Annotated in this window: 45 protein-coding genes and 2 pseudogenes (1 of these 47 running past the window's edge); 22 read left to right on the forward strand and 25 right to left on the reverse strand. The window is 65.7% G+C overall.

Annotation, left to right across the window (positions count from 1 at the left end; all coding sequences use genetic code 11):
* The 6 genes from BBA01S_RS28690 to BBA01S_RS28715 all read left to right on the forward strand — a co-directional run.
* Positions 1-1072 (forward strand): acyl-CoA dehydrogenase family protein (locus BBA01S_RS28690; protein WP_027819458.1); only part of this gene is annotated, 1072 nt, incomplete at its 5' end.
* 37 nt (positions 1073-1109) lie between these two features.
* On the forward strand, positions 1110-2300 hold the full coding sequence (locus BBA01S_RS28695; protein WP_027819459.1) for a lipid-transfer protein: 1191 nt from the start codon (positions 1110-1112) through the stop codon (positions 2298-2300).
* Between the two features lie 28 nt (positions 2301-2328).
* Positions 2329-2769 (forward strand): MaoC family dehydratase N-terminal domain-containing protein, encoded by a 441-nt coding sequence (locus tag BBA01S_RS28700; protein ID WP_027819460.1) that lies wholly within the window; start codon positions 2329-2331, stop codon positions 2767-2769.
* Positions 2770-2783: 14 nt separating this feature from the next.
* A complete protein-coding gene (locus BBA01S_RS28705) occupies positions 2784-3206 on the forward strand; it encodes a MaoC family dehydratase (RefSeq protein ID WP_027819461.1) in 423 nt (140 codons plus the stop codon).
* A gap of 32 nt (positions 3207-3238) precedes the next feature.
* Positions 3239-4063 carry an SDR family NAD(P)-dependent oxidoreductase gene (locus tag BBA01S_RS28710; protein ID WP_027819462.1) on the forward strand — a complete coding sequence of 275 codons (825 nt, stop codon included), beginning with the start codon at positions 3239-3241 and terminating at the stop codon, positions 4061-4063.
* A 357-nt stretch (positions 4064-4420) separates the two neighbouring features.
* On the forward strand, positions 4421-6268 hold the full coding sequence (locus tag BBA01S_RS28715) for a feruloyl-CoA synthase (protein ID WP_042298062.1): 1848 nt from the start codon (positions 4421-4423) through the stop codon (positions 6266-6268).
* Between the two features lie 48 nt (positions 6269-6316).
* Here the strand turns inward: BBA01S_RS28715 and BBA01S_RS28720 are convergent, their stop codons facing one another.
* From BBA01S_RS28720 to ribA, 3 genes are all read right to left on the reverse strand, one after another.
* A complete protein-coding gene (locus BBA01S_RS28720) occupies positions 6317-9055 on the reverse strand; it encodes a LuxR C-terminal-related transcriptional regulator (RefSeq protein WP_245641620.1) in 2739 nt (912 codons plus the stop codon).
* Between the two features lie 172 nt (positions 9056-9227).
* The gene (locus tag BBA01S_RS28725) at positions 9228-11105 is read right to left on the reverse strand and encodes an AMP-binding protein (protein WP_027819465.1); all 1878 of its coding nucleotides are present in this window, start codon (positions 11103-11105) and stop codon (positions 9228-9230) included.
* Between the two features lie 201 nt (positions 11106-11306).
* Complete coding sequence (ribA, locus tag BBA01S_RS28730; protein WP_027819466.1) at positions 11307-11954, reverse strand: GTP cyclohydrolase II; 648 nt, start codon at positions 11952-11954, stop codon at positions 11307-11309.
* 310 nt (positions 11955-12264) lie between these two features.
* On the opposite strand from ribA, the gene BBA01S_RS28735 reads away from it, so the two are divergent.
* Complete coding sequence (locus BBA01S_RS28735) at positions 12265-12708, forward strand: CBS domain-containing protein (protein WP_027819467.1); 444 nt, start codon at positions 12265-12267, stop codon at positions 12706-12708.
* A 287-nt stretch (positions 12709-12995) separates the two neighbouring features.
* Here BBA01S_RS28735 and BBA01S_RS28740 read toward each other — a convergent pair whose 3' ends face one another.
* The 5 genes from BBA01S_RS28740 to BBA01S_RS28760 form a co-directional block, all read right to left on the reverse strand.
* Complete coding sequence (locus tag BBA01S_RS28740) at positions 12996-13346, reverse strand: DUF4148 domain-containing protein (RefSeq protein WP_027819468.1); 351 nt, start codon at positions 13344-13346, stop codon at positions 12996-12998.
* Between the two features lie 203 nt (positions 13347-13549).
* Entirely contained in the window at positions 13550-14224 is a 675-nt protein-coding gene (locus tag BBA01S_RS28745; protein ID WP_084162600.1) for a DNA-3-methyladenine glycosylase, read from the reverse strand.
* Positions 14221-15573, reverse strand: a complete 1353-nt coding sequence (locus tag BBA01S_RS28750) for a c-type cytochrome (protein WP_084162601.1) — start codon at positions 15571-15573, stop codon at positions 14221-14223. The genes BBA01S_RS28745 and BBA01S_RS28750 overlap by 4 nt, the downstream gene beginning before the upstream one ends.
* Before the next feature lie 11 nt (positions 15574-15584).
* Positions 15585-17828, reverse strand: a complete 2244-nt coding sequence (locus tag BBA01S_RS28755; protein ID WP_027819471.1) for a xanthine dehydrogenase family protein molybdopterin-binding subunit — start codon at positions 17826-17828, stop codon at positions 15585-15587.
* A gap of 3 nt (positions 17829-17831) precedes the next feature.
* Entirely contained in the window at positions 17832-18287 is a 456-nt protein-coding gene (locus BBA01S_RS28760; protein WP_027819472.1) for a (2Fe-2S)-binding protein, read from the reverse strand.
* A gap of 374 nt (positions 18288-18661) precedes the next feature.
* Between BBA01S_RS28760 and BBA01S_RS28770 the strand changes: the two genes are divergently transcribed.
* Complete coding sequence (locus BBA01S_RS28770; protein ID WP_027819473.1) at positions 18662-19054, forward strand: hypothetical protein; 393 nt, start codon at positions 18662-18664, stop codon at positions 19052-19054.
* 37 nt (positions 19055-19091) lie between these two features.
* Here the strand turns inward: BBA01S_RS28770 and prpR are convergent, their stop codons facing one another.
* Positions 19092-21170 (reverse strand): propionate catabolism operon regulatory protein PrpR, encoded by a 2079-nt coding sequence (gene prpR, locus BBA01S_RS28775; protein WP_084162602.1) that lies wholly within the window; start codon positions 21168-21170, stop codon positions 19092-19094.
* Positions 21171-21325: 155 nt separating this feature from the next.
* Here prpR and prpB point away from each other — a divergent pair, with 155 nt between their 5' ends.
* From prpB to prpF, 5 genes are all read left to right on the forward strand, one after another.
* The gene (prpB, locus tag BBA01S_RS28780; RefSeq protein ID WP_027819475.1) at positions 21326-22216 is read left to right on the forward strand and encodes a methylisocitrate lyase; all 891 of its coding nucleotides are present in this window, start codon (positions 21326-21328) and stop codon (positions 22214-22216) included.
* A gap of 46 nt (positions 22217-22262) precedes the next feature.
* The gene (prpC, locus tag BBA01S_RS28785; RefSeq protein WP_027819476.1) at positions 22263-23429 is read left to right on the forward strand and encodes a bifunctional 2-methylcitrate synthase/citrate synthase; all 1167 of its coding nucleotides are present in this window, start codon (positions 22263-22265) and stop codon (positions 23427-23429) included.
* 97 nt (positions 23430-23526) lie between these two features.
* On the forward strand, positions 23527-26121 hold the full coding sequence (gene acnD, locus BBA01S_RS28790; RefSeq protein ID WP_027819477.1) for a Fe/S-dependent 2-methylisocitrate dehydratase AcnD: 2595 nt from the start codon (positions 23527-23529) through the stop codon (positions 26119-26121).
* A 50-nt stretch (positions 26122-26171) separates the two neighbouring features.
* Positions 26172-26582: an endonuclease domain-containing protein gene (locus BBA01S_RS46150; RefSeq protein WP_084162603.1), complete on the forward strand. Its 411-nt coding sequence runs from the start codon at positions 26172-26174 to the stop codon at positions 26580-26582.
* Positions 26579-27769: a 2-methylaconitate cis-trans isomerase PrpF gene (prpF, locus tag BBA01S_RS28800; RefSeq protein WP_027819479.1), complete on the forward strand. Its 1191-nt coding sequence runs from the start codon at positions 26579-26581 to the stop codon at positions 27767-27769. Before BBA01S_RS46150 ends, prpF begins: the two co-directional genes overlap by 4 nt.
* Before the next feature lie 90 nt (positions 27770-27859).
* On the opposite strand, the gene BBA01S_RS28805 is transcribed toward prpF, so the two are convergent.
* Complete coding sequence (locus BBA01S_RS28805) at positions 27860-28723, reverse strand: peptidoglycan DD-metalloendopeptidase family protein (protein WP_042298063.1); 864 nt, start codon at positions 28721-28723, stop codon at positions 27860-27862.
* A gap of 254 nt (positions 28724-28977) precedes the next feature.
* Entirely contained in the window at positions 28978-29400 is a 423-nt protein-coding gene (locus BBA01S_RS47090; protein WP_156966117.1) for a hypothetical protein, read from the reverse strand.
* A gap of 30 nt (positions 29401-29430) precedes the next feature.
* Between BBA01S_RS47090 and BBA01S_RS28810 the strand changes: the two genes are divergently transcribed.
* Together BBA01S_RS28810 and BBA01S_RS28815 are read left to right on the forward strand one after the other, a co-directional pair.
* The gene (locus tag BBA01S_RS28810; protein ID WP_027819481.1) at positions 29431-30531 is read left to right on the forward strand and encodes an OpgC domain-containing protein; all 1101 of its coding nucleotides are present in this window, start codon (positions 29431-29433) and stop codon (positions 30529-30531) included.
* Positions 30532-30692: 161 nt separating this feature from the next.
* Complete coding sequence (locus BBA01S_RS28815; protein ID WP_027819482.1) at positions 30693-31589, forward strand: alpha/beta hydrolase; 897 nt, start codon at positions 30693-30695, stop codon at positions 31587-31589.
* 55 nt (positions 31590-31644) lie between these two features.
* Here BBA01S_RS28815 and BBA01S_RS28820 read toward each other — a convergent pair whose 3' ends face one another.
* Positions 31645-32712, reverse strand: a complete 1068-nt coding sequence (locus tag BBA01S_RS28820) for an AI-2E family transporter (protein ID WP_027819483.1) — start codon at positions 32710-32712, stop codon at positions 31645-31647.
* Positions 32713-33093: 381 nt separating this feature from the next.
* Between BBA01S_RS28820 and BBA01S_RS28825 the strand changes: the two genes are divergently transcribed.
* Positions 33094-33402, forward strand: coding sequence for a DUF3331 domain-containing protein (locus BBA01S_RS28825; protein ID WP_027819484.1), 309 nt, complete (start codon positions 33094-33096; stop codon positions 33400-33402).
* A gap of 202 nt (positions 33403-33604) precedes the next feature.
* Here BBA01S_RS28825 and BBA01S_RS28830 read toward each other — a convergent pair whose 3' ends face one another.
* Complete coding sequence (locus tag BBA01S_RS28830; RefSeq protein ID WP_027819485.1) at positions 33605-34129, reverse strand: thioesterase family protein; 525 nt, start codon at positions 34127-34129, stop codon at positions 33605-33607.
* A 277-nt stretch (positions 34130-34406) separates the two neighbouring features.
* On the opposite strand from BBA01S_RS28830, the gene BBA01S_RS28835 reads away from it, so the two are divergent.
* A complete protein-coding gene (locus BBA01S_RS28835) occupies positions 34407-36884 on the forward strand; it encodes an adenosylcobalamin-dependent ribonucleoside-diphosphate reductase (protein ID WP_245641624.1) in 2478 nt (825 codons plus the stop codon).
* A 113-nt stretch (positions 36885-36997) separates the two neighbouring features.
* On the opposite strand, the gene BBA01S_RS28840 is transcribed toward BBA01S_RS28835, so the two are convergent.
* From BBA01S_RS28840 to BBA01S_RS28870, 7 genes are all read right to left on the reverse strand, one after another.
* Positions 36998-38971, reverse strand: coding sequence for an alkyl/aryl-sulfatase (locus tag BBA01S_RS28840; protein WP_027819487.1), 1974 nt, complete (start codon positions 38969-38971; stop codon positions 36998-37000).
* Positions 38972-39049: 78 nt separating this feature from the next.
* Positions 39050-41152 carry a heavy metal translocating P-type ATPase gene (locus tag BBA01S_RS43185; protein WP_063750573.1) on the reverse strand — a complete coding sequence of 701 codons (2103 nt, stop codon included), beginning with the start codon at positions 41150-41152 and terminating at the stop codon, positions 39050-39052.
* Positions 41149-42282 (reverse strand): SPFH domain-containing protein, encoded by a 1134-nt coding sequence (locus BBA01S_RS28850; protein ID WP_027819488.1) that lies wholly within the window; start codon positions 42280-42282, stop codon positions 41149-41151. The genes BBA01S_RS43185 and BBA01S_RS28850 overlap by 4 nt, the downstream gene beginning before the upstream one ends.
* Entirely contained in the window at positions 42279-43349 is a 1071-nt protein-coding gene (gene hflC / locus BBA01S_RS43190) for a protease modulator HflC (RefSeq protein ID WP_084162604.1), read from the reverse strand. The genes BBA01S_RS28850 and hflC overlap by 4 nt, the downstream gene beginning before the upstream one ends.
* Positions 43350-43378: 29 nt before the next feature.
* Positions 43379-45301 (reverse strand): protease modulator HflK, encoded by a 1923-nt coding sequence (hflK, locus tag BBA01S_RS43195; protein ID WP_084162605.1) that lies wholly within the window; start codon positions 45299-45301, stop codon positions 43379-43381.
* A 121-nt stretch (positions 45302-45422) separates the two neighbouring features.
* A complete protein-coding gene (locus BBA01S_RS43200) occupies positions 45423-46568 on the reverse strand; it encodes a transporter substrate-binding domain-containing protein (protein WP_084162606.1) in 1146 nt (381 codons plus the stop codon).
* A 78-nt stretch (positions 46569-46646) separates the two neighbouring features.
* Positions 46647-47645 (reverse strand): hypothetical protein, encoded by a 999-nt coding sequence (locus tag BBA01S_RS28870; RefSeq protein WP_245641621.1) that lies wholly within the window; start codon positions 47643-47645, stop codon positions 46647-46649.
* A gap of 182 nt (positions 47646-47827) precedes the next feature.
* Between BBA01S_RS28870 and BBA01S_RS28875 the strand changes: the two genes are divergently transcribed.
* Positions 47828-49240: a DUF2252 domain-containing protein gene (locus BBA01S_RS28875; RefSeq protein WP_027819490.1), complete on the forward strand. Its 1413-nt coding sequence runs from the start codon at positions 47828-47830 to the stop codon at positions 49238-49240.
* Between the two features lie 117 nt (positions 49241-49357).
* Here the strand turns inward: BBA01S_RS28875 and BBA01S_RS43205 are convergent, their stop codons facing one another.
* Positions 49358-49720 (reverse strand): response regulator, encoded by a 363-nt coding sequence (locus BBA01S_RS43205; RefSeq protein WP_052391934.1) that lies wholly within the window; start codon positions 49718-49720, stop codon positions 49358-49360.
* Positions 49721-50078: 358 nt separating this feature from the next.
* On the opposite strand from BBA01S_RS43205, the gene BBA01S_RS28885 reads away from it, so the two are divergent.
* The 3 genes and pseudogenes from BBA01S_RS28885 to BBA01S_RS48200 all read left to right on the forward strand — a co-directional run.
* Complete coding sequence (locus BBA01S_RS28885) at positions 50079-50873, forward strand: DUF2092 domain-containing protein (RefSeq protein WP_027819491.1); 795 nt, start codon at positions 50079-50081, stop codon at positions 50871-50873.
* Positions 50874-50877: 4 nt separating this feature from the next.
* Complete coding sequence (locus BBA01S_RS28890) at positions 50878-51372, forward strand: hypothetical protein (RefSeq protein ID WP_027819492.1); 495 nt, start codon at positions 50878-50880, stop codon at positions 51370-51372.
* A 19-nt stretch (positions 51373-51391) separates the two neighbouring features.
* Positions 51392-51748: pseudogene (locus BBA01S_RS48200) on the forward strand (hypothetical protein); the annotation flags it as partial.
* 109 nt (positions 51749-51857) lie between these two features.
* On the opposite strand, the gene BBA01S_RS43210 reads toward BBA01S_RS48200, so the two are convergent.
* Together BBA01S_RS43210 and BBA01S_RS28905 are read right to left on the reverse strand one after the other, a co-directional pair.
* Positions 51858-52958, reverse strand: a complete 1101-nt coding sequence (locus tag BBA01S_RS43210; RefSeq protein ID WP_052391935.1) for a sensor histidine kinase — start codon at positions 52956-52958, stop codon at positions 51858-51860.
* Between the two features lie 148 nt (positions 52959-53106).
* Complete coding sequence (locus BBA01S_RS28905) at positions 53107-53736, reverse strand: response regulator transcription factor (protein WP_156966119.1); 630 nt, start codon at positions 53734-53736, stop codon at positions 53107-53109.
* A gap of 360 nt (positions 53737-54096) precedes the next feature.
* Between BBA01S_RS28905 and BBA01S_RS28910 the strand changes: the two genes are divergently transcribed.
* Positions 54097-54864, forward strand: a complete 768-nt coding sequence (locus tag BBA01S_RS28910) for a bestrophin-like domain (RefSeq protein ID WP_027819495.1) — start codon at positions 54097-54099, stop codon at positions 54862-54864.
* 245 nt (positions 54865-55109) lie between these two features.
* Here BBA01S_RS28910 and BBA01S_RS43215 read toward each other — a convergent pair whose 3' ends face one another.
* Complete coding sequence (locus BBA01S_RS43215; RefSeq protein ID WP_167336052.1) at positions 55110-57146, reverse strand: EAL domain-containing protein; 2037 nt, start codon at positions 57144-57146, stop codon at positions 55110-55112.
* Positions 57147-57385: 239 nt separating this feature from the next.
* Positions 57386-57671 (reverse strand): annotated as a pseudogene (locus BBA01S_RS43220) (2-hydroxyacid dehydrogenase) (its annotated part continues 665 nt past the right edge of the window); the annotation flags it as partial.

Genomic DNA, 57671 nt, shown 5'->3' on the forward strand with positions numbered 1-57671 from the left:
AGAGAAGGAGTGCCTGCCGAAGCAGGCGGAATGGGATCAGGCCGGCAAGGTCGATCGCGCAACCTGGCTGAAAGCCGGCCGCGAAGGCCTGCTCTGCCTCACGCTGCCAACCGAATACGGCGGCGGCGGCGGCGATTTCGGCCACGCGGCCGTCCTGAACGAAGAAGTCCATCGCCTGAACCTGAGCGGCCTGGGGTTCGCGGTGCATTCGGACGTCATCGCCCCGTATATCGCGCGCATCGGCAATGAAGAGCAAAAGCAGAAGTGGCTGCCCAAGTGCTGCACCGGCGAACACATTCTCGCGATTGCGATGACCGAGCCCGGCACCGGCAGCGACCTGAAAGCCGTGCGTACGACTGCGGTGCGCCAGGGCGACGAATACGTCATTAACGGCAGCAAGACCTTCATCAGCAACGGCCTGAACGCCGACCTGGTCATCGTGATCTGCAAGACGGATCCGGCTGCGGGCTCGAAAGGCGTGAGCCTGATCGTCGTAGAAGCGGATCGCGCGGGTTTCCGGCGCGGACGCAAGCTGGAAAAGGTCGGCCAGCACGGCCAGGACACGGCGGAACTGTTCTTCGACGATGTGCGCGTGCCGGTCTCGAACCGCCTTGGCGAAGAAGGCATGGGCTTCGCCTACCTGATGGGCGAACTGCCGCAGGAACGTCTGTCTATCGCCGTCGGCGCGGCCGCGCGGCTCGAAGCGAGCCTTGAGCACACGATCAATTACGTGAAAGACCGTCGCGCCTTCAACCAGACTGTGTGGGATTTCCAGAACACCAAGTTCAAGCTCGCCGATATCAAGGCCCAGGCTATCGCCGTGCGTCTCATGGTCGATCATTACCTGTCCGAACACATGAGCCGCCGCCTCACGCTTGAAGAAGCCGCGGTGGTCAAGCTGTTCGCCACCGAATCGCTCGGCAAGGCGCTCGATGAAATGGTGCAGCTGCACGGCGGCTACGGCTATATGCTCGAATATCCGGTGGCCCGCGCGTTCGCCGATGCCCGCGTCATGCGCATCTACGGCGGCACGAGCGAAGTGATGCGCGACCTCATCTCGCGCAAGCTCTGATCAACCACCTCAGCATCCCTAACGAAGGAGACAGGACATGAGCAACAAAGTATTCGTCGCCGGCGTCGGCATGATTCCGTTCAAGAAGCCGGGTGCCAGCGAAACCTATGACGTCATGGGCGCCACTGCCGTGCGTCAGGCGCTGGCCGACGCGGGCCTCGATTACCGCGACGTGCAGCAAGCCTATGCGGGCTACGTGTACGGCGATTCCACCTGCGGACAGAAAGCGCTCTATCAGGTTGGCATGACCGGCATTCCCATCATCAACGTCAACAACAACTGCGCGACCGGCTCGTCCGCGCTGTTTCTCGCGCGCCAGGCCGTCGCCAGCGGCGCCGTCGATTGCGCGCTTGCCGTGGGCTTCGAATTCATGCAGCCAGGCGCGCTCAAGCCGTTCTTCACCGACCGCGCGAGCGCGCTCGAACGCGCCAATGTAGTCGTCGACGAACTTGTCGGCCGCCAGGAAGGACTCAGCAATGCGATCCGCCAGTTCGCGGGCGCGGGCATGATGCATATGAAGAAGTACGGCACGAAGCTCGAAACGTTCGCGGCGATCCGCGCCAAAGCCAGCCGCCATGCGGCGCGCAATCCGCTCGCGGTGTTCCGCAACGTCGTCACGACCGAGGACGTGATGGCCGCGCCGATGCTCTGGGACGGCGTGCTCACGCGCCTGATGGCGTGCCCGCCGACCTGCGGCGGCGCGGCGGCAATCGTCGTCTCGGAGTCCTTTGCAAAGAAGAAAGGCCTGCGCACTGACGTGATGATCGCGGGCCAGGCGCTCACCACCGATACGCCCAGCACCTACGACGCGCGCGACATGATCCGCGTGGTCGGCTTCGACATGGCGCAAGCGGCGGCCAATAGCGCCTATGAGCAGGCTGGCGTCGGCCCGAAGGACATCGACGTAATCGAGCTGCACGACTGCTTCGCGCAGAACGAGCTCATCAGCTACGAGGCGCTCGGGTTGTGCCATGAAGGCGAAGCCGAGAAGCTCGTCCACGACGGGCACAACACCTATGGCGGCGCGTGGGTCGTCAATCCCTCGGGCGGCCTGCTGTCGAAAGGTCACCCGCTGGGCGCAACGGGTCTCGCGCAGTGCTACGAACTCACCCAGCAATTGCGCGGCAACGCCGACGAACGCCAGGTCGATCGCGCGAAGCTCGCGCTCGCTCACAACGTGGGGCTGGGCGGCGCGTGCGTCGTGACGATCTACCAGAAGACGGCGTGATGCGGGGGCCGCACAGGAGCGATACGCCATGATCGACAAAAAATTCATCGGCCGCGTGACCGCCGATTTCATCGCCACGGCTCCCGCGAGCCAGTTGCGCTTCTTCGCGAAAGCGACGGGCGAGACCCGCCCCGAGTATCTCGACGAAGCCGCTGCGCGCGATGCAGGCCATCCCGGCCTGCCGTTGCCGCCCACGTTCCTCTTTTCGCTGGAAATGCTCGCGCCGCCCAATAGCTGGCGCGACGAAGCGGGCATCAAGCCGGAGCGCATCCTGCACGGCGAGCAGTCGTTCACGTATCACCGCATGGCTTACGCGGGCGACACGCTGCACTTTCGCACGCAGATCGCCGATATCTTCGACAAGAAAGGCGGCGCGCTCGACTTCATCGTGCGCGAGACGCGCGTGACCAACCAGCATGGCGAACACGTGGCAGACCTGCGCAGCGTGACCGTCCATCGCGCCGGTTGAACGGGAGGCACCTCATGAACCAGGCACTGACTTTCGCGCGCGTCCAGGTCGGCGACGCCCTGCCCGCGCTCACGCTCGCGCCGGTCGATCGCACCACGCTGGCGCTGTTCGCCGGGGCGTCGAACGACCATAACGCCATTCACATCGACATCGACTTCGCGCGCAAGGCCGGCATGCCGGACGTGTTCGCGCACGGCATGTTGTCGATGGCGTGGCTGGGCCGCCTGCTCACGCTGTGGGTCGACCAGCGCCAGCTTCGCCAGTTTGGCGTGCGCTTCGTGGGCATCACGCAGCTTGGCCATGCCATCACCTGCACCGGGAAAGTGGTCGAAAAGTTCGAAGCCGATGGCGAAACGCGCATCAAGGTCGAGCTTCAGACGGCGAACCAATATGGCGAGCCGCGCATCGTCGGCGACGCGGTGATCGCCCTTCAATAGACACGCTGCATCGATATCATCAGGAGAACACAATGGGTAAACTCGACGGCAAGGTGGCGCTCGTCACCGGCTCGGGGCGCGGCATCGGCCACGCCATCGCCACCAAGCTCGCCAGCGAAGGCGCGCGCCTCGTCATCAACGACCTGGATGCGGAACCGGCGCACGCCACCGTGGAGGAACTGCGCAAGATGGGCGCGCAGGCCGTCGCGTGCGTGGGCAACGTCAGCGCGCCCGATTTCGCCGAGCGCTTTATCGGCACGGCGATGAGCCACTTCAAGGGCATCGACATCATCGTCAACAACGCGGGCTATACGTGGGACGACGTCGTGCAGAAGATGAGCGACGAGCAGTGGTACGCCATCATGGACTGCCATATGACCGCGCCGTTTCGCATCCTGCGCGCCGCCTACCCGCACATCAAGGCGCTGCACGCGGCGGACAAGGAAGCCGGGCGCGACGTCTATCGCAAGGTCGTGAACATCTCGTCGGTTTCGGCGCTCAATGGCAACGCAGGTCAGATCAATTACTCGGGCGCCAAGGCTGGCATGATCGGCATGACGCGCGCGCTGGCGCGCGAGTGGGGCCGCCTGAACGTGAACGTGAACGCCGTGGCATTCGGCCTGATCCTCACACGCATGACGAGCACGGATGCGCATGCTGGCTCGACGGTCACCATCGACGGGCGCGAGATCCGCGTGGGCGTGAATCCGGAGATGCTCAAGACGCACGCGCAACGCAATCCGCTGGGACGCGGCGGCACGACGGAAGAAGCGGCAGGCGGCGTCTATCTGTTCTGCACGCCCGAGTCCAACTACATCACCGGCCAGACCATCGCCGTTGCCGGCAACATCCAGTAAGGCGACAGCCTGCCGTGCACCAAGCCCGTTCGAAGTGACGCTCGAACGGGCTTTTTTATCGCGATTTAATGCGATGTGCCACGCTACCGCCACCTGCCTTATGCCCACCCACACTGGGGGGCGCGATGGAGCACAAGACGGTTCAAGATGTCGAACCTAGGGAGCGGCCGCGTAGACCGGATTGCTATGCTCCGTGCACGCTTACAGCACATCATCGCCGTGGCGCGGCGGATCAAAAGCACTTGCCACAGAATGGCAAAACGAGAGAGCAAGGCGCGGCACGCATCGCGCCAGAATCAGGAGACAGAACAAGTGCAGACAGCAACGATTGAACCAGGCAGGGCATGGCGCACGTCGATGTTTCCGCAGCGTCCGACGTCGGTGGAACATCGCCCGGACGGCACGCTGATCCTGCGCTGCGAGACGCCGCTGCGCGCGAGCGGCAAGCACGGGCTGCCCGAGTACATCCAGCATTGGGCGCAGCAGCGCGGCGACGCCGTCGTGTTCGCCGAGCGCGACGGCGATGGCGCGTGGCGCACGCTATCGTGGAACGACTTGTGGCAGCAGGTGCAATCGGTCGGCGCGGCGCTGCTGGAGATGGGCCTGGGCGCGGACAGGCCGTTGATGCTGCTCTCGGGCAATTCGCTCGAACAGGCCGTCGTGCAGCTGGCCGCCGAGTACGCCGGTGTGCCAACAGCGCCCGTCTCGCCCGCTTACTCGCTGATCAGCAAGGACTTCGTGCGGCTCAAGGGCGTGGTGGAACTCGTGCCGCCCGCCGCGCTGTTCGTGCAGGATGCGGCGCAGTTTGCGCGCGCCGTTGATGCGATCGGTGCGATCGACACGACGCTCGCGCAGCCGGTGCCTGTGATCGCGGTCAACGGCGCGAGGGCCGGCCAGACGGCGTGGCAGACCCTGGCCAGCACGCCCTTGACGCCCGCGCGGCGTGACACGCTGGCGAGCGCACGCGCGCAGCTCACGCTCGCGCAGACCGGGCGCGTGCTGTTCACCTCCGGATCGACCGGCGTGCCCAAGGGCGTGGCCATTTCCTACGGCAACATGCATACCGTGGCCGACTATTTCGCCGATATGTTCCGCGCGATGAGCGAGCCGCAGCCGGTCTTCCTCGACTGGCTGCCCTGGCATCACGGGCTGGGCGGCCTGCTGAATTTCGCCCGCACGATCGCGCTGGGCGGCGCGCACTACATCGACGATGGCCGCCCGCTGCCGGGCCAGTTCGAGCGCACCGTGCGCAACCTGCGTGAAATCTCGCCGGTCGCGCTGACCAGCGTGCCATCGGCGTGGAGCATGCTCGCCAGCGAGCTGGAGCGCGACCCCGAGCTTGCGCGCAGCGTCTTTGCGCGCGCAGCGATCTTCAGCTACGGCGGCGCGAGCCTGCCGCGCGACGTGATCGAGCGCATCGAAGCCGTGGCCGAGCGCACCGTCGGCGAACGCGTCATGTTCTGTTCGGGACTCGCCTGCACCGAAACCAGCGGCCTGGGTATCTTCTGCGGCTGGCCAAGCGACGTGCCTGGCAACCTGGGCGTGCCGATGCCGGGCGCCGAGGTGAAGCTCGTGCCGCTCGAAGGCGGCGACGGGCGTTACGAAATCCGCATGCGCGGCCCGTTCCTGTTCTCGGGCTACGTCAAGCATCCCGAAATGACGGCCGCCGCATTCGACGGCGAAGGCTTTTACCGGCTTGGCGATCCAGTGCGGCTCGCGACGCCTGGTGACGCCCGCGGCGGGCTGCAGTTCGCGGGGCGCATCGCCGAAGACTTCAAGCTGGAGAACGGCACGTGGGTGCGCACGGGCGCGGTGCGGCTGGGCTTCGTGGAACGCTGCGCGCCGCTCGTGACCGACGCCGTCATCTGTGGCCACGACCGCGACTATGTCGGCGTGCTCGCGTGGCCTAACGTGAACGCCTGCCGCGCGCTCGCGCCGGAACTGGCCGGGATGGACGCCGAAACGCTCGTGGCGCACCCCGTCGTGATCGACGCGATTCGCACGCGCCTGAGCGCGACGCACGGCACCGGCGCGAGCGTCACGGTCAAGCGCGTGCTGCTGATGGCCGAGCCGCCGTCAATCGACGCAGGCGAGATCGCCGATAAAGGCTACGTGAACCAGGCCATCACGCGCGCGCGCCGCGCGCATCTTGTCGAAGCGCTGTATCGATGCGAGCCCGCCGCGCACGTCGCGTGCGTGCCGTGAAAGTGCGTGCAAGCACCGGGTGAAAGCCAGGTGAGAATCAGGTGAAAATCAGGGGAGATCGTCGGCGAACCAGGCGGTGTCGACGCTCCCCGGCTGCAGGTTGCGGATCAGCGCAACCGCTTCATCGCGGCTCGACACGCCGAGCTTGCCGTAGATGTTCTTCAGGTGCCATTTGACGGTCTCGGGCGAAATCGACAGCGCCCGCGCGATGCGCTTGTTCGGGATCGTGTGCACGAGCAGGCGCACGATTTCGGTTTCCCGTTCGCTGAGCAGGTCGAGTGCGCTCGCCTGTTGACGCGGCCCCCCCTCGCCGCTTGAGGCAAAGGCCCCGCGCGACGCAAGATGCGCCGATTGCAGGCGGCTCGCGTAGAACGGCAGCACGGCGTCGGCGGGATCGGACTGCGCGGCGCTGACGATCAGTTCGAGCACGTCCGGTGCGACGTCGAGCATGCTGCGCGTCAAGCCAAGCCGATGGCCGCGCCGCAGGGCGCTCACGGCCGCCCGCCGCGCCTTGTCCGCCTGGCCGCGACGTTGATCGAGCCACGCGCCGAGCAACTGGAAATGGGCGGCGTCGCGCTGCCAGCCGTGAGCGTCGCAGACGTCGATCAAGCGCAGGATCTGCTGCGCCGCGCGTTCGTCCTGGCCGTTCGCGATTGCATTCAGTATCTGGCCACGCGCCGCCTGGGCCGCAACATGCGCACGCGTGCCCGCCAGCGTCGGATCGACGCCCGCGCCCAACGCCTCCAGGCGCGCCAGGATGGCCTGCGCCTGCCCGTGCTGGCCGCATTCCAGGCGCCGCTGCACCTGATCGGCCAGACTATGCGCGACCAGGCGTTCGAGTCCATTCTGCAAGCCATATTCTTCGAGCCGCTCAAGCCACGCGAAAGCGTCGAGCTGATGCCCGGCCATCCACTGCACCGCCGACAGCACCCGCAGCACGCGCAAAACCGAATCCGGAATCGAGGTGCGCTCAAGCACGTCGATGCGCTCTTCAAGCAACTGCCGCGCCGCGTCGAGTTCGTTGAATTCGTAGAGCACCTCGCCCATCAGCGCGGCGGCGATGCAGGCGGCCTCGACGGCCTCGTTGCCGCGGCGGTCGGCTTCCGCGAGCACGTCGCGGCAGATGCGCTCGACCTGCAGGAAACGGCCTTCGAGTGCATGGCTCAGGCCCATCACGCAACGGCTGAACAGCGCGCCCGAGGGCGTGCCGACGAGCGCGATGCCATCGACGAACAGCGCGGGCGCCGAGGCCTGGATGTCGCGCACGCGTTCGAAATCGCCTTGATGCATCGCGTGCCACGACAGCAGATGATTGTGCCCGCCGATGCCGACGCTGTCCGCGTTGGCGGGCACGGCCAGCAGGTCGGGCACGATGGCCGACATCGACTCGCTGTCGTCGCGCTGCACGGCCAGCGTGCCACGCACGATCGCGAGGCGAAAGCGCGCGAGGCGGTCGTCCTCGGGCACGTCCGCGAGCAGGTGCGGCAGGCTCGCGGCACAGGCGTCGAACTCGCGCGTGAACAGTTGCAGTTGCGCCTCCCAGAGCCGCAAGCCCACGCGCGCGCGGATCTCGTCGGCGGGCAGCAGCCGCATGAGGCCCAGCAGTTTGCGCAACTCGCCGCGCAGACGCAGCTGCGGCGCAACTTCAAGCACGAGATCCGCCGCCGCGGCCGCCTCGCCCGCCAGCACGGCGTGACGCACCGCGTCGTCGGGGCGGCCGTGCTCGCGGAACCACGTCCACGCGCGGCGATGAACCTCGCGTTGCCGCGCCGCGTCCCACTGGCGAAAGCGCAGCAGCAGCGTTTCCCTGAACAGCGGATTGAATCGATACCAGGTCGCGCCCGCCGCCTCGCCCACCGGTTCGACGAACAGATGATCGCCTTCGAGGCGCGCCAGCATTTCGGGCGCGCGATCGTGCCCTGTGCCGCCCGCCGTCAACGCAACCGCCAGCGACGCGCAGAACGTCATGCAGCTCGCGAGCGCGGCGAGCACGTCGACTTCGACATCGGCGAGATGCACCAGGACTTCGCGCTCGAAATAGTCGGCGTAACCGCGCGCGTCGAGCAAATGGCTGCGCGTGATCGGCGCGGGAGATTCGGTGCGCGGCGCGCCTTTCGCATGACGGCTGCGCTCCAGGTGCAGCGAAAGCAGTTGCAGCCCGGCCACCCAGCCATCGGTCAACTCGTGCATGCGGCGCGCGTCGCGCCGGCTGACCTCGCCGAGCCGGGCCTTCAGGAATGCTTCGGATTCGGCGGCGCTCAGGCGCAGTTCGCGAATGCCAAGTTCGAGCACCCGACCGCGATCGCGCAAGCGGCCGAGCGACACCGGAATCGCGGCGCGCGACGCCATCGCAAGATGGAAATTGGCAGGCGCATAGTCGAGCAGCCATTGCAGCGTGTCGTGAATGGCCGGGTGGGTGACGCAATGCACGTCGTCGAGGATCAGCACGAGTTGCTGCGTGCGGCGGCCGATGCCGCTCACGAGCGCGATCAGCGTGCGCTCGGTGGCTTGCTCGTCCTCGCCGCGTCCGGCAAGCAGCGCGGCCTCGCGCACCATGTCTGCATCGACCTGGCCGAGGCTCGTGATCAGGTCGTCGAGCCAGCGCGCGAGATCGTTGTGTTCCGCCGAAAGCGTGAGCCAGGCGACGTCGAAGCTGAACGGCAACAGCGCCTGGTACCACGCCCCCAGCAGCGTGGTCTTGCCAAAACCCGCCGCGCCTTCGAGCACCACGCAGTGATGGCGGCGCGCCTCGGTCATCTGCGCGAGCAGGCGTTCCCGGCCGATCACGCGCGTGCTGCGCCGCGGCGGCCGCAGCCTTTGATTGACGTCGGATGTCTCGAAACCAGCAGGGGTCTGGAAGGTATCCATAGGGACGCGAGCGGCAAGTGTGGGGGGCGCGAGGCCATCGGATTGTAACCGGCGGCTTGCGCAGGGCCAGTCAGAGAAATCCCACACTGCATCAGGAGATCACGGCGATATGGGCCTCGGGAAAGTCCAGGAACAACCGATCGACAAGAACGGCGCGGTGAGCACGACACGCCGCCTGGTTGAGGTAGCCCTTGTCCGTGATTTCGCCGGCGTCGATCGAGGGTGGATCGGCGAGCAGCATGACGCGCCTGACGACGAGGCTCGCACCCGATTGTTCACACGAGCGCAGAAGTTCGGATAACTGTGCAATGACGATGGGATGCCGTACGAGCATCACGGCATCCAGCGCGTCGAGTTCGGGCGCAAGCGCGCGCAAGGCCGGGAGATTCGGCCACGCCAGCGCCGCGACATAGTCGCGGTCGTGGCCGCAGATCACGGCGTCGTTCAGCAGCGGACTGCATCGCTCCAGCAGCGCGAGCCGCAACTGGCCCACGCGCACCCAGGTGCCGCTGGCAAGCTTGAAGTCTTCGGCGATGCGCCCCGCGTAGAGCAGGCCGCGCAGCGGGTCGCGCGGGTCGGCGAGCCGCACGGCGTCGCCCAGGCGGAAGAAGCGTTCGGCGTCGAACGCGGCGGCGTCCAGTTCGGGCGCCTCGTGATAGCCGCTGAAGATCGAGCCGCCGCGCAGGCGCAGCTCGTAGCGCCCGTCTTCGCCCGCGAGCGGCACGAGCCGCGCTTCGATGCCGGGGCCCGGCAGGCCGACGTTGCCGGGCTCGCCGCCAGGCGACGCCAGGTGCGTGCCCATGCCATTCGTCTCCGTGGCGCCAAGCGAAGTGCGAAACGCGATGCGCTCGCCCACCGTGCGTTCGGCGACGCGCTGGATGCGCGCCCACACATCGTGCGAGAGGCCCGCTCCGCCGTAACCGAAGCTCACGAGCCGCGCAAACAGTTTCTGCGCGAGCGCATCGTCGCGCTCCAGCGCATCGGCGAGCATCGCGAACGCGGCGGGCGCACTGGCGAACATCGTCGGCGAGATCTCGCGCAGGTTGCGCAGCGTTCGCTCGAAACGCCCTGGTTGCGGCGCACCATCGTCGAGGTAGTGGCTCGCGCCCGTCACCATCGCGCGCCCAAACCCGAGCAGGCCGCCCATCGTGTGATGCCACGGCATCCAGTCGAGAAACACCGGCTGCGGATCGGCAAGCGGGCCGAACAGGAACGCCAGATAGGCAGTCACTTCGCGCAGGTTGGCGTGGCTCATGACGACGGCTTTCGGCACGCCGGTCGAGCCGGAAGTAAAGAGGATGCGCAGCGTGTCGGCGGGCTGGATGGCCGCGCGCGCGCCAGCGAGCGCGGCGATGCGCGCGGGCGTGAGCGCGGTCGCTGCGAGCGTCGACCAGGCGTAGCGGCTAGCGGTCGCGCCGTTGACGGCAATGACGGGCGCCGCGTCCGCGCCCAGCGCCGCAATCGCAGACGCATGCGCGGCACGATCCTGCACGAAGAGCGCGGCAGGACGCACGCAGGCATAAAGCTGCTTGAGCCGGGCGAAATCGCGGCCCGCCTGCGAACAGGCTGGCGAAACCGGCGCGGTGGGCACGCCCGCGTATTCGGCGGCGAGCAGCAGCAGCGCCTGCTCGATCGAGTTGCCCGACAGCAGCATGACCGGGCGTTGCGGGCCCAGGCCGAGATCGAGCAAGGCCGCCGCGATCGCCCTCACCTGCCGCCAGAGTTCGGCCCAGGTGATCGAGCGCCATGCGCCGCTGGCGTCGCGCTCGCTGAACGCGGTCGCTGTCCCGCGTTGCTGCGCCCAGCAAGCCGCGGAATCGACGAAGCCGCTTTGCGGCACGGCGGGCGCGGCCGGCGACGACAGGAGCAGGCTGCCATCGGGCAGCGTGCGCAGCGTCGTGGGCCATGCCGGGACACGCGCGCTGCGGTAACGCGGCGCACGCGGATACTCGAAGATGGACTGCTGCATGCCTCGCTCCCCTGGATAGGCGCGCCGCCGACCGCCGATTCAGGACAATCGGGACAGTCGGGCGAAACGCATCGACCCAAGGGAGTGTGGAGACTGGCGCGCCGTTGCACACCTACTCGCAACGGGGGGCTGTTTGGGCGCCTTTTAGGCGCCCACTGATTGACATGCACGCAAGACGGGCGCAAGCGCCCGCATGACCGCTTACTCGTTTTCTTCGAAGTAGTGGCCGAACTTGACCTGCTTCGTGCGGATATAGCGCTCGTTTTCCTCGCGCATCGGGATCGCCAGCGCGACGCGTTCGATCACCGGAATGCCGTGCTTCGAAAGCGTGTCGAACTTCTTCGGATTGTTGCTCATCAGGCGCACCGAGCTGACCTTGAGCATGCGCAGGATCGCCGCCGCCGAATCGTATTCGCGCGCGTCGTCGGGCAGGCCGAGGTCGAGGTTCGCCTCGACGGTGTCGCGGCCCTGCTGCTGGAGCTGATACGCGCGGATCTTGTTCGACAGGCCGATGCCGCGGCCTTCATGGCCACGCAGGTAGAGCAGCACGCCGCGCCCTTCGGCGGCGATGTAGCGCAGCGCGAGATCGAGCTGTTCGCCGCAGTCGCAGCGGTAGGAGCCGAACACGTCGCCGGTCAGGCATTCGGAGTGCAGGCGCGCCAGCACGGGCTCGCCGCTTCCCACATCGCCCATCACGAGCGCGCAGTGTTCGGCGCCGCCGTCTTTCACGCGATAGACGTAGGACTCGAAGGTGCCGTAACGGGTCGGCAGCGTGGCGCTCGCGTCAAGCACGACGCATTCGTTGGCGTTGTCGCCGTCAGCACAGGACGGCTCTTGAAGCGTAGGCATGATCTGGAACAAATGACTGGCAAAAACCGGCGCGATGCCGGGTTGAAGTTAGGAATCGGAGTGTACCGCCATTTGGCCTGGGCCGCCCCGCGCACCTCTGGCAGCCTGCGCAAGCCAGGCAGCCCGGATCGGCATGAAGCATGCCCGCACAGCGCCGCGCGCGGGCCAACCCCGCGCTTACCCCGACGCCGCGCGCGCGGCCGTCCGCCTATACTGCAATGGCTTTCTTCCCCCGGCGGAAACGGCGCGCCCCGCGCCGGGCAATAACCGAACCGATCAAACGACAAGAAGGACGAACCGGAGTCGCCCTATGACGAGCGTTGCACAGGTACTCAAATCCAAGCCGGAACAGGTTGTTCATACGATCGGCGCCAACGATTCCGTCTATGACGCCATCCGCCTGATGGCCGAAAAGCACATCGGCGCGCTGGTGGTGCTGGACGGCGAAGCCATCGTCGGCATCGTCACCGAGCGCGATTACGCGCGCAAGATCGTGCTGATGGATCGCTCCTCGAAGACGACCGCCGTGCGCGACATCATGACCCCGCATGTGCGTTTCGTGCAGCTCGACCAGACCACCTACGACTGTATGGCGCTGATGACCGAACGGCGCATGCGCCACCTGCCGGTCATGGAAGACGGCAAGCTCATCGGCATGGTGTCGATCGGCGACCTGGTGAAGGAAATCATCGCCGAACAGCAGTTCACGATCTCGCAGCTGGAGCATTACATCACCGGCGGCCCTGGCACCTGAGGACGCAACTGCACCCGCTCGCATGTTCAAGCACACAGGCTTCGCTTAGGCCAGCCACGAAAAAAGCCCAATCCGGGGGCGGGTTGGGCGAAGCCACCATACGGCGGCGGAGGTTCCACGCATGAAAAATCACGCGAAGGTGCGAGTCGGGGCGTGACAGTCGAATACTGGCGATATCGGACGCGGCCTGCTTCAAGCAGGCCGCGTGCTTTGGCACGCCGCGACGATGGGATCAGCTAAAGCGCAATGGCTGGCCTGGTCGGCTCGATTGGCTCAGTTGCCGAAACTCAGTTGCCAAAATAAACCCGTTGCGACGGCGCAATCTGTGCAGGCTGGGCGCCCGACTGCGACGAGCCCATCGAAGCGCCGCCGTAGCTGGTGTCGGCGGTCGGCTGGGTCTGGGCAACGGCCTGTTGCTGCGCAACGCGCGCTTCGGCTGCCTGGATGTCACGCGGATAGGTTGCGTCGTCGGCGATCGCGGGGTTGTAGCCCGCCTGTTCGATCTGGACGAGTTCGGCGCGCACTTCGGCGCGGGTCTTGGGAGCGTTGTTCTGGTCGACCGACTGCGCAAACGACAGTGCCGGTGCGGCCACGAGCGCCGCGACGAACGCGGCCTGAATCAGGGTACGGGTCTTCATGATATTTACCTCCATCGCTTGTTGTGCCGGGCCTCGGTGCTGCATCGATCGCTGCGTTGATCGTCATGCGTCGGGCCAGTGCTTAGAAGTCTATGAAGACAGGCGACCAGGGGAAATACTTATTTCTCCAAAATACAGTTCCGCTATGAGCAACAATGCGGCGTCCGCAAGGATCGCCGTAAAAATCCGATCCAACCCGTTTTTCAGGCGATTGAAAGCAGCTTGCGCGGGCCGCTGACGTAAGGATTGCCAATCTCGTAGAAGCGCAGTGGTCGGTCTTGCTCCCGCGACAAACCAATCCGCGTGGTGACGCCCACTCCCTGTTGCGGCGGCGCGGCGGCGTCCAGGCGACCGATCCACAGTTCCTCTCCCGCGCAAAGATCCACGCCATCGAATCGCGCGCCAACCCCAAACGCCTGCGTGAGCTTGCCCGGCCCGCGCGTCAGGTCGCGCAGCGGCGCGCCCGGCCTGCGCGACGCCATCGCGTCCAGGCCTTCGAGCGGCTCGACGGCACGAAACAGCACGCCCGCGCCCACGCCTTCCGCTTCGCTCGACATATTGAGCATGTACGACACGCCGTAGGTGAGCCGCACGTACGCATGCCCACGCGAGAGAAACAGCGACGCATTCCACCCGCGCGGCCCGATGAAGGCGTGCCCGGTGGAGTCGCCGGGCGGATACCCCTCGATCTCGACGAGACGGCCCACCAGCCGTCCCTCGGGCAGATCGTGGACGAGATACTTGCCGACCATGAAGCGCGCGAGTGCGACGGTCTCCACGGGCAGATCGGCACGGCACAGCGGCACGATCGGCAATGGCGACGATGACGAATGCGCGGCGGACGCCTGAACCGCGACAGCGCCCGCCGCCCGCTTCATTGCGCCGCCTGCGACTCGGGTTGCGTCGCTGCGCGCAACTTCGCAACATCGCCCGCGCCGACCGCGCCCGCCTTGTTGTTCCAGCCGCCGCGAATGAAGCTCAGCACATCGGCGATCTGCTGGTCGTTGAGCTGATCCCGATACGGCGGCATGGGGTACGGCGCGGGCATGCCCTGGATCACGAGGTCGCCGGTGCCGTTGAGCGTCACGTTGATGAGCGACGCGGGCTCCTTTTCCAGCACGTTCGGATTGCCCGCGAGCGGCGCGAACATCGGCGCCAGGCCGCGTCCGTCGACGCCGTGACAGTGCATGCAAAACGCCGTGTAGACGCGCGCCCCCGCATCGTTCGCGGGCCGCGCGAGCGATACCTTCGTTGCCTGTGCATCGTAGGCATAGGCCGGCCCGCCATCGCCGCCCGCCGGCGGCAGCGACTTGAGATAGCCCGCTATCGCGCTGACATCGGCGTCGCTCATCGCCTGGGTGCTGTTGTTGATCACGCTCGTCATCGCGCCGAACGCCGACGCGTGCTGGTTCGCCCCGGTCTTGAGGAACTGCGCGAGGTCGGCCTGGCTCCAGCGTCCCAGGCCGGTGTTGTGCTCGCCGGTCAGGTTCGAGGCGAACCAGTTGTCGAGCAGCGCGCCGCTCAGGTACTCGGTGCCGCTTTCATCGAGCGCCTGCTCGTTGAAGCCGATGCCGCGCGGCGTATGGCACGAGCCGCAGTGCCCCAGCCCCTGCACGAGATACGCGCCGCGATTCCAGGCCGCATCCTTGCCCGGCTTGTCCTGATAGACGCCCTTCTTGAGGAACACGAGGTTCCACAGCTTGAGCGGCCAGCGCATGTTCATCGGCCACTTGATGTCGCTCTCGCGATTGGGCTCCTTGACCGACTGCACGCCATGCATGAAGTACGCGTAGAGCGCGGCCACGTCGTCGTCGCGCACTTTCGCGTAGGACGGGTACGGCATGGCCGGGTAAAGGTTGTGGCCGTCCTTCGCCACGCCCTCGCGCAGCGCGCGCGCGAAATCGTCGAGCGTATAACCGCCAATGCCCGTGTCCGGATCGGGCGTGATGTTGGTCGTGTAGATGTGACCCATCGGCGTGGCCATCGACAGGCCGCCCGCGAACGGCTTGCCGTGGGGCGCGGTGTGGCAGGCCGCGCAGTCGCCCGCCTGCGCCAGGTACGCGCCGCGCTGGATCGTGGCGGCATCGGCGCTGGCTGGCGCGCTGGCGGTCGCATCCGCCGCGAACGCATAGGCGGGCGCAAAGGCCACCACGATTGCGGTCGTCGCGGCGGCCAGGCAGTTAGTAGCAAATCCTCGCGCGATGGAGGATGCGTTGAATGGCTTCATCGTCGTCCTCCTTAAGCCGATTTCGTGTTCATGAGCTGGCGGCCCACGGGCAGGTGCCGCAGACGCTGGCCCGTGGCCGCGTAGATCGCATTGGTCACCGCGGGCGCAAGCGCCGCCGTGCCCGGCTCGCCGATCCCGCCTGGCGCTTCGGCGCTCGGCACGATGTGTACTTCGATCACCGGCGCTTCGTCGATGCGCAAGATGCGGTAGTCGGTGAAATTGCGCTGCTGCACGCGCCCGCGCTCAATCGTGATCTCGCTATAGAGCGCCGCCGAAATGCCGAACACAATGCCACCCTGCACCTGCGCCTCGATGGTGGTCGGGTTCACGACCATGCCGCAATCGACGGCCGCGACCACGCGGTTCACGCGCACTTCGCCGTCGGTCACGCTCACGTCGGCGACCATCGCGAAGAAGCTGCCGAACGCGTGCATCACGGACACGCCGCGCCCCTGCCCCTTCGGCATGGGCGGCCCCCAGTTGGCGGCGCGCGTGGCGACGTCGAGCACGCCCAGCGCGCGCGGCGACTTGCCGAGCAGGTTGCGCCGGTACTGCACCGGATCGGTCTTCGCGGCCACGGCGCATTCGTCGATGAAGCTCTCCACCACGAAGGTGCCGCGCGTCGGCCCGACGCCGCGCCAGAACGCCGTGGGCACCGTATGCGGCTCCTGGCGCACGTATTCGACCAGCTGGTTGGGCAGGTCGTAGGGCAGATCGGCGGCCACTTCGACGGCGTCCGGGTCGATGCCGTTCTTGAACGCGGGCGGAGCGAAGCGCGCGATCACGGACGAGCCGACGATGCGGTGCTGCCACGCCACCGGCTTGCCGTTGGCGTCCAGTCCGGCCGAAATCCTGTCGTAGTAGAACGGCCGGTACATGTCGTGCTGGATGTCTTCTTCGCGCGTCCAGAACACCTTGACCGGCGTGCTCACCTGCTTGCCGACCTTGAGCGCCTGCGTGATCGCATCGACCTCCAGGCGCCGCCCGAAGCCGCCGCCCAGCAAGTGGTTGTGCAGCACGATCTGTTCGGGCTTGAGGCCGGTGACGGCCACGCCTGCATCGACGGCGCGCGTGGGCACCTGGGTGCCGACCCAGATCTCGCAGGCGTCGGCGCGCACGTGCACGGTGCAGTTGATCGGCTCCATCGTCGCGTGCGCAAGGAAGGGCTGCTGGTAGACCGCATCGACGCGCGTTTTCGCGCCGCCGAACGCCTGCTGCACGTCGCCGTCCTTGCGCGCGACCGCGCCGGGCTGCTGCTGCGCCGCATTGGCGAGGTCGCCGACGATCTGCTTCATCGACAGGTTTGCCGCCGCGCCTTCGTTCCACTCGATCACGAGCGCCGCCGCGCCGCGCTTCGCGGCCCACGTGTGCGCGCCGATCACGGCCACGCCGTTGTCGATCCTGACGACCTGCGTGACGCCGGGCACCTGCTTCGCGTGGGTGTCGTCCACGCGCGCGAGCGTGCCGCCGAACACCGGACAGTTGACGATGGCCGCGTAGACCATGCCGGGCAGGCGCACGTCGAGCCCGAACAGCGCCGAGCCATCGACTTTTTCCGGCGAATCGAGCCGCCGCGTCGGCTTGCCGATGATGGTGAAATCCTTCGGATTCTTGAGCGTCACGTTTTGCGGCGCGGGCAGTTTGGCCGCCGCGTCGACCAGCTGGCCATAGGACGCGCGCCGCCCGCTCGCGTCGTGCAGCACTTCGCCGTTCTTCGCGTGACACGCGGCGGGATCGACCTGCCATTGCTGCGCCGCCGCCGCGATGAGCACCACGCGCGCCGTCGCGCCCGCGCGGCGCATCGGCTCCCATGCATAGCGGATCGAAGTCGAGCCGCCCGTCAACTGGCCGCCGAGCAGCGGGTCGGAGAAAAGCTTCGCATCGGGCGGCGCGTGATCCAGCGTCACGCTGTCGAGCGGCACTTCGAGCTCTTCCGCTATCAGCATCGGAATCGATGTGTACACGCCCTGCCCCATCTCCACCTTGGGGATGATGAGCGTGACCTTGCCGGTGCGGTCGATCTGCACGAAGGCGTTCGGCTCGAACACGCCGTCCTGCGGCGCTTCGTTGCCGTCGCCGCCCACAACCGATTTACGCGCCGCGCTGTCGCCCTGCGCACCCGCATCGAAACTGAAACCGAGCAGCAGGCCGCCGCCCGCCGCCGCGCCCAGCTTCAGGAAGCCGCGCCGCGACATCCCCGCAACGGACGCCGCGCGTGTTGCACCGTTCTGCGCATCGAGAAGACCTTGTGACATCGCTCAGGCCTCCTTCGCGGCTTGCTTGATAGCCGCGCGGATGCGGCTATAGGTGCCGCAGCGGCAGATGTTGCCGGTCATGGCGGCGTCGATATCCGCGTCGGTGGGGTTCGGGTTCTGCGCGATCAGCGCCGCCGCCGCCATCACCTGGCCCGACTGGCAGTAGCCGCACTGCACCACGTCGATCTCGCGCCACGCCTTCTGCACTTTCTGCCCGGCGGGCGTCGCGCCCACGGCCTCGATGGTCGTGATCTTGCGGCCTTCGAGCGCCGCGACCGGCAGCACGCAGGAGCGCGTGGCCTCGCCGTCCAGATGCACGGTGCAGGCGCCGCATTGCGCAATGCCGCAGCCGAACTTGGTGCCCGTCAGCCCGATGATGTCGCGCAGCACCCAGAGCAAAGGCATGTCGGGGGGCGCGTCGATGGTGTGGGTCTCGCCATTGATGGTTAGCGTCGTCATGAGGCGGCTCTCCGGTGTGGGGATGATTCGATGATTGTTGACTGCATTCGATCAATCGAAGGCCATGCGTGCGCGTTGTTCCAGCAGCGTGCGCAAATCGTGGGGCGTTTGCGCATACGGCACGCGAATGCGGCCTTGCAAGGACTGCGCGAGTGTAGCGCCGACATTATTTGCGCGCTGTTAAGCGCGCCTGGCCGTGCGTTCGGGGTGCGTCTGGAAGCGGCCTGGAAGCGGCCTGGAAGCGGCCTGGAACGCACCGTCCGCGCCATGACGACATGCGATTTGACGTTGCGCTACCATCCCTTGAAGCCGCGCCCTATCGAGCGCATATACGCACCTTCATGCACCCCGATGTACTCCAAGGAGCCGCCACGATGGACGAAGCCCGCGCGATTCAATTTCTCTCCGAAGTCCGCAAGCCGCTGCTCAATCTACACAAGGCGATGCTCGACCACGAGCGCGCCGAATACGAGCGCGAGTTCGGGCCCACCACGCCCGCGGCCTTTCTGCAGGTGCTCATCAACGGCACGGGATTTCGCTGGCTGATGCCGCTCTCGACGGTGATCGCCAACGTCGACGAAACGCTGGATGCAAAGGACGCCCAGCCCGAAGACCGCATCGGCGCGGCCGAAGGCGTGACGGGGCTCTTTTCCGGCGAGGAATCGGCGGAATTCTTCGAGCGCTATCAGGCGCTCCTGCAGAAGAGCCCGGAAGTGCTGCAACTGCACGGCGTGGTCGCGCAGTTGCTCAATGGGCTGAAGAACTGAGGCTCCGGCCCAGGCCTTGAAGGCCGCGCGTCATGACTCACAGGTCGCGCGCGGCTTTCTTCGCGGCGCTCAGGCGCCGCCACAAAGTCGTCTTGCTGATGCCGAGAATCGCGCACACGCGATCGCGGTCGCCGCCGCAGGCATCGAGCGCCGCCCGGATTTCATCGGCTTCCACGTTCAGGCTGCGTTCGCGCAAGGTCAGCGGTTCGATCACGCGAGCCGCTGGCGCATGGGACTCGCCCCGCGCGGTCTCGAACACCTCCGGCGCAATCGCGCGCAGCACGTCGGGCGTGAGCACATCGACGTCCGAATCGGCGAGTTCCACCACCATGCGTTCGACCACGTTCTGCAATTCGCGCACGTTGCCCGGCCACGGGTGACGTTCGAGCGCGTGGCCGATGGCGCCAAGCGCGCGCAGCGCGTCGTCCTGGGTGCGGATACGCAGCGCCACGCGCGGCTCGCGCCGCGCCGATTGCAGCAGCAGTTCCGCCGCGAGCGGCACGATATCGTCGCCGCGTTCGCGCAGCGGCGGGATCACCAGGTTGAGAATGTTCAGGCGATAGAACAGGTCGGCGCGAAAGGCCCCGCTTTCGATCTGTTCGGTCAGCGCGCGGTGCGTCGCGGCGACCACGCGCACATCGACGCGCGTGGGCTCCGTCGCGCCCAGCCGCACCACCTCGCGCTCCTGCAAGACGCGCAGCAAGCGGCTTTGCAGCGGCAACGGCATTTCGCCGATTTCATCGAGAAATAGCGTGCCGCGATGCGCGGCCTCGATCAGGCCAACCTTGCCGCCGCGCCGCGCGCCCGTAAACGCGCCCTCCTCGTAGCCGAACAGTTCGCTCTCCAGCAACGCCTCTGGAAACGCGCCGCAATTGATCGCGACAAACGGAAAGTCGCGCCGCGGGCTCTCGCGATGAATGCCCTGCGCGACCATTTCCTTGCCGGTGCCGCTTTCGCCGCGTATCAGCACGGTCGCATCGGATTTCGCGTAGCGCTGCGCCAGTTGCCGCACGCGCGCGATGCCCGCCGTCGCGCCGCTCAGGTCGCCGATCCGGTAGCGCGCCACGAACTGCTGCGTGCGCTGGCGCGAGCGCAAGGTGCGGTCGAGGCGCTCCACGGCGCGCGACTCCTGGAACGTGAGCACGGCGCCCGTCGTCATGCCGTTATCGACGAGCGGCCCGCGATGCACGACATAACTGACGCCGCGGATGGTTTCGAGCGATTCGCCATCGGCGTCGGGCAGCGCGAAAGCGATATCGGGTGCAAGCGTGGCGAGCGGCTGTCCCGCAGCCGTCGCAGGATCGATACCGAGCACGCCCGCGAGGCGCTGGTTGATCGCCTCGACACGCCCGCGCGCATCGAGCGCCACGACGCCGTCGCGCAGGTGCTGGAGCACGCTGTCCAGACGCTGGCGCCGCTGCGTTTCGCGCCACGTCGCCTGCACGACTTCCAGCGCATTGTCGAAAGCCGCCCGCACGGACGAGCGCGAATACACGAAGAACGGCACGAGGCCAAAGCGCGCCGCCAGGTCGTTCACATGGCCCGGCCCGACCACCGCGCCCACGCCGCGATCGCGCAGGTCGAGCACGCAGGCTTCCGCGTCCTGCACGGTGCGATAGGAAGCGAACACCACGTCGATGCCATAGGCGCTCGCAAAGCGGCGCACTTCCATTGGCGTTTCGCCATAGGTCACCAGCGCGACCAGGTCGGCTTCCCGACGGGCGCGCGCCAGCGCCTGCATCACGTCGAATCCGGTGGGCTGCACCAGCACCACGGGCAGGTCGATGCGCGCCTTCAGGTAGGTGCCGTTCGAGCCGGCGGCCACGACCACGTCGGGGCGCTGGTTGGGGCCCGCCGCCGCGATTTCCGCGACCGCTTCCTCGAAGCCGCGCGGCACCACGCGCAGGTCGGCGAGTTCGTCGTACTCGCCCGCGATATCGCGAAACAGGTCGCGCAGGCGGCTGATGCCCATCGCCCAGACGCGCGGGCGGAAGGGCTCGGAGGCAGCGGGGAAACGGTTGTGCGGGTTGAGCGGGTTGATCGGATTCACGTCGGCTCGCAAGGCAATGTCACGCGGGATTTCACGCAGTGTTTCATTATCGCGCTTCGATTTCATATTTGAAATCTCAATTTCACAGCAGAAATCGGGGCGAGAACCCCGGCGGCGGAGTTCAGGCGCAAAATCAACGCCTTAGGCAACGCAACGCTCACTGCCTGCGCGCTGGCACGGTATCTGCACTATCAGCGCCGATTCCTTCGGAGACTTCACGCATGAACAGCAAAATCCCCGCAAGCGCCGGCGCGAAATTCCGCGCGGCCGTGGCTGCCGAACAACCGTTGCAGGTCGTGGGCGCGATCACCGCCTACGCCGCCAAGCTCGCCGAGCAAACCGGCTTCAAGGCCGTCTATCTGTCGGGCGGCGGCGTGGCCGCCAACTCGCTGGGCGTGCCGGACCTGGGCATCAGCACGATGGACGACGTGCTGATCGACGCACGCCGCATCACCGACGCCGTGAGCATCCCGCTGATGGTCGACATCGACACCGGCTGGGGCGGCGCCTTCAACATCGCGCGCACGATCAAGTCGTTCATCAAGGCCGGCGTCGCAGCCGTGCACATGGAAGACCAGGTCGGCCAGAAGCGCTGCGGCCATCGCCCGAACAAGGAAGTCGTGCCGATCGACGAGATGGTCGACCGCGTGAAGGCCGCCGTGGACGCGCGCACCGACGACGGCTTCGTCATCATGGCGCGCACCGACGCGGCCGCAGCCGAAGGCATCGACTCCGCGATCGAGCGCGCCGTCGCCTACGTGGAAGCGGGCGCGGACATGATCTTCCCCGAAGCCATGAAGACGCTCGACGACTATCGCCGCTTCAAGGCCGCCGTGAAGGTGCCGATCCTCGCGAACCTGACCGAATTCGGCTCGACGCCGTTCTTCACGGTCGACGAACTCAAGAGCGCCAACGTCGATATCGCGCTCTACTGCTGCGGCGCCTACCGCGCCATGAACGCAGCCGCGCTGAACTTCTACGAGACGGTCAAGCGCGACGGCACGCAAAAAGCGGCGGTTTCGACGATGCAGTCGCGCGAAGACCTGTACAAATACCTCGGCTATCACGAATACGAAGACAAGCTCGACGCGCTGTTTGCATCGAAGAAGTAAGCGCGCGCCCCACTAATTGCCTATCAGATCGAGAGAGGAAGACACCATGAGCGAAACGGACAACACCACGCAAAGCGCAGGCGGTTTCAAGCCGAAGAAGTCGGTCGCGCTGTCGGGCGTGGCGGCGGGCAACACGGCGCTGTGCACCGTGGGCCGCACGGGCAACGACCTGCACTATCGCGGCTACGACATTCTTGACCTCGCGACGGCCTGCGAGTTCGAGGAAGTCGCTTATCTGCTGGTGCACGGCAAGCTGCCGAACAGCGCCGAACTGGCCGCCTACAAGACGAAGCTGAAGTCGCTGCGCGGCCTGCCCGCGAACGTGAAGGCGGCGCTCGAATGGGTGCCCGCATCGGCGCACCCGATGGACGTGATGCGCACGGGCGTGTCCGTGCTCGGCACCGTGCTGCCGGAGAAGGACGACCACAACCTGCCGGGCGCGCGCGACATCGCCGACCGCCTGATGGCTTCGCTCGGCTCGATGCTGCTGTACTGGTATCACTACTCGCACAACGGCAAGCGTATCGAAGTGGAAACCGACGACGACTCGATCGGCGGCCACTTCCTGCACCTGCTGCATGGCGTGGAGCCGTCGAAGTCGTGGGTCGATGCAATGCACGTTTCGCTCAACCTCTACGCCGAACACGAGTTCAACGCGTCGACCTTCACGGGCCGCGTGATCGCGGGCACGGGCGCGGACATCTACTCGGCGATCACGGGCGCGATTGGCGCGCTGCGCGGCCCGAAGCATGGCGGCGCGAACGAAGTGGCGTTCGAAATCCAGTCGCGCTACGAAGACCCGGACCAGGCGGAAGCCGACATCCGCGCGCGCGTCGAGAAGAAGGAAGTCGTGATCGGCTTCGGCCATCCGGTCTATACGATCTCCGACCCGCGCAACAAGGTCATCAAGGAAGTCGCGAAGAAGCTGTCGAAAGAACAGTCGAACCTGAAGCTGTTCGATATCGCCGAGCGCCTCGAATCGACGATGTGGGAAATCAAGAAGATGTTCCCGAACCTCGACTGGTTCAGCGCGGTTTCGTATCACATGATGGGCGTGCCGACGGCGATGTTCACGCCGCTCTTCGTGATCGCGCGCACCGCAGGCTGGAGCGCGCACATCATCGAACAGCGCGTCGACAACAAGATCATTCGCCCGAGCGCCAACTACACCGGCCCGGAGAACCTGAAGTTCGTGCCGATCAACAAGCGTTGATCCTGCATTGCTAGCCATCTGGCTAATGGGAAACGGAGACTGGCGCGCGTAGCGTTGCGCCAGTTTCCGCCCGCTTACTACATATTGGTCCCCAGCCGTGAATACTGCCCACCGCAAGCCTCTTCCCGGCACCCGGCTCGATTACTTCGACGCGCGCGAAGCCGTCGAAGCGATCCAGCCCGGCGCCTGGGACACGTTGCCCTACACCTCGCGCGTGCTCGCCGAAAACCTCGTGCGCCGCTGCGAGCCGGCTACCCTCGCCGCGTCGCTCGAACAGCTCATCGAGCGCAAGCGCGACCTCGATTTCCCGTGGTTTCCGGCGCGCGTCGTCTGCCATGACATCCTGGGCCAGACCGCGCTCGTCGACCTGGCGGGCCTGCGCGACGCCATCGCCGATCAGGGCGGCGACCCCGCCAAGGTCAACCCGGTCGTACCGGTTCAACTGATCGTCGACCACTCGCTCGCCGTGGAATGCGGCGGCTTCGACCCGCAGGCGTTCGAGAAGAACCGCGCGATTGAAGACCGGCGCAACATCGACCGCTTCGACTTCATCAACTGGACGAAGAAAGCGTTCAAGAACGTCGACGTGATTCCGCCCGGCAACGGCATCATGCACCAGATCAATCTGGAGAAAATGTCGCCGGTGATCGGCGTGACGGACGGCGTTGCCTATCCGGACACCTGCGTCGGCACCGACAGCCACACGCCGCACGTGGATGCGCTGGGCGTCATCGCCATTGGCGTGGGCGGCCTGGAAGCCGAAAACGTGATGCTGGGCCGCGCCTCGTGGATGCGCCTGCCGGATATCGTCGGCGTGGAGCTGACAGGCAAGCGCCAGCCGGGCATCACGGCGACCGACGTCGTGCTCGCGCTCACCGAATTCCTGCGCAAGGAAAAGGTCGTGGGTGCGTACCTGGAGTTCCGAGGCGAAGGCGCGTCGAGCCTCACGCTGGGCGACCGTGCCACGATCTCGAATATGGCGCCCGAGTACGGCGCCACGGCGGCGATGTTCTTCATCGACAACCAGACGCTCGACTACCTGCGCCTCACGGGCCGCGAGGAAGAACAGGTCAAGCTGGTCGAGACCTACGCGAAGACCGCTGGTTTGTGGGCCGATGCGCTTGCGCACGCGCAGTACGAGCGCACGCTGACGTTCGACCTGTCGAGCGTCGTGCGCAATATGGCTGGCCCGTCGAACCCGCACAAGCGCCTGCCGACCTCGGCACTGGCCGAGCGCGGCATTGCGGGCAAGTGGGAAGAGACGCCGGGCCAGATGCCGGACGGCGCGGTCATCATCGCCGCGATCACGAGCTGCACGAATACCAGCAACCCGCGCAACGTGATTGCCGCCGCGCTGCTCGCGCGCAACGCGAACGCGCGCGGCCTGACGCGCAAACCGTGGGTGAAGAGTTCGCTGGCGCCGGGATCGAAGGCGGTCGAACTGTACCTGGAAGAATCGAAGCTGCTGCCGGACCTGGAAAAGCTGGGCTTTGGCATTGTCGCGTTTGCGTGTACGACGTGTAACGGCATGTCGGGCGCGCTCGACCCGAAGATCCAGCAGGAGATCGTCGATCGCGACCTGTATGCGACGGCGGTGCTCTCGGGCAACCGCAACTTCGACGGCCGCATTCATCCGTATGCGAAGCAGGCGTTCCTGGCCTCGCCGCCGCTGGTCGTGGCGTATGCGATTGCGGGCACGATCCGCTTCGACATCGAAAAGGATGCGCTGGGCAAGGATCAGAACGGCGAGCCGGTTTACCTGAAGGATCTCTGGCCGAGCGACGAGGAGATCGACGCGATCGTGGCGCAGAGCGTGAAGCCCGAGCAGTTCCGCAAGGTGTACGAACCGATGTTCGCGGTGACGGCGCAAAGCGGCGAGACGACGGAACCGCTTTACGACTGGCGCGCGCAGAGCACGTATATTCGTCGCCCGCCGTACTGGGAAGGCGCGCTTGCGGGCGAGCGCACATTGCGTGGACTGCGACCGTTGGCGGTGCTGGGCGACAACATCACGACGGATCACCTTTCGCCGTCGAATGCGATCCTGGCGGACAGCGCGGCGGGTGAATACCTCGCGAAAATGGGCTTGCCCGAAGAGGACTTCAACTCGTACGCGACGCACCGCGGCGACCACTTGACGGCGCAGCGCGCGACCTTCGCGAACCCGACGCTCATCAACGAGATGGCGGTGGTGGACGGCGTGGTGAAGAAGGGATCGCTGGCGCGCGTGGAGCCGGAAGGCAAGGTTACGCGCATGTGGGAAGCGATTGAAACCTACATGGAGCGCAAGCAGCCGCTGATCATCGTTGCGGGCGCGGACTATGGCCAGGGATCGTCGCGTGACTGGGCGGCCAAGGGTGTGCGGCTGGCGGGTGTGGAGGCGATCGTGGCGGAAGGATTCGAGCGGATCCACCGTACGAACTTGATCGGCATGGGCGTATTGCCGCTGGAGTTCAAGGCGGGCACGAACCGCACGACGCTGGGGATTGACGGCACGGAAACGTTCGACGTGACTGGAGAGCGCAAACCGCGTGCAGATCTGACGCTCGTGATCGAACGCAAGAACGGCGAGCGGGTGGAAGTGCCGGTGACATGCAGACTGGACACGGCTGAGGAAGTGTCGATCTACGAAGCGGGCGGCGTGCTGCAACGATTTGCGCAGGACTTCCTGGAGTCATCACAGGCCGCCTGACCACGGAATAGCCCCTCTCCCTGGGGAGAGGGGAAAGGGGAAAGGTGAGAATGAGCAAGACGACCCAACTAGAGCAAGCCCGGCACCTCCGCAAGAACATGACGGAAGCTGAACGCCTGCTCTGGCGCCACCTCCGGGCTCACCGTCTTTGCGGCGAAAAATTCCGTCGCCAGCATCCCATCGGCCCTTACATCGTCGATTTCATGCATTGCGGCGCCCGCGTCGTCATCGAAGCCGACGGCGGACACCACAACGGCAGCGCGAGCGATGTAGCGCGCGATGCGTGGTTTCGGAGCCGGGGGTTCACCGTGCTGCGCTTCTGGAACAACGAGGTATTGCAGAACACCGACGGCGTGCTTGAGGCGATTCTTAAAGCAGTCAACGGAGCCGCGCTTTCCCCCTCTCCCCCAGCCCCTCTCCCTTCAGGGAGAGGGGAGGTAAAAACATTGGGATTTTTATGAGCCATCTGCCACAAATCAAGATTGCCGCCACCTACATGCGCGGCGGCACCAGCAAGGGCGTCTTCTTCCGCCTTCAGGATCTGCCCGCGTCCGCGCAGCAACCCGGCCCGGCTCGCGACAAACTCCTCATGCGCGTCATCGGCAGCCCCGATCCCTACGGCAAGCAGATCGACGGCATGGGCGGCGCAACCTCCAGCACCAGCAAAACCGTCATCGTCGCCAAAAGCACCCGCCCCAACCACGACGTCGATTATCTGTTCGGCCAGGTCGCCATCGATAAAGCCTTCGTCGACTGGAGCGGCAACTGCGGCAACCTCTCGGCGGCAGTCGGCCCGTTCGCCATCAGCAACGGCCTCGTCGACCCGGCCCGCGTGCCCGATAACGGCATCGCCACTATCCGCATCTGGCAAGCCAATATCGGCAAGACCATCGTCGCGCACGTGCCCATCACCAACGGCCACGTGCAGGAAACCGGCGACTTCGAACTCGACGGCGTGACCTTCCCCGCCGCCGAAGTCCAGCTCGAATTCCTCGACCCCGCCGCCGAAGAAGATGGCGCGGGCGGCGCCATGTTCCCCACCGGCAATCTCGTCGACGATCTCGACGTGCCCGGCTTCGGCACCCTCAAGGCGACGATGATCAACGCCGGCATCCCGACGATCTTCGTCAACGCCGACTCAATCGGCTACACCGGCACCGAGTTGCAGGACGCCATCAACGGCGACGCGAAGGCGCTGGAGAAGTTCGAGACCCTGCGCGCGCATGGCGCGCTGCGCATGGGCCTCATCAAGCACCTCGACGAGATCGCCACGCGTCAGCACACGCCCAAGATCGCTTTCGTCGCGCGGCCAGCGGCCTACACCGCTTCGAGCGGAAAACGCGTGGAATCCGGGGACGTCGATCTGCTCGTGCGCGCGATGTCGATGGGCAAGCTCCACCACGCGATGATGGGCACGGCGGCCGTGGCAATCGGCACCGCCGCAGCGATTCCGGGCACGCTGGTGAACCTCGCGGCAGGCGGCGGCGAGCGCAACGCCGTGCGCTTCGGCCATCCGTCGGGAACGCTGCGCGTGGGCGCCGAGGCAAGCCAGCAAAACGGCGAGTGGAGCGTCACCAAGGCCATCATGAGCCGCAGCGCACGTGTGCTGATGGAAGGCTGGGTGCGGGTGCCGGCAGACGCGTTCTAAGCAGGACTCGCCGCCCAAGGCAAAACACCCTGACGCATCGCAGCGTCAGGGTGTTTTTTTGTCGCGCTGGAAATCCGCCTTCAGGCGGCCTCAGCTTTGCGGCGTCGGCAGATACGGCATCGGATCGACCGGCTTGCCGTCGCGGCGCACTTCGAACAGCACGGCCACGCGGTCGTTGCTCTCGTTGCCCATTTCGGCGATCTGCTGGCCCTGATGCACCGTGTCGCCCGTCTTGACGAGCAAACGGCGGTTGTGCGAGTACGCCGTCAGGAAGTCCTTGTTGTGCTGGACGATGATGAGGCTGCCGTATTCGTTCAACCCGGTGCCCGCGTACATGACCTTGCCGTCGGCGGCGGCCAGCACGGGATCTCCTGCCTTGCCGCCGATCTCGATGCCGCGCGTGGTGCCCGGCTCGAACGGCTCCACCACATGTCCGCGCGCCGGCCACATGAGCGCCACGCTGTTGGCATGACGCCCGACTTCCGCGGCCACCGCGCGGCTTTGCGCCGTGCTTTGCGCCGTGTTAGCCGCCGACGCTGCCCCGGCAGGTGCGGGCGCGGCCTGCTGCACGATGATCGTCTGCGTCGACACCAGCTTCAGCGACTGGCCCGCGCGCAGGCGGCCGTTCTTCAAGTGGTTCCAGGCCGTCAGATCCCTGACCGAAACGTTATGCGCCGATGCGATGCGTTGCAGCGAGTCGCCACGGCGCACGCGCACGTAAGTAGTTTTAGTGACGGTGCGCTTGACCGGCGCGCTCGCCGCCTGCTGCGCGGCGGCGCTGGCGGCGTCCGACGCCGGGCTCGCGGCCGCCGACGGATCGGGTTGCGGCTGCGGCGCCTGCGGGTCGCTAACGTTAGCGCACGCGCCCAGCAAAAGGGTCAAACCGAGGCCTGCCAGCCCCGCCCAAAAACGTGCCAGACCGGAGGCGGCTTGCCCCGAGCGATCCTCGTACATATTCGTTGCTCCTTGTTACAGCGGCGTGCGCTCGCTTCGGTCGGCAATGGGCGGTTTGCTGCGTGCTAACGCGCTCCCGCTCTAACCTCATCGACACGAAACCCTGCGCCCGACCCGCTTACTTCTTCGTTCAAATTGCGTGCTTTATCGAATAAAAGCGCCCAGCGTCGCACAACTCCTCTTCGCGCGACCACGCTCCATCTCAAAAGCGATCCGGCATTGTAATGCGCATTTCATAGGCAGCATTCAGGCCACTACACTTCGATACAACTCTTGCGCACCTGAATTTTCGCGGCTCCATCGCCCTGCCCATCGCGCCAGATCGTGCCCCTTATCTCTTCTGCATAACGGCAGGCTGCGCGAGAACTTGAACCCGCTTCGTTGCGCGCTATGCGTGCCTTATCCGTATGGCCAACATCCGGTTCAGCGCACTGAAAGCCCTTTGAAATTAAGGTAGTATTGCCCACATCCCGGTAGAATCCGCCCCACTGGAACCTCACCGCGTCAATCGGGTCATTTCCTGGGCAACCTGCGGACTTCGTCCATCGCGGGTTACATTCCGTCGTCACCGACTTTATTCGCCGCTGCCCCGCGCAGCCGCCGCCGTCGAGCCTTCGCTCCGGCAGCGGGCCCTCGCAGCGTTTTTTTGCATGCGCCAGCACGGCCGTGCGCGCCATTGGGTGCGCCAGCCAGGCGGCGCCGGATCCATGTCACAGTCATCCAATCGTCTTGTCGAGCTCGACTTCTTTCGCGGGCTCGTTTTGCTGATCATCGTCGTCGACCACATCGGCGGCAGCATCCTGTCGCGCGTCACACTGCACGCCTACGCGCTGTGCGACGCGGCAGAAGTGTTCGTGTTCCTCGGCGGCTTCGCCACGGCCACGGCCTGGGCCGCGCTCAGCGCGCGCCGCACCGAAGCCGCCGCGCGCCAGCGCTTCATCAAGCGCGCGTTCGAGATCTATCGCGCCTTCGTGGTGACTGCGCTGCTCATGCTGCTGGTGACGGCGATCCTCGTCGCCTGCAATGTCGATGCCCCCAATCTCGCCACCACCGATCTCGACGACCTGACGCTCGCACCCGCCGCCGCGCTGCGCGACATCGTGCTGCTGCGCCGCCAGCCCTATCTGGCCGGCGTGCTGCCGATGTACGCGTGCTTCGCGCTGGCCGCGCCGCTTGCACTGCCGCTGGCGCGCTCGCGGCCGTGGATCCTGGCGGCGATCAGCCTCGCGCTGTGGGGCGTCGCGCCGCATCTCACGCCGTATCTCCCGCACGTCGACGACGTCAACTGGGACTTCAACCCGTTCGCGTGGCAACTGCTGTTCTTCGCCGGCGCGATCGCCCAGGCGCAGCCGGTGTTTCAGAGCGTGACCGCGCGGCCCAAATTCGGCGCGATCGTGACGATGCTCGCGCTCGCCGTGGTGGCCGCCGCCGCGATCTACCGCCTGCATCTGGGCAACACCGCGCTCGACGCCGACTTCAAGCGCAATCTCGCGTGGTTCCGCGCGCTCAACTTCTTCGGCATTGCGTGGCTGACGGCGCACGCGATCCGGCTGGGCTGGGCGAAAAAGCTCGCCGTGGCGCTGCCGTGGATCGGCCTGGTCGGCCGCAAGGGGATGCTCTCGTTCGTGGCGGGGGCGGTGATTTCGCTGACCGTCGATTCGGTGCTGTACTGGTACACGGACGGCTATCTCGACATTCCGGCGGGCCTCGCCGCCGATGCCATCGCGCTGACCGCCCTCTTCGCCGTCGCGCGCTGCTCCGATCCGCTCAAACGCCTGCTGCCGTCGCGCGCGAAAGCGTCGGCCTGACCGGCGCAGCGGGTATCAGCGCGGCCTGGCCACTGCGCAGTAGTGCACGGGCACTGCGCCCGATCCAGGCCGCACACGACGCGGTTTCCAGCCGCCATGGCGCGCTGCTAGTATGTTGACCCCGCGCCGCAGGCGCGTCTCCACGAGCCCGCTTTCCTGCCATGCGCAGCTTCCTACGCACCGCGCCGTTCGCTTCGCCGCTGTGGCCCCTGCGCGCCGCGCTTGCGGCCTTGCTGGCCTCTGTCGCCCTCACTGCCCTCACCGGCTTCGCGGATAACGCCGCCGCCAGCACGATCGCCTCGCGCACCTTCCACGCCAACGCGCTTGAGCGCGACTGGCCTTACGTGGTCTATCTGCCCACCGGCTATCGCGCCGACGGCACGCGCTATCCCGTGCTCTATCTCCTGCACGGCAACAACGGCGAGCCGATGGACTGGGTCACGCAAGGCAGCCTGCAAGTCACCGCCGACGCGCTGATCGCCCGCCGCGAGATTCCGCCCGTCGTGATCGTCATGCCTCAAGGCGGCACCGACTGGTACGTCGATCGCAAGGAAAAGATGGAGACGGCGTTTTTCTCGGATCTGATGCCCGAGATCGAGTCGCACTTCGCCGTCGCCGATTCACGCGACGGCCGCGCGATCGGCGGCGTGTCGATGGGCGGCTTCGGCGCGCTGCGCTATACGCTGGAGCATCCCGATATGTTCTGCGGGACGATGCTGCTCTCCCCGGCGATCTATTCGGGCGATCCGCCGCTGGCCTCGTCGGCGCGGCGCGTGGGCGTGTTCGGCGAGCATCAGTTCGACTCGCACATCTGGCGCACGCTCAACTATCCGGCGCTCTGGAGCGGCTACTTCGGCCGGCCGTGGCGCGTGCCGTTCTTCATCGCCTCGGGCGACGACGACCTCGTGATCCAGGCCGAATCGTCGCTGCTCTACACGCGCCTGCGCGAGGCGAACAATCCGGCGGCGCTGCGCATCGTCGACGGCGGCCATGTCTGGCCGGTCTGGCGCGAGCTGCTGCCCGCCGCGCTCAAGTACACGCTCGCCTGCGTGCACTGAGCATCCACTAAGCGCACACTGAGCGCGCGTTCGCGCAGCCCTGCACGCGCGCGGCTTATTCCGCCCAGTTCGCCCACAGCACCATCAGCACCGTCATCAGCGCGGGGCCGATGAAAATGCCGATCAGGCCGAACGTCGTCGCGCCGCCCAAAATGCCGAACAGCACCAGCAGGAACGGCAGGCGCGTCGAGTTGCCGATCAGCACGGGCCGCACGAAATGCTCGGCGACAAACACGACTATCACGCCCGTCACCGCCACCACGATGGCGCCCACGATGCCGCCCTGCGCCGCCAGCCAGAGCGCCGCGCCGCAGAACACGAGCGGTGCGCAGAACGGCAGCATCGCCGCGATGGCCGTAATCGTGCCGAGCAGCGCCGCGTGCGGCACGCCCGCGAACATGTAGGCGATGCCGAGCAGCACGCCCTCGCCCAACCCGACCACCACGAGCCCCGTCACCGTCGCGCGCACGGCGGCCGCCATGCGCTGGAGCAACTGCGCACCGTCTGCGCCGAACGCCCGGCGCGCGCCGCGCATCACCGTGCCGGAGAGCTTCGGCCCCGCTTGCAGGATCACGAACAGCGTGACGAGCATGAAGCCGAAGGTCATCGACGCATGCACCGCGCGCGCCCCGAAGTGCCGCCCGAACGACACGATGGCGTCGCCGTGCAGGCCCTTCATCGCGGGCGATTGCTTGAGCGGCTGGGCCAGGTTGGCCTGCCACCACTCGCTTACCTGACGGCTGCCGACCGGCAGATGCGAGACGAAATCGGGCACCGGCACGCCGTTCTCCTGCGCGGCGCGCGCCCACAGGTAGAGTTCATGGGCCTCGCCGCCCGCCTGGATCGCCGTGAGCGTGATCGGCAGGACGACCAGCAGCGCGATGGCCACCGTCAGCACCGTCGCGAGCCAGGTCGTGCGGCCACGGAACAGCCGGTGGCGCTCCGTGGCCTGGTACGCCGGCCAGAGGACGATGGCGAGCACGCACGCCCACGCGACAGCGGGCAGGAATTCGCGCACGACCCACAGGGCGAGCAGGACGAGCACGGCGTACAAGGCGGCCGAGGCGGCGCGCTGGAGTTTTTGCTCGTTTGCGGAGTTCGGAGCAGGCGGGCGATGAATCATGTAACCTCGTGAAAATTCTGCAGGACAGTCATTGTCCGGGCGGCGAGACGAGCCGCCAGCATAAGGGCGACAGACCAAAAACGCGACTCAACTGCCCTCGCCCGGCGCGGTTTTCAGTCTGATCCGCGCCAGCCTCCAGCGTTCCAAACCCCTCCCGACGCCCCACTTCAGGCCGATTTTCATGTCGCGCCTCGCACAACACTGCGTTGCACAAATTCGAAGGGTCGGGTCTCGATCGCCCGCAAACCCGCATTCCTTCGTTAACCCGTATATGTGCCAGATCGATTGTTGCCGATTTTGGAATGGTGTTTCAACGGCGACACAATGGCACTTGACGCTTTAGAGGAATACATTGCGGCAACCCCACTTACGGAGCCGACAATGAAGAAAAAAGCGTGCCTCGCGCTTGACGGAGCCAACGGTGAACGCATCGAAATCCTCGAACAAACGGATTCCGCGCTCGTGATCCGCTGGGTGGAACCTGGCCGTTGTCATTATGGCGAACAGCGCTGGCGCCGCCGCTCGGCGCATACGTCGGGCACTTGCGCCGTCTCGCGCCGCAAGATCCGCCGCGGCGACGCCGTGTTCAAACCGGCTGAGCGCCCCGCGCCGCTCAATGCGTCGGTGATGATCGCGGCCGAAGTGTTCGGCGATCTGGTTGCCAACGTGCCGTATAGCGAAGCGGCCTGAGCCGCCTCAGGCAGGGTCGAAGCGGCTGCATTTCAGGCCAGCGGCGACAAAGCGATTAGGTGAGATTCCCGTAATAATCGCGATCCAGACGATCGCAAACGCCTCAGGCGAACACGGACGACTCCCGACGCTGCTTTAGCCGCTTTAGCCACGCAGGCCGCCTTATCCGCCACGAGCACCGCAAGCACCGCAGCCGCCAGGCTCAACCGCTGTAGCCCACCGCCTGCCGCACCGTGGCAAGCGAAATCGGCCGCCCGAGATAGCGCGCCGTCATCCCAGCCGACTCCTCGCCCAGCGCAGCCACGCGCGCGAGCACGTCGGCGTCGAACGGCACCGCGCGCGGCCCCGAGCGGTCAACATGCAGCAACAGCTGCTCGCTCGCGCTGACAGGCTTTTCGCCTTCTGCGCCGCCTTCTGCGCCGTCTTCGGCGAACATCTCCAGATAGACCCGCACGCGCTTCGCGTCGTGCTCCAGCACCCACACATCGACCCGCAGCGGCGTGCCCTCTTTCACCTCGCGCAGATAGTTCACGTGCGCTTCGAGCGTGTACATCGATTGAGCGCGCGCCTCGCGCCGCGCGTGATCGAGCCCGATCGCGTCGAGCAGCAAATCGGTCGCCTGGCTGTAGATCAGCATGTAGAACGCATCGCGCAGATGGCCGTTGTAATCGACCCATTGCGCGCGCACGCGTTCGCGGTAGACGACGCTGGTGACGTGGTCGCTCATCTCTCCTCCTGTGTGCAGCTCCGTGCGGAGCGGCGCATCCAGTTTACTCATAGCGCCAGACCCATAGGGCCAAACCCATCGCGCCGTCGCGGCCACCGGCAAACGCGCAGGCACGCGCGCTGCCTCTGCGCTACTCTGAGCTAACGCAGAGCGATCCGATCGCAAGGAACCGGCCATGGCAGAAAACTCACGTCCGCAGTCCGACTCACGTTCAGACGTCAAACCCGACGCCAAACCCTACATCCAGCCCGATTTCCAGCCTTTCTCGCTCGACGTCATGCTGGAGAAGTACGCCAAAGGCGACGAGCGCAGCGCCGACGACATCTATCGCCGCGTCGCCCACGGCGTCGCGCAGGCCGAGCCGCCCGCACTGCGCGCCGAAATCGAGGCGCGCTTCGCCGACAACCTGCGCCACGGTGCGCTGGGCGCGGGCCGCATCATGAGCGCGGCGGGCACCGGCATCGAAGCCACGCTGATCAACTGCTTCGTCCAGCCCGTGGGCGACGCCATCCAGGGCGTCGACGACGAAGGCCGCCCCGGCATCTACGTCGCGCTGCTGCAGGCCGCCGAAACCATGCGGCGCGGCGGCGGCGTGGGCTACAACTTCTCGGCGATCCGGCCGCGCGGCGCGCTCGTGCATTCGACGGGATCGAGCGCCTCGGGGCCGTGCAGCTATATCGACGTGTTCGACGCCTCGTGCCGCACCGTCGAAAGCGCGGGCGCGCGGCGCGGCGCGCAGATGGCCGTGCTCGACTGCGACCACCCCGACCTGCCCGAATTCATCGAGGCCAAGCATTCGAAGGGACGCTGGAACAACTTCAACGTCTCGGTGGCCGTGACCGACGCCTTCATGCGCGCCGTCGAAAACGACGAGACCTGGCAGCTCGTGCATCGCGCCGAGCCTTCGCCCGCGTTGCGCGCGGCAGGCGACCTGCGCCAGCGCGACGACGGCTTGTGGATCTACGCCGAAAAACGCGCCCGCGCGATCTGGGACACGATCATGCGCTCGACCTACGACGTCGCCGAACCGGGTGTCGTCTTCATTTCGCGCATGAACGAGGACAACAACCTGCGCGCCGTCGAAAGCATCCGGGCCACCAATCCGTGCGGCGAGCAGCCCCTGCCCGCTTACGGCTGCTGCAACCTCGGGCCGCTCGATCTCACGCGCTTCGTGCGCGATCCGTTCGCGTCGCCGTCGTTCGACTGGGACGCACTGGTTGCGCGCACAACGACACAGGTGCGTTTTCTCGACAATGTGCTGGACGTCACGCTCTGGCCGCTGCCCGAGCAGCACCAGGAAGCGATGGCCAAGCGCCGCATCGGCGTGGGCTTCACGGGGCTCGGCGATGCGCTGGTGATGCTCGGCATTCGCTACAACTCGGAGGAAGGCTGCGCGTTCGGCGCGCGCATCGGCCGCACGATGCGCGACGCCGCCTATCGCGCATCGGTCGAACTCGCGCGCGAGCGCGGCGCGTTTGCCCTGTTCGACGCCAACACGTATCTTGCGCCCGGCACCTTCGCCTCGCGCCTGCCCGACGACCTGCAAGCCGCGATCCGCACCCACGGCATTCGCAACAGCCACCTGCTGTCGATCGCGCCGACCGGCACCGTGAGCCTCGCCTTCGCCGATAACGTCTCGAACGGCATCGAACCCGCGTTCTCATGGACTTACCAGCGCACGCGCCGCATGGCCGACGGCAGCCACGAAACCTTCGCCGTCGAAGACCACGCGTGGCGCGTCTATCGCATGAAGGGCGGCGACGTGAACGCGCTGCCCGATTACTTCGTGAACGCGCTGCAAATGAGCGCGCAGGAACACGTGGCCATGATGGCGGCGGTGCAGCCCTTCGTCGATACGTCGATTTCGAAAACCGTGAACGTGCCCGCCGATTACCCGTTCGAAGCATTCGAGGATCTGTACCTGGACGCGTGGCGGCGCGGGCTCAAGGGACTGGCGACGTACCGGCCCAACGAGACGCTGGGCGCGGTGCTGCAGACTCTGCCCGTCAACGAAGACACGCCCGCCGATGCACAGAACGACGCGCTGCTCGATCCGCTGCGCGTGGCGATCGATCATCGGCCGAGAGGCGAGCTGCCCGCCGTGATCGAGAAGATCGAATACCTCACGCAGACAGGCAAGGTGTCGCTTTACGTAGCGGTGTCGTTTCTCGAAGTCACGGGCCAGGTGGGCGGCCAAACCACGACGATCGAGCGCCCCATCGAGTTCTTCATCCCCGTGGGCCAGCGCGACGAATCGCAGCAATGGATCACGGCGACGATGCGCTCGCTGTCGCTGGCCGCTCGCGGCGGCTTTGTCGCGCGCAATCTGCAGGATCTGCGCAAGGTGTCGTGGGATCGCGGCCAGGTGCGTTATGGCGAGACGCAGCGGCTCGACGGCAAGCGCACGCCGCTGTGGCACGACTCGGAAGTGGCCGCGATTGCGTATGCAATCCAGCAGATCCTGCATCGGCGCGGGTTTCTCGATGCCGAAGGCAGGCAGGTGCCGTCGCGGTTGCTGGCGCAGCGGCGCGAGGCTTCGGCTGTTTCAGCGGCGACCGTTAAGGATGACGAAGTAGATGCACGCGCAGGCGACCAGGTGCTGGACGGCCCCAATGCGCTGCCCGCCGATGCCACCTTCGGCGCGCAGCACGCGATGTTCGGCCGCAAGTGCGGTTCGTGCGGCGCGAACGCCGTCATTCGCAAGGACGGCTGCGACTTCTGCACGGCGTGCGGGGAGATCGGGGTTTGCGGGTGAGTGCGTTTCAATACGCATGAGCCATCGCATCAGCGGGGATCAGGACGCCGCCCAGCAGAAACGGCCGTGCAACCTCATCGAGGCTGCACGGCCGTCTTTCGTCACGCGTGCGCTTACGGATTCGGGCGCGGCGTCACGATCGGGAACAGCGGATTGAAGCTGTCGGTCAGCGACAGCAGTTCGGTGATCTTGCCGCGATCGCCGTCCACCTTCGCGCGCCCTGCCTGCACTTCCTTATCGAGGTTCGTCTGATGCAGCATGATGTTGTCGAGGCTCGACTTCGGCAGCGACAGCGTCACATCGGCGTTCTGGATCTGCTTGCCTTCGCTGTACACGAGCACCGAATTCTCCAGTCGCACCGCGTACTGCTTGTGAATGTCCGGGAAGACCCAGTTCACTGAAATCTTCTTGCCGTCTGCCTTGTCCCCGTCGATATGCATGGAGAGGAACTCCAGCGCCATTTCAGGCGACATCGCGCGGATCGTGTCGGGGCTCGCGGTCTGCACCGCCGGCACCTTCGGGATGCCATTGCGCAACTCATACGCGCCCATCAGGTAGACGTCGCGCCACGGGCCGGCTTCGGACTGGTAGCCCAATTGCTCCAGGGCGTCGGCTTCCAGGTTTTTCGCTTCCTGATTGTCAGGCTCGGCATAGACGGCCAGGTTCATGACCTGCGCCACCCAGCGATAGTCGCCCTTTGCATAAGCGTCCCGCGCCTTTTTCGTGACCGCTGGCACGCCGCCCATGAACTCCATCGTGCGCTTCGCGGTGTCCACCGGCGGCAGCGGGTGCAGGTCGGCCGGGTTGCCGCTATACCAGCCCATATAGCGCTGATAGACGGCCTTCGCATCGTGCACGACCGTGCCGTAATAGCCGTGGTTGTACCACTCCTTGTCCAGGCTCGGCGGCAGTTTCACCATGTCGCCGATTTCGTCCATCGTGTAGCCCATGTTCAGCAGACGCAGCGACTGGTCATGCACGTACTTGTATGTGTCGCGCTGCTTCGACAGGTAATCGTTGATGCGATCGTTTTCCCACATCGGCCAGTGGTGCGAGGCAAACACCACCTGCACCTGCGGGCCGAACATGTCGATCGTCGTGTCGAGCGCCTGCCACCATTTGTTCGCGTCGCGCACCTGCGCGCCACGCAGCGTATAGAGGTTATGCAGCGTATGCGTGGCGTCTTCCGCCGCGCACAGCGCGTGATACTTCGGGAAATAGAACAGCATTTCCGCGGGCGCTTCGGTGCCAGGCGCCATCTGGAACACGACGTCGAGTCCGTCGATGGTGCGCTTTTCCCCCGTCTTCCTGATGATGTCGGTCGGCGGAATCAACGTGACCGTGCCGTTCGACGTGGTCTTGCCCAGGCCGCCGTCAATCTGCCCCTTGTCGCTGCGCGGCAGCAGCGAGCCATACATGTAGATCGCGCGACGGCTCATGGCGTTGCCGGCAAAGACGTTTTCACTGACCGCTTCTTCCAGGAAGCCCTCCGGCGCGTAGATCTTCACCTTGCCGGATTTGACGTCGGCTTCGTTGACCACGCCCTTCACGCCGCCGTAATGGTCGACGTGACTATGCGTGTAGATGACCGCGACCACCGGCTTTTTCGGCCGATGCTGGTAGTACAGGTCGAGACCGGCCTTCGCCACTTCGGTGGAGATGAGCGGGTCGATCACGATGATGCCGTTATTGGTCTCGACGATCGTCATATCGGACAGGTCGAAGCCGCGAATCTGGTAAATGCCGTCCACGACCTTGAACAGGCCGTTGTTCATGTTCAACTGGGCGTTGCGCCACAGGCTCGGGTTGATCGAAGGCGGCGCGTTCTGGGCCTGCAGGAACTGATAGCCGTCGAGCGTCCAGACGGTCTTGCCGTCGGGCGTCTTGACGTCGATATTCGGCAACGTGGCGATGAAGCCGCGCTTCGCGTCTTCGTAGTCCTGACGATCGCTCATCGGCAGGGTCTTGAGCAAGTCGGCGTTTGCCTGCTGGGTCGCGGGCGTCGCGTCCTTGTTGGTTTCGGCGGCAAGCGTCGCGCCGAAGCTCACTGCAAGCGCCACGAGTGGCAGGAGAAAGCGGGCTTTCATGGGCAACCTCACGTGATGAACTCGGGTGATGAACTCGGGTGTTGAACGTCGTCGTTTGATCCATTTCCCAACCGAATCTCAAGTGCCGCGTGGCTTCGGCTCCTTGTCAGACTCCTTGTCCGGCTCCCCTCGCGGCGGATGCTGGGCGCTTTCCTCCGCGCGGCCACTGGAGGAAACGGTCTGCTCCGGCCCCGGCCCAGCGATCCTCAGGAGACGCCCGGCATTGGCCAGCACGATAAAGGTGCCGATGTTGTGCAGCACGGCGATCCATACAGCGGAAACCAGCCCGAGCGCGGCCACGGCAATCACCGCCGCCGTCCATGTCACGCCGATCATCGCGTTGAGCGCCGCCGTGCGGCGGCAGCGGCGGCCGAGCTTGATGCAGGCGGGAATACGGCGCAGGTCGTCGCCGAGCAGGACAACATCGGCGGCGGCCACCGCGATGTCCACGCCGCGTCCGCCGATCGCGATGCTCGTCGCGCCGGCCTTGATCGCCAGCACGTCGTTGACGCCGTCGCCCACCACCAGCGGATGACGGCCCAGTGCGAGTTGCTGCTTCACGAATTCGAGCTTGTCGTGCGGCAGCGCACCGGCGATCACATGCTCGATGCCGACTTGCGCGGCGACCTCCTGCGCGACGGCCTCGCGATCGCCGGACAGCAGCGTTTGATGCACGACGCCGAGTTCGCGCAGTTCCGCCATGGCTTCGGACGCTTCGGGACGCAGCGCGTCCGCGAACACAAACCAGGCGAGCAGCCGGCCATCGAGCGCGACGCCCGCCACGGAACCTGCGTAGCGCCATTCCGGCAGCGCGAGTTCGTGCACGTATTTGCGCAGCAGCGCATCGCGGCCGAGCACCGCCAGGCCTTCAGGTGTTGGCATCGTCACGCCCAGTCCGCGCCACTCGCGGATCGCGTCGTCGGCCTCGTTCGCGACCGGCGCGTGGCCGCGCTCCCGCGCGTAAGCCAGCAACGCGCGGCTCACCGGATGCGCGCTGCCGCGCGCCAGGCGTGCGGCGAGCGCCAGCGCGCCTGCCGCATCGACGCCCGGCTGGAGCGCCACGTCGACCACGCGCAGTTCGCCGTGCGTGAGCGTGCCGGTCTTGTCGATGATGAGCGAGTCGAGATCGGCCACGCGGTCGAGGAACGCGGCATTGCGCAGCAGCAGTCCGTGGCGCGCGCCCACGGCGATGCCTGCAATGGCTGTGGCCGGCGCTGCGAGCACGAGCGCGCACGGACACGCCGCGACGATGACGGCCAGCATCGCGGAGGCGTTTTGCGAGGCGAACCACACGAGCGCCGCGCCCAGCAGCACCAGCGCGAGGTAGCCGCCCATGTAGCGTTCGAGCGCTTCCGTGATGGGCGGCTTGGCGCGTTCGGCGTGGGCCAGCAACTCGACGATCTTGCCGAGCGTCGAATGCTCGCCGACTTCGGTCACTTCCACGCGCAGCGCGCCTTCGATATTCATCGCGCCGCCGTAGAGCGCATCGCCCGCCGCTACTTCGAGCGGCAACGACTCGCCGGTAATCGGACTGTTGTCGACCGCCGAGCGGCCTCCTCTCACGATGCCATCGGTGGGAATGCGCGCGCCTGGCGCGACTTCCAGCAGGTCGCCGCGCGCGAGTGCTTCGATGGGCACGTCTTCGACGCCGCCATCGGGACGCACACGCAGCGCGCGCGTGGCGGCCAGTTTCGTCAACGCGCGGATCGCTTCCTGCGACCCGAGCACGCTACGCTCTTCGAGCGCGTGCCCGAACGTCATCACGACGGGCAACAGCGCGGCCGTGGCCATGTCGCCCGTCGCCCACGCCGCGAGCATGGCGAGCGCGATGAGCCGGTCGGTCACGCCATGCAGGCTTGGATGCCTGAGGCTGTGCCAGGCGCCCGTGAAGACCGGCCCCGCGACCAGCAGCGACGCCAGACCCGCGAGCACGTCGGCCACCTGCGCGCCCTGAGCCGTGAGATAACGGCAGCCCAGCGAGAGCAGCAGCAGGCCCGCCGCCGCAAGCGCGAGCACGATGCGCCGGGAGATCGCCGCACGCTCTTCGGGCGCCAGCGCGACGCCGGGCAGCGCGTCGAGATCCGGCATTCCTGCTGCGCCGGGATGGTCAGGGTCATGGCCGTGCTCATGACCATGCGTTGCGGCATCGATGCGCGCGAGCGGTTCCACATGGGCATTCATGGCGCCTTCCCTGGCAGCACGAGGCTCGACGTGTCGTAAGGATCGATCGTCGTGACGTGGCCCGCCTTCGAAAGAATCTGCTGGATGCGGTCGCGATACGCGCGCGCCAGCAGCCCCTGGTCGCTGTTCGCGCCGAGCGGCGCTTCGAGCTGCAGGATCGTCTGCGTTTCCGTCTGGGCCCGCGTCACGCGTTCTGTCGCGCTGGCCTGCGCGCTTTGCAGGATCTGGTCGGCGTGCTGCTGGGCGTCCTGGCGCGTGGTTTCCGCAGCAGTGCGCGCGTCGGCGACCGTGCGCTCGGCGCTCTGCAAGGAACTGAGCACCGAGTTGAACGCATCGACCGCCGCGGCGGGCACGCTCGCCTGCACGTCGATGCGCGAAACCTCGATGCCCAGCCCCGCATGCTGCGCTTCCAGTGCATGCAGGCGCCGCTCGATCGCGCCGGCGATGTCGTCGCGCAGTCGCTCGCGGCGCGCGGCCATCTGCGCGTCGGCGGCGAGCAGTTCGGGCCGTGCGACGAGAATGGTGTCGAGATCGCGCGACGCGCCGACCTCCGCAACCGCCGAAGCCGTCAGGCGTTCGATCGCCGGGGCGAGCAGCGTTTGCTGCCTCACGTAGTCGTACGGCGAACTCACGCGGTAATAGAGCCGCGCGCCGAGCTGCACCACCGCATCGTCGCCGGTCAGCACATAGCCGGAACCCGCGAGCGCATCGGACAGCGGCGAGCCGTTGGCGCCCATTGCGGCATCCGGATGAAAGCCCCATGAAGACATGTCGTTGAAGGGCAAGTTCGTATCGGTGGGGGGCGCGTTGGGTGCGGGATCGAGTGCACGGGCGCGCGGGTCGCGATCCAGCGAGGCAATGCGCTGCTCCAGCACGCGTGCCGGGCCGGGCAGCAGCGCCACCGTTTCGAACGGGCGCGGCCATGCGACCAGCAGGCCCGCGCCCTGCACGCGCACGAACTTGCCGAAGCGCATCACGACAGCCTGACTGTCGGGCGGCACGCGCTGCACATTCGAGAACAGCCACGCCAGCGCGGCGAGCACCGTCAACGCGGCGATAAACCAGAACGCCCCGCGCACCGCCTGGATGCCAGGCGCCGTGCGCGAAGGTAACGAAGCGGCCGTGCTCATGGCTGGCGGCGCGCGCTCGCGGCGGCGCGAGCATCATGCGATGCCGTGACGGCTTCGAGTCCCGCCGGCCCTTGCACGAGCACCCGGAACGGCGCGGCGTCCGTACGCACGATCAGGTTGGTATTGCCGTTCACGACAGTCGAAAGCGTGTCGAGCGAGCGCAGCATCGTATAAAGCTGCGGATTGCCCGCATAGCTCTTGCCGTAGATGGCGGCGGCATCGCGACGCGACTGGGCTTCGATGCCGGCGGCCTGCGCGTTGGCGTCGGCCACGGCCACACGTGCGTCGCGGTCGGCATCGGAGCGCACCTGGGCCGCTTCGAGCTTGCCCTGCGCGGTGCGTTGCGCCGCGACCGTCTCGCGTTCGGCGCGCATGCGCTCGACGGTGGCGGACAGCGTCGCGGCGGGCAGCGTCAGGCGTTCCAGCCCGACCTGAACCGCATGCACGCCATAGGTCGCGTAAAGCTGCGAGTCGATCTGGCGGCGCAGTTCGTCCTCGTACAGTTCGAGTTTCACGTCGCTCGCGTTGGTATTGACGAGCGTCGAAAGATCGAAGCCCGAGGTAATGGTTTGCAGCGCCGAGCCGAGCAGCGAGCGGATCTGGCGCGCCGCCTCGTCGGGTTCGTTGCGCACGGCGCGCACGAAATGGCCAACATCGGCGCTGTTATCGGGCACGCGCCACGCTACGTAGGCCTGCACCAGAATGCGCAGGCCGTCGCGCGTGCCGACGTCCTGCAGTCCGCTCGACGTCGTGTGCAGGCGCAGGTCGACCGGCACGGCGGTTTCGATCGGCGCGGGCAGCCGCCACGCCAGGCCCGGCTCAAGCTCGACGCGCACCGGTTCGCCAAAGCGCGTGACGACGGCGGCTTCCCCTTCATGAACCTGCACCACGCTCGCAGTCGCCACGGCAACCAGGATGCACAGCAGCGCCAGCGCCACGCGCCACCCAAAGCCCCATCCGCCGCCTGGTTGGGCTTCGCGAGACTCGCCGTGATGGTGATGCCCGTGTCCCGCATGACCCGCATGTCCCGCGTGGCCGTGATGAATGTGAAGATGTGAACCGCTCAAGGTCTGCTCCTCAGGCTCGGTACAGTCGCTCAAAACAGCTTCTTGGCCCCGGCGGCATCGCCCGTATTGAACGAGCGCAGGTCGATCGTCGCGCGCCTGTCGCCCACGAGGCGATCGTCGATCACCGTCAGGTTGGCGTTCTGCAACCCCTGCTGCAGATTGCGCAGGTAGTACTCGAAGGCGAATGCGGGGCCGCCCGCCTGCTGGGCCGCGATATCTGCGCTGAAGGTGGTCTGCTGCATGTGGGCCGCAGAAAGTGTTTCTGCAGCGCTTGCATTGGCTTCGGCGACGCTTGCCTGTGCCTGTTCGTGCGCGGTGCCCACGAGCGTGGCGGCCAGGCCGCGGGCTTCGGCGACGCTCGCCGCCGTGCGGATCTGCGCGGCCTGCACGCCATGCCACGCCGCCGAGGCGCCCGCCGGGGGATGCACGCTCTCGATCACCACCGCCGTCACTTCGATGCCGCTGCCGAGCCGGTCGAGCTGCTGTTGCGTCGCCTGGCGGATCGCATCGGCAATCACGGTCTGGCGCGCTTCGACGAGCGCGTCGAGCGTGTGCGAAGCCAGGTAGCGCACGATCTCGCGATTGGCGATCGCGCGCGTGACGTCGGCGATATTCGCCGCGCGATAGAGCGCGGCACGCGCGTCGGCGTCACTCGCCCCGATGCGGTAATCCAGTCGCACATCGGCGCTGACGATTTCGAAATTCTGCTGCTGCGCATTCGCGCCCGCGATCACCTGGCTGGTTTCCCAGGGATGCGCCACGTCCCAAAGCCGGTCGAGTTGTTCGGGCGCGCGCGCGTCGGCGGCAATCAGCGGTGCGGCGATGCTTGCGCCATTGGCAACATCGGCAGCATCGGCGATATCCGACACCACGATTTGATGAACCGCGCCGTTGTCGATGACGCGCGCGAGTCCGAAGGGCCAGGGCAGCCCAATGTGCAGACCCGGCTGCCACACGGCGCGCGGCGCGCCGAAGCGCTCGTAGACGGCGCGCTGCTCCGGTTGCAGGATCGTGATGCCGCTCAGCAACCATCCCGCCGCCACGAGCGCGACACCCGCGGCGGGCAACATGCGCAGCGTGCTATGCACGACCCAGCTTTGCCGCAGGTCGATACCGAAGCGGCTGCGCAGCGATTCGCCCAGTTCGGCGGGCGACGCTGGCGGGCGCACGAGCCAGTGCACGACGGTGCTGTCCACCAGCGCGAGTGGCGACGCTGACGCACGCGGCGGCGTGAACCAGGCCAGTGTGGCGCGCAAGGCGTATTCACCGGCAACAAGCGCGGGCAGCAACGCTATCGCCATCGCCAGCCAGCGGCTATCGACACCGCGCCACAAGTAAAGCCCGGCGCAAGCCGCACAAGCCAGCGCGACGACGAGCGCAATGCGCAATGCCCCGGCGAGAACGGTATCGGCGTGCTGTACCGGCACCCGCGCCACGATCACGCGCTCGATCACCAGCGTGACGAACGCCATCGCGAGCACGGCGCCGCACGCCAGCGCCATGATGTTGCGCACATGGGGCCCCGCCGCCGCTGCGTGACGGTCGAAGACGAACACGGTCGCCGCGCAAAGCATCAACGACACGAGCGCGCCCGCCAGCACACACCAGGGCCACCAGCGAACGGCGCGCAACCCGCCCCATGTCCACCCCGCTATCGCGCGCCACGTTGCACGCTTGAGCAGGTTCCAGTTCGCCGGACGTGCACCGCGCGAGGTTCGTTTGCGCGCTGCATCCGCTGCGGCCATCAAGTTGCGTTCGCAACCAATCGCCACGAGCATCACGTTCAGCCACATCGCGGCGAGCGGCGCGAGCCATCGCAACCCGGCCCAGCTCGAACGCAGACACACGATGAACGCAAGCACGCCGACCAGCAGCAGGCACGCGAGCGCGATCAACCGATAAGGTTGCGCGTTTCTCGCAGATGTACCGTCACGGAAATATGCATTGCCCATTTCGCCAATGTCTTATTCTGCGTAGCCATTGCGAACGAGTATCGTCGGACGTGTTTCATGTCGCCATAGGGATTTCGGGCAAAGCGAATTGCCCTTTCGGGCAATTCAAACCGGCGCGCATTTATTTGGACTGCGAAAACCACTTCCCGTAAATCTGTTCGTAGGTGCCGTCCTCGTACATCGCGAGCAAGGTTTCGTTGATGGACTTGCGCAGCGGGCTGCCGTTGGCGACGGCGATACCGTATTTTTCTGGCCGGAATACCGGCCCCACGACGGTGAGCGCGCCATTGCCGCGCCGCGCCGCCCAGTATTGCAAGGTCGGTGCGTCGTAGACGATGGCCTGGACGTCGCCCTCCATCAGCATACGAAAGCCGTCGTCCGCATTGGTCACGTCCACGAAAGACAGGCCGCGCTGCGTCAGGTATTGCGCCGCAATCGTGCCGGGCACGGTGCCGATCTTCTTTCCGGGCAAGTCGTCTGGCCCGCGTATGTTCGACTGCAAACGCGCCACCGTCTGCGACGACGTGACCGTAGCGGTGAGTTGCGCAATCAGCACCACGCCAATCAGCCACATCGCCGGCACCAGAATGCGCTTGAAAATGCCGGGCGTTTCACGTTCGCCATGCTCGCCCGTGGCGATGATCAACATGGTCACCCAGATGCCCTCGCCGATCGAACGCCAGTACGGCTTCTGGAAATTGGCGTCGCGCTTGCGCTCCATCAGCCACACGAGGTTGGCGAGAACAAATACGATGCCAACCGTGATCGCCACGAGCTGCGCAATTGCCAGCCACGGCACGGATTGGAGCAGCGCCATGACGGAATTGTCGTTCTGCGCCCGCACGATGATTTGCAGGCCGGAGTCGAAATAAGGCAGCGAGAAGTCGACGCTCTTTTCGCGCGTCGGCGTCATGGTGATGGCCGCGATTGCGACATCCGCGTCGCCGCGCTGGACAGACGCCAGGAGTTCAGGTTGCGTGCCAACCGGCCGCCAGGCGAAATCGACATGCAGGCGGCGTGCGATTTCATTCCAGATATCGATGCTGAAACCTTCTGGCGTCGCGGTCTGCGGAATCACAAAAGGCGCGACGGGCGCGATCGCGACACGCAGTGGACTTTGCGCGCCGGTCTGCGCGGCCGCTATTGTGGTCGCCGGGTCGCTCGCCCCGGACGGCGCCGCCGTCTGGGCCTCTGCGGCCGGCATCGCTTTCATCGACAGGACGATCAGGGTCGCCCACATCGCTTGCCGCAAACCTGGCTTGCGCATCGCCTTTCTCCCGAATCTGCTGCGAACCGGTGGAGCGCACGGGTCGCCGATCACGTTGCGCGCCGCGCCTCGCGCGATCTAGAAGCTCAGCGCAAGGCCGAGCGATGCGCCAGTGATGTCCTTGCCAAAAGCATAGCGTGCGACGATGCGCAAGCGCGAGAACAGCCTGGTGATCGCACCGGTATCGATTTCGATGCCAGCGCCCAGCGAGGTCAACTGGTTGAAGCCGAGAATGTCCGCCTGGCTGCCCAGATAGGTCGAATGCGAGAGTTCGAGCACGTAACGCAGCGGCCGGTGGAACGCGAGCAAGCCGGTCGGCGCACGCCAGCGTGCATAGAGATTCGTCGACTCCGCGTTGGCCGATCCCCGCACCGCGCTGGAAGAGCCGAAGCTCTGGAGGTAAATATCCGTGTAGCGCAGTTCGAGATCGAATTCATAGGGTTCCTGACGAGGATACCAGCCGATCATCAGCGAACCACCCAGCCCGTAAGCACTCATCGAGCCGTCGCGAATGAAGTCGATATTGCTGTCGGTTTTACGGTTGATGAGGAACTGCGCGGCGCTCGCGTCGCTCAGGACTTCGCCGAGCGAAAAATTGAAGATCGGCCGGATCACCAGATCCTTCTTTTCGTTGAGCGGAAAATCCCAGCCGATCCCCCCTGTTGCCGCCACGTTCGTCCAACGGGTCGGCAGCGCGCGCTGCTCCTGTCCGTCCGAGACGACGAAGGTCGGATCGTAGCGTGATCCGCCGATCGCGCCTTCCAGATAAAGCGGAAAGCTCGGGCTCAGGGTGAAGCCGCCGCCCACCTGGGTCATATTCAACGATGGATCGCCGGTCGCGCCATTACGGATCCCGAGCGAACTCGCGGAAAGATCCGGCGTCACCGTAAAGGAGAGCAGCGCCAGCACGCCGTTTGCACGTTTCTGAACATCGGGCCCAGTCCACGCAGGCGTACTTTGCGCCAGCGCTGCACACGTCACGAAGCCCTGCGCCAGCGCCACCAGCAACGCGCCGACGAACAACCGCGCGTTTTTGCCAGAGCGCCTTCGAAAGATATCGTCGGACAGCTTTTGCATGCTCATCCTTGGGCCGGGAGCCACGCCGTGGCCCTATCCAACGGGGTAATCTAACAACCGCGGATAAAGATTTAAAGGCCATTGCCCCGAATTGCCCCAAAGGGCAATCGAATTGCCCCAACTCCCTATCGATTGCGCACGCGCCCTGGATGACACTCTCGGAACATACAGCGGAGCACACCATGGCAGAAATCGAAACGCTGGCCCGGCGGCGGGAGATCGGACGCGCAGCACGCGAGCGTGCACGGCGCTCGCAGCATGCTGAAATCGGCGACACGGATCGCGACCCCGTCGACCTGCTCAAGCAAAATAGCGCCGGCCGTGTCAGCGCGCTCGTCCCGCTTCGATATGGCCGCATGGGCGTCTCGCCATTCACGTTCTATCGCGGCAGCGCCATCATTCAGGCGCACGATCTGGGCGCAACGGTGAATACCGGCATCGCGTTCCCCATTTGCGGCGACGCGCACCTTTCCAACTTTGGCGGCTTTGCCACCCCTGAGCGGCAACTGATTTTCGATCTCAACGATTTCGACGAAGTCGCGCCCGGGCCGTGGGAATGGGACGTCAAGCGCCTCGCGGCCAGTTTCGCGATTGCGGGGCAGCATATGGGCGTGAGCAACGGGCCGATCGCTGACTTCGTGGCGACCGTCGCGCATGAATACCGCGACCGCATGCACGCGTACGCCGAGTGCAGCACGCTCGAACTCTGGCACGACATCGTCACATTCGAGCGCATGATCGATACGGCTGCCACCGACGAAGGCCGCCGCCTGCTGCTCAAGACCAGGGAGAAAGCCACCACGCGCACCAATGAAAGCATGCTGTCCAAAATGGCCGTCCAGAAGAACGGCCGCTGGTTGTTGCAGGATGCGCCCCCCGCCCTGTTCCATCCGGGCGGCCCCAACACGTTGCTCGGCAAGGAAGAAGCGTGGACAGATACCAAAGCCTGGGAGGGCAAGCTGGCCGCGGCATTCGACGAATATCTCCGCACGCTTCCCGCCGACCGCCAGGCGCTGATCGGACAATTTCAGCTTCAGGACGTCGCATTCAAGGTCGTTGGCGTGGGTAGCGTCGGGACGTTTTGCCTCGTGATGCTGTTCGTGGACGGACATGGCGCGCCGCTGTTCCTGCAGGTCAAGGAGGCGCGCGAGTCCGTGATTGCACGTTACTTCCGCTCCGAGCCGATTGCGCATCAGGGACAGCGCGTGGTGTCCGGGCAGCGTCTGCTGCAAGCCGCAAGCGACGCGTTCCTTGGCTGGACGACCGGGCCCGCAGGCCGCGAATTCTATTTCCGGCAATTGCGGGACATGAAGGTATCGGCGGAAGTCGAGCGAATGAGCAACACGCTCCTGCAGGGCTACGCGCGCATCTGTGGCTGGGCCCTGGCTCGCGCGCACGCGAAAGCGGGCGGCAAGGCGGTCGAGATTGCAGCGTATCTGGGCAACGGCGAGCGCTTTTCCGACGCGCTGACCGACTATGCTTTTGCCTATGCCGTGCAAAACAATAAGGATTACGACGTTTTCATGCGTGCCTGCCGGTCTGGAAAACTGGAAGCGCGCAGCGACGAAGACATGGCCGCGGATTTCCGCGTCTGACCGGCAGCCGCCACGCACCTTCTCCAGACGCCAGCGCGGTCGTGAACCATCGATCACGACCGCGCGTGGCCGCAACCCCGCGTTGTGCGCCTTGACGCGCCACACGCATCCGACGCACTACAGTGCGTCGCGCACAGCGTCGAGCAAGTCCCGCCCAAGAAACGGTTTCGCCAGCAACACGCGTCCGCCTGCGTCCATAACCGCCTGGCGGGCGGCCGCCCCATCAAAAGCCGTCACGAATATCGCCGGTGGACGCGTTTGAGGGAGCCCCTCGTAGAATGCGAGCCCGGAAGCGCCCGGCAACTGGACATCGACGATCAGGCAACGCGCGGAAGACGCCCACATGACGGCCCCGGGATCTTCAGCACTATTAAACGCATGGGTGTCGAATCCGGACAGACGCAAGAGGCGCTCGACCGCGCGTCGCAATCCCGCGTCGTCTTCGACAATCACGATCAACTCGCCGTTTCCATCCATCATCCGCCCAGCGTTCGTTAGCTCAGCGTTATGCGACTCTCGCCCATCCACTGACGCCGTGGGATTACGCCCTGTCGCCACAGGACATTTGCGTACCACACGTCGCCGGCGCTCGCATGCGCGAGCGGCGTGGCGGCACCTTACGATTCGGTATGCGTGCAGTCTTGCCTGAAAGCGGTAATACATCCATAGGGACTCGGGGCAATCGCATTTCCCTTTTGGGCAAAATCGGGCAATTGCCTTTTCTTTCGGTGCACTGGCCACTACATTACGCACTGCAACTGCGTTGTGCACTCACGCAAATTCATTCGAAAATGAACGTGCATTTTCATCCCCCTCGCTCGCGCACCGGGAGAATACGATGAAGAGAAGGGCTTTATGCATTGCGATCCTCACAGCGACGCTCGCTGCGCCCCACCTTTACGCGCAGACCGCAGCGCCCGCCTCCGCGCCCCAGGCCGCAAGTGCGGCACAAGCCGTCGACCCTGCGGCTGTCGACGCGTTGAAAAAAATGGGCACGTATCTGCAGTCGCTCAAGCGCTTTAGCGTATCGACCGAATTGACCGGCGAGCGCGTACTCGAAGACGGTCAGAAACTCCAGCATTCCGCGAGCGCCGATCTCGACGTCGACCGGCCCAATCGGATTCGTGCGGTCATGACGAGCGCGCGCAGCGATCGCGAGATTGTCTACGACGGCAAGTCGGTCACGCTCTATACGCCCGCCCAGCGCTACTACTCGACGGTGGCGTTCGACGGCACGGTCGGCGCGTTGATCGATCGGCTGCATGAGCACTATGGCGTGGAGTTTCCGCTCGCAGACCTGTTCGTGTGGGGCACTCCTGCGGCCCCAACGGATCAGTTCGAATCCGCGATGTTCGCTGGCGAGGACTACGTCGAAAACGATCTCTGCGATCACTACGCGTTCCGCCAGAAGGATCTCGACTGGCAAATCTGGATCACGGCAGGCGCCCATCCGTTGCCGCGCAAACTGGTGATTACGCGCCGCGACGATGACGCGCGCCCACAATCGGTTTCCATCATCAACTGGACGACCCGCCCCGATTTCAAGGATGCGATTTTCACGTTCAAACCTCCGTCAGGGGCGAAGAAAATCGAGTTCGTCCCAGTCGCAACGAACGCAACGAACAAGGGGTAGGCCCATGAAAATCCATTTTCAGCGCCCGCGCGCCCTCCTGCTCCCTGTCGTCCTGATGGTCGGTCTCGCCGTTGCGCATGTGCCTCTCGCAGAAGCGGTGGGCGGACGCGGCGGCGGCGGCCATGCAGCGCGGGAACGCCCCGCAGGCGGCGGCGCTCGCCAGGTCAACAGCGCACGCGCCGACGATCGCACGCGCAACGTGCGCAATACGAGCGTGAACAACGTTAACCGCAACGTCAATGTCAACCGCAACGTCAATGTGGATGTGCACAACGACTATCACCACGGCGGCTGGGACGACGACTACCATCCGGTCGCAACGGCGGCCGCGGTGACGGCGGCGGTTGGCGTGACGTCCGCAGTCGTGGGTTCAATCGTGCGCTCCGTGCCGCCCAACTGTGCACCGGTCAACTACCGGGGCATGATCTACCAGCAATGCGGCAGCACCTGGTACCAGCCACAAGGTTCGCAGTACGTAGTGGTCAACGCACCGTACTGACCTGGGACAGGAGGGCACCATGAGCGCGGTCGTGGAAAAGATCAAGGAGGAGTTCCTCAAGGTGCTCCCGCCTACGATCTTCTTTTTTGTCATCCTTCACATCGTCGCGCTGATCCGCGCGCTCATGGTCAGGGAAAGCGGCATCTCGCCGGAGACCACGGCGTCGGTGCTGATTTCATCGCTGATTCTCGGCAAGTCGGTGCTGCTTGCCGACATGCTGCCCTTCATCAACCGCTTCCCTGATAAGCCACTGGTCTGGAACGTAAGCTGGAAGACGCTGATGTATGCAATTGTCGCGCTCGTCATCCACTATCTTGAGCGGCTCTATGACTTCTGGAAAGAGACCGGCGGCTTCGCTGCCGCGAACCAGGAACTAAGACGCTCAAGCGGATGTTCTTCGGCCCGCTTCCGCCGCGGCAGGGTTGAACGCTGCGCGCTGGCAAGCGCATGCAGTGCAATCAGTGCAGTCGATGCAATCAGTGCAATCAGCGCGTTGCACGCGGCAACCACACAACAAACGACGTCGCGCCCCCGTCCCGCGACGCGACGCTCACCTTGCCGCGATGCGCCTCCACGATCGATCGCACGATCGAAAGCCCCAGCCCCATTCCATGCTCCTTGGTCGTGTAGAACGGTTCGAACAGGCGCTGCGCGAGCGCCGCATCGACTCCTGCCCCGCGATCCGTGACGCTGAACTCGACGCCGTGCTCCAGCAGCGCCGATTCGAGCGTGAGCAACCGACGCCCCGGCTCGGTGTCGTGCATGGCGTCCATCGCGTTGATGGCAAGATTGAGCACGACCTGTTGCAGTTGCACGCGGTCGCCCAGCACCTCGACGTGGTTGGCAGCCAGGCGCGTGTCGACCATGATGTTGCGGCGCCTCGCCTCGGGTTCGACGAGTGTGAGGGCGCATCGCAAGGTTTCATCAAGAGGCAGCACACAGAAGGTCACTCCCTGTTTCTGCAGCAAGGCGCGCAGGCGCTGCACCACTTCGTTGGCCCTGAGCGCGTCACGTTTGACATCGGCCAGGATCTCCTGGAGTTCGGCGTGATCGACACGCGAGGCCTTCACCAACAGTTCCGCGGCGTCTGCATTACTCAGGATCGCGCCGAGTGGTTGCCCGACTTCGTGCGCGATCGATGCACTCAATTCCCCGACCGTCGCGAAGCGCGCGGCCCGCGCCAGTTCGCTGCGGCGCGCGACGGCTTCGGCTTGCGCGCGCCGCCGGGTGCGGCGCTGCGCGAGCAACGCGAGGATAGTGGCGCCCTGGGCAATCAGCACGCCCAGCATCACCAGCATCGCGATGCGATATTCCCGGAACAGCGAGTGCGGGAGATTGAGCAACAGGCAATCGGGCGGCAGCGCGGCGACGGCGAGGCCGTAGCGCTCGATCTGCGCCACGTTCGCCGTGCAGCGCGCGGGCTGCACCGACTGCACGGGTTGCACGGGCTGCACGGGTTGCACGGGTTGCACGGGTTGCACGGGCTGCATCGACGATGCGGCTTGCACACCGATGCTCCACAGGACGAACACGCCCGCGCGTAGCCAGGCACCGACGAGATGCCCGCTTGTCTTCGCCCTGACCATCACGATGAAGCTCCGCCCGGACAATACGCACAGCCAGTCTCACGACCGTACATAAACACGCCCTGTCGTTCGAAGAATGCTCAGCAGGTGGATGCGGCTTGCCGGGCCTGTCACGATACCGCGCGAGCCGGCGCCCTTTTACCGAGCGTTATGCAGCGCAAGCGTGCGTCTGCGCGTAACGCACCAGATCGGCAAGCGAGCCCGCGCCGAACTTTCGCATCAGGCCCGCGCGGCAGCTTTTGATCGTCCGCTCGGACAGTCCGAGGTCGGCTGCGATCTGCTTGTTGCGCCGCCCTGCAACAATGCCGCGCAGCACGCTTTTTTCACGCTCGCCAAGGTCATACGAGATCACATCGTTGGTCGACTCCGGTGTCACGGTCGTGTGACTGGAGTCACTGGCCGCAGCTCCGCCGAAGCCCGTTGCCAGCGCGCCCAGCAAGGCGTCGCGTTCAATAGGCTTGACGAGGAAATCCACCGCACCGGCCTTCATGGCCTGCACGGTTTGCGGTATGTCGCCGTATGCGCTCATGAATACGATAGGGAGTGCGCGCTGCTGGCGCGACAGCACCTGTTGAAGCTCAAGTCCGCTCGGGCCGCCCAGCACCAGGTCGAGCAGCAGGCAGCCCGTCCAGTCGTGCGGGTCGCTCACGAGGAAGTCGCCCACCGATGCGTATTCCTTCACCGCATAGCCGGAGTGATTGAGCACTCTACCCAGTGCCTTTCTCATGGAAGCGTCGTCATCGACCACATGAACCAGCTTGTTTGCAGATTCGCTCACGGTTTGCTCCATTGTTGCAATAACCGAAACCGGACAGAGGTCTGCAGCCCATTTGCATGCGCACGTTATTTTTTTCCTCGCGCCCCTCCCTGAGCTCTCGGAACTGTGCAGATGGAAAGCTTTATAGCAAGTTATTTGAAATGATGTTGCCTGGCTGTCCGAATACCGGACATAAGTGCTTTATGAATCGACTTCACAGATCGACTCACAGGATTATTCAAATAGTTTTCAAACATGCCCAATGGAAATTTTCTCAATATTTGAAAAACACGCTTTAAAAGGCCTCACAGTTGACATGAAAATAAATGGTGTAAATTCCGTCAAAAAAAGATCAATAACGCACGACATCTGGAAACCTTTATGACACAGCTCATCCATCATCCGGCGATCCTTTTCGTCGTGCTAGTCGTTTTGCTCTCGATCGGCGCATCGCTCGGCGCGCTCCTGCTGCACCGCATCGCGCCGCTTTCCGAGGACGCACGCGAAAACTTCAATGTGGTGCAAGGCGCGACGCTCACGCTTCTTGCGTTATTGATCGGCTTCACGCTGTCGATGGCTGTGAGCCGCTATGACCAGCGCAAGAACTACGAAGAGGAAGAAGCCAATGCGATAGGCACGGAGTACGTCCGCGCCGACCTGCTCGGCGCGGCAGGCGGAGCAACCATCAGGCCGCTGCTGGCGCAGTATCTTCAGTTGCGCATCGATTACTACAAGACCCGCAATACCGACGAACTCGACGCCAATAACCGCAAGACGGCGGATCTTCAAGGACGGCTGTGGTCGACGGTGCGCGACGCCGCCCTCATCCAGCCCAATCCCGTCACGGCGCTCGCCGTCGCGGGGATGAACGATGTGCTCAATACGCAGGGCTACACTCAGGCGGCCTGGATCAACCGTATTCCGCTCTCGGCGTGGATGCTCATGATCGTTATTGCCTTCTTCAGCAACCTGATGCAGGGCTACGGCATCCGGGCGGGCAGCGGGCGGCGCGTGCTGCTGTTCGTGCTGCCCTTTACCGTGTCCCTCTCGCTTGCCCTGATCGCCGATATCGACAGCCCGCGCGGAGGACTTATCCGGGTTGCGCCGCTCAATCTCATCAGTCTCCAGCAGTCGTTTTCACCGCAATAATCGCTGGCCACAAAGTGCAATGGACGCCCATGCAGGAGATAGTCGCCGCGCCCTGGTTCGCGCGGACATGCCGCTCGCCAGATGGGCTGCGGACTGGGTGACGAGCTCACCGCGTCTGCGACAACTCTGCCGGCAGGCAAAAATCAAAGTGTTGCAATTGCCAGATTGCGGGTCTACCGGGAGCGGCTGAAACAAACGGCGAGTCGCTTTCCACAGGATGTGGAAAGCCCATTTCATTTTATGGTCTAGCTGGCAGTCGCCGTGGCCTCTTGCGCGGCGGCTTCGATAGCCAGCATCAGCCGCGCCATCGCCACGCGCCACGCGGCGCTTTCGCGGCCGCCCGGCAGCGCGCGCAGCAGGTCGCGCTGAACCTCGTCGCGCGTTTCACCGGCAGGCAGAATATCGCCGAGACCCACCAGCGCTTCGGCCAGCGGCTCGCGCGATTCAGCTGCGCCTGGCAGGTCGCGTGCCGCGCCAGGCGTCGCCATGATCATCCGCACACGTTCTTCCCACACGATAAAGCGCGCAAGCCGCGCGAGCACACTCTGCGCCGCACCGGTGTGCGGCACGTGCGGCGCGCCGCCGATCCACACGGCGAGTTCGTCAGCCGGCATCGGCCGTGCGATCACATAACCTTGCGCGCCGTCCACGCCGAGAATCGCCAGCGCTTCGAGCAGATCCGCCGCGTCGACGCCTTCGGCCAGCACCAGCTTGCCCAGCGAATGCCCCAGCCGCGTCACCTGATAAACCACCCGCAGCGCGTCAAGCGTGGTGTCGCCGCCCAGATGCGCGATCTCGCGGTCAATCTTGATCCAGTCAAACGGCAGCTCGCGCAGCCGCGCAAGACCGCTATGTCCCGAGCCCAGATCGTCCTGCGCCAGCAGCACGCCCAGCGTGCGAAATTTCGCGAGAATCGCGCGCTGCCCCTGGTTCAGCGACAATGCTTCGTTCTCCAGAACTTCGAGTGTCAGGCGCCCGCTTGGGCACTGGTGCGCCGCCAGCGTCTCGCAGGTGGCGTCGAAGTAGCGGATATCGTTGAGCGCGGCAGGCGGCAGGTTGATCGACACTTCCAGGTCGTGGCCTGCCGCAAGCCATTGCGCGCGATCGGACAGCGCCTGTTGCAGGCCGCGCGCGAACAGTTCGAGCAGGTCGTCGGAAGCTAGCGCGAAGAGGAATTCGTCGGGCATGAGCAGGCGGTCGCCGTCGCGCAGCCGCGCGAGCGCCTCGACCTTGCTGCAGTTTCCGCTCGCGAGGCTCAGGAGCGGCTGGTAGTGCATCTCCAGCGCGCCGGTGCGCACGAGCGCGGCCCAATGCTGGCGCACGCTCATCGGCACGGCGGCCACATGCAGGCCATCCTGCGTTTGCAGGCGCGTCACGGCGCAGCCCAGCAGCGTTTGCAGCAGCTCGATGAACGCCACCTGATCGGGGCCGACAAAACCGCCCGGATACGCGCTGTAGAGCATCAGGATGGCGATGGGCGTCTGTCCCGGCGCGGCCAGCGGCAGCGCCACCGCCGAGCGCAGCCCTTCGCGCTGCGCCACCTCGCGCCAGTGCTCCACGAGCGGATCGGTCTGGTAGTTCACCACGCGCTCGGGATTGCCGCTGCGCCACGCGCGTCCCACGGCGCCCTGGCCGTGCGGATGATCGGCGCGTACGCTGATTTCCTGGCCTTGCGTCACCAGCACGTCGAGCAGGCCGTCGCCGCCGGTGCCGCCCGTGCCGGCTTCGAAATGGAAAATGCCGGCCGCGTCGGGGCGGCCGATGGCGCAGGCCGTAACTTCATCGTGGGCGGCGAGCGTTGCAATCACCTGGTCGATGAAGTGCGTGTAACTGCCCGCTTCCCAGACGATGCGCGTGATGCGCTGAAGCACGTCCTGCTGCGAGTCTTCGACGGATTGATAAGCTTTCAATTGCCAGGCGGTATCGGAGGTAAGGCGTCGTGCATAAAGCGAGAGTGCCTGGCTGCTCACGTTGCGTCCAATCAGCTTGTAGAGCAGTTCTTGCAGGATGCCGCGGCTGCGCACCAGTTCTTCCTTGTCGAGCCCGACGATGGCGTGAATGCGGCCAATACGCATTGCCATTTCGGCGTGCGCCTTCGAGGTCAATCCGGGCTCGGCGATAGCGAGGAGATTCTGGATCTGCCGCGATTTTAGCTGGGCGAGCTCCTGCTCCGACAACATTTCCAGAATGCGTCGGGACTTGGGCAGGCGAGCCAGTTCCTCGTAGAAACGGTTCACCACGAGGTCTGCAGTGCCTTGCAATGCCTCGATGAGTGTGTGCATTTGCTTAACGCCTCTAGGCTCCCGGGCGGGAAGTCGGCCGTCCATGCGCGGCGCGCGAGGCAACGGGCGAAGCAGCGAGCGAGTACGCGATGCTTTAGGCGCAATGATACGGCATGGCCGCGCGCACGGCCGTGCCCCAGCGTACATAGCGGGGTCAGGGGCGGGAAAACGCCAGGCGTTGGCGGCAAAAAGCGGCACTGCGCGCGCCGCTGCGTTAAAACCGTTTCAAGGCAGCGATAAAGCGGTGTCAGCAGCGCCTCGCCTGCAAAACAACGCGTGGCGTTGTCGATGAAATTGCGCACCGTGGCGGCGCGCACGTCGGGCGACGTGCCCGCGACGTGCGGCGTGAGCACGACGTTCTCCAGCGCGATGAGCGCCTGCGGCGGCTGCGGTTCGCCTTCATAAACGTCGAGGCCCGCACCGCCCAGCGTGCCTTGCGTGAGCGCGGCGGCCAGCGCCGCCGTATCGACCACGCTGCCGCGCGAAACGTTGACGAGGAAACCATCTGGCCCAAGCGCGTCGAGC

Source organism: Paraburkholderia bannensis NBRC 103871 (assembly GCF_000685015.1).
In the GTDB taxonomy this organism is placed as follows: Bacteria; Pseudomonadota; Gammaproteobacteria; order Burkholderiales; family Burkholderiaceae; genus Paraburkholderia; species Paraburkholderia bannensis.

Excerpts from the sequence above, each read along its gene's own strand:
- BBA01S_RS28745 (WP_084162600.1), bottom strand. The coding sequence starts at position 14,224 with ATGAAGCGGGCGGCGGGCGCTGTCGCGGTTCAGGCGTCCGCCGCGCAT.
- prpB (WP_027819475.1), top strand. The coding sequence starts at position 21,326 with ATGAACAGCAAAATCCCCGCAAGCGCCGGCGCGAAATTCCGCGCGGCC.
- BBA01S_RS47090 (WP_156966117.1), bottom strand. The coding sequence starts at position 29,400 with ATGGCGCGCACGGCCGTGCTGGCGCATGCAAAAAAACGCTGCGAGGGC.
- BBA01S_RS43215 (WP_167336052.1), bottom strand. The coding sequence starts at position 57,146 with ATGCACACACTCATCGAGGCATTGCAAGGCACTGCAGACCTCGTGGTG.
- prpF (WP_027819479.1), top strand. The coding sequence starts at position 26,579 with ATGAGCCATCTGCCACAAATCAAGATTGCCGCCACCTACATGCGCGGC.
- BBA01S_RS28890 (WP_027819492.1), top strand. The coding sequence starts at position 50,878 with ATGAAAATCCATTTTCAGCGCCCGCGCGCCCTCCTGCTCCCTGTCGTC.
- prpR (WP_084162602.1), bottom strand. The coding sequence starts at position 21,170 with ATGAAATCGAAGCGCGATAATGAAACACTGCGTGAAATCCCGCGTGAC.
- BBA01S_RS28815 (WP_027819482.1), top strand. The coding sequence starts at position 30,693 with ATGCGCAGCTTCCTACGCACCGCGCCGTTCGCTTCGCCGCTGTGGCCC.
- prpC (WP_027819476.1), top strand. The coding sequence starts at position 22,263 with ATGAGCGAAACGGACAACACCACGCAAAGCGCAGGCGGTTTCAAGCCG.
- ribA (WP_027819466.1), bottom strand. The coding sequence starts at position 11,954 with ATGCCTACGCTTCAAGAGCCGTCCTGTGCTGACGGCGACAACGCCAAC.
- BBA01S_RS28850 (WP_027819488.1), bottom strand. The coding sequence starts at position 42,282 with ATGAGCACGGCCGCTTCGTTACCTTCGCGCACGGCGCCTGGCATCCAG.
- BBA01S_RS46150 (WP_084162603.1), top strand. The coding sequence starts at position 26,172 with ATGAGCAAGACGACCCAACTAGAGCAAGCCCGGCACCTCCGCAAGAAC.
- BBA01S_RS43185 (WP_063750573.1), bottom strand. The coding sequence starts at position 41,152 with ATGAATGCCCATGTGGAACCGCTCGCGCGCATCGATGCCGCAACGCAT.
- BBA01S_RS28695 (WP_027819459.1), top strand. The coding sequence starts at position 1,110 with ATGAGCAACAAAGTATTCGTCGCCGGCGTCGGCATGATTCCGTTCAAG.
- BBA01S_RS28875 (WP_027819490.1), top strand. The coding sequence starts at position 47,828 with ATGGCAGAAATCGAAACGCTGGCCCGGCGGCGGGAGATCGGACGCGCA.
- BBA01S_RS28810 (WP_027819481.1), top strand. The coding sequence starts at position 29,431 with ATGTCACAGTCATCCAATCGTCTTGTCGAGCTCGACTTCTTTCGCGGG.
- BBA01S_RS28725 (WP_027819465.1), bottom strand. The coding sequence starts at position 11,105 with ATGCAGCAGTCCATCTTCGAGTATCCGCGTGCGCCGCGTTACCGCAGC.
- BBA01S_RS43210 (WP_052391935.1), bottom strand. The coding sequence starts at position 52,958 with ATGGTCAGGGCGAAGACAAGCGGGCATCTCGTCGGTGCCTGGCTACGC.
- BBA01S_RS28825 (WP_027819484.1), top strand. The coding sequence starts at position 33,094 with ATGAAGAAAAAAGCGTGCCTCGCGCTTGACGGAGCCAACGGTGAACGC.
- BBA01S_RS28760 (WP_027819472.1), bottom strand. The coding sequence starts at position 18,287 with ATGACGACGCTAACCATCAATGGCGAGACCCACACCATCGACGCGCCC.
- BBA01S_RS43205 (WP_052391934.1), bottom strand. The coding sequence starts at position 49,720 with ATGATGGATGGAAACGGCGAGTTGATCGTGATTGTCGAAGACGACGCG.
- BBA01S_RS28910 (WP_027819495.1), top strand. The coding sequence starts at position 54,097 with ATGACACAGCTCATCCATCATCCGGCGATCCTTTTCGTCGTGCTAGTC.
- BBA01S_RS28750 (WP_084162601.1), bottom strand. The coding sequence starts at position 15,573 with ATGAAGCCATTCAACGCATCCTCCATCGCGCGAGGATTTGCTACTAAC.
- BBA01S_RS28805 (WP_042298063.1), bottom strand. The coding sequence starts at position 28,723 with ATGTACGAGGATCGCTCGGGGCAAGCCGCCTCCGGTCTGGCACGTTTT.
- BBA01S_RS28715 (WP_042298062.1), top strand. The coding sequence starts at position 4,421 with ATGTTTCCGCAGCGTCCGACGTCGGTGGAACATCGCCCGGACGGCACG.
- BBA01S_RS28820 (WP_027819483.1), bottom strand. The coding sequence starts at position 32,712 with ATGATTCATCGCCCGCCTGCTCCGAACTCCGCAAACGAGCAAAAACTC.
- BBA01S_RS28840 (WP_027819487.1), bottom strand. The coding sequence starts at position 38,971 with ATGAAAGCCCGCTTTCTCCTGCCACTCGTGGCGCTTGCAGTGAGCTTC.
- BBA01S_RS28870 (WP_245641621.1), bottom strand. The coding sequence starts at position 47,645 with ATGCAAAAGCTGTCCGACGATATCTTTCGAAGGCGCTCTGGCAAAAAC.
- BBA01S_RS28755 (WP_027819471.1), bottom strand. The coding sequence starts at position 17,828 with ATGTCACAAGGTCTTCTCGATGCGCAGAACGGTGCAACACGCGCGGCG.
- BBA01S_RS28740 (WP_027819468.1), bottom strand. The coding sequence starts at position 13,346 with ATGAAGACCCGTACCCTGATTCAGGCCGCGTTCGTCGCGGCGCTCGTG.
- BBA01S_RS28700 (WP_027819460.1), top strand. The coding sequence starts at position 2,329 with ATGATCGACAAAAAATTCATCGGCCGCGTGACCGCCGATTTCATCGCC.
- BBA01S_RS28835 (WP_245641624.1), top strand. The coding sequence starts at position 34,407 with ATGCTGGAGAAGTACGCCAAAGGCGACGAGCGCAGCGCCGACGACATC.
- BBA01S_RS28770 (WP_027819473.1), top strand. The coding sequence starts at position 18,662 with ATGGACGAAGCCCGCGCGATTCAATTTCTCTCCGAAGTCCGCAAGCCG.
- BBA01S_RS28830 (WP_027819485.1), bottom strand. The coding sequence starts at position 34,129 with ATGAGCGACCACGTCACCAGCGTCGTCTACCGCGAACGCGTGCGCGCG.
- BBA01S_RS28735 (WP_027819467.1), top strand. The coding sequence starts at position 12,265 with ATGACGAGCGTTGCACAGGTACTCAAATCCAAGCCGGAACAGGTTGTT.
- BBA01S_RS28705 (WP_027819461.1), top strand. The coding sequence starts at position 2,784 with ATGAACCAGGCACTGACTTTCGCGCGCGTCCAGGTCGGCGACGCCCTG.
- hflK (WP_084162605.1), bottom strand. The coding sequence starts at position 45,301 with ATGGGCAATGCATATTTCCGTGACGGTACATCTGCGAGAAACGCGCAA.
- BBA01S_RS28710 (WP_027819462.1), top strand. The coding sequence starts at position 3,239 with ATGGGTAAACTCGACGGCAAGGTGGCGCTCGTCACCGGCTCGGGGCGC.
- BBA01S_RS28885 (WP_027819491.1), top strand. The coding sequence starts at position 50,079 with ATGAAGAGAAGGGCTTTATGCATTGCGATCCTCACAGCGACGCTCGCT.
- BBA01S_RS43200 (WP_084162606.1), bottom strand. The coding sequence starts at position 46,568 with ATGCGCAAGCCAGGTTTGCGGCAAGCGATGTGGGCGACCCTGATCGTC.